This is a genomic window from Paracoccus sp. MBLB3053 (genome assembly GCF_031822435.1).
Taxonomy (GTDB): domain Bacteria; phylum Pseudomonadota; class Alphaproteobacteria; order Rhodobacterales; family Rhodobacteraceae; genus Paracoccus; species Paracoccus aurantius.
In genome coordinates this window covers 811,818-867,025 of sequence record NZ_JAVQLW010000001.1, presented here as the reverse complement: position 1 = coordinate 867,025, position 55,208 = coordinate 811,818, and the positions used below count along the sequence as shown (strand labels likewise).

Annotated in this window: 55 protein-coding genes and 1 tRNA gene (2 of these 56 cut by a window edge); 37 read left to right on the top strand and 19 right to left on the bottom strand. The window is 63.3% G+C overall.

All coding sequences use genetic code 11. The features are described 5' to 3' along the window. From RGQ15_RS04355 to RGQ15_RS04305, 11 genes are all read left to right on the top strand, one after another. Positions 1-1,216 carry the 3' portion of an aromatic ring-hydroxylating oxygenase subunit alpha gene (locus tag RGQ15_RS04355; protein ID WP_311159005.1) on the top strand. Its footprint begins 23 nt before the window's first position, so 1,216 of the gene's 1,239 nt are visible here — the last part of the coding sequence; its start codon lies off the left edge, out of view; its stop codon occupies positions 1,214-1,216. Continuing rightward, on the top strand, positions 1,216-2,292 hold the full coding sequence (locus RGQ15_RS04350; protein WP_311159004.1) for a hybrid-cluster NAD(P)-dependent oxidoreductase: 1,077 nt from the start codon (positions 1,216-1,218) through the stop codon (positions 2,290-2,292). Before RGQ15_RS04355 ends, RGQ15_RS04350 begins: the two co-directional genes overlap by 1 nt. Positions 2,293-2,435: 143 nt before the next feature. Beyond that, positions 2,436-5,519, top strand: coding sequence for a formate dehydrogenase-N subunit alpha (gene fdnG / locus RGQ15_RS04345; protein ID WP_311159003.1), 3,084 nt, complete (start codon positions 2,436-2,438; stop codon positions 5,517-5,519). After that, the gene (fdxH, locus tag RGQ15_RS04340; RefSeq protein ID WP_311159002.1) at positions 5,516-6,505 is read left to right on the top strand and encodes a formate dehydrogenase subunit beta; all 990 of its coding nucleotides are present in this window, start codon (positions 5,516-5,518) and stop codon (positions 6,503-6,505) included. Before fdnG ends, fdxH begins: the two co-directional genes overlap by 4 nt. Then, positions 6,505-7,191, top strand: coding sequence for a formate dehydrogenase subunit gamma (locus tag RGQ15_RS04335; RefSeq protein ID WP_311159001.1), 687 nt, complete (start codon positions 6,505-6,507; stop codon positions 7,189-7,191). The genes fdxH and RGQ15_RS04335 overlap by 1 nt, the downstream gene beginning before the upstream one ends. Before the next feature lie 41 nt (positions 7,192-7,232). Then, positions 7,233-8,141 (top strand): formate dehydrogenase accessory protein FdhE, encoded by a 909-nt coding sequence (gene fdhE, locus RGQ15_RS04330; RefSeq protein WP_311159000.1) that lies wholly within the window; start codon positions 7,233-7,235, stop codon positions 8,139-8,141. After that, positions 8,141-9,478: an L-seryl-tRNA(Sec) selenium transferase gene (gene selA, locus RGQ15_RS04325; protein ID WP_311158999.1), complete on the top strand. Its 1,338-nt coding sequence runs from the start codon at positions 8,141-8,143 to the stop codon at positions 9,476-9,478. Before fdhE ends, selA begins: the two co-directional genes overlap by 1 nt. Then, positions 9,475-11,400, top strand: a complete 1,926-nt coding sequence (gene selB / locus RGQ15_RS04320) for a selenocysteine-specific translation elongation factor (RefSeq protein WP_311158998.1) — start codon at positions 9,475-9,477, stop codon at positions 11,398-11,400. The genes selA and selB overlap by 4 nt, the downstream gene beginning before the upstream one ends. 7 nt (positions 11,401-11,407) lie before the next feature. Continuing rightward, positions 11,408-11,503 (top strand) — tRNA-Sec (locus tag RGQ15_RS04315). 20 nt (positions 11,504-11,523) lie between these two features. Continuing rightward, positions 11,524-12,579 (top strand): aldo/keto reductase, encoded by a 1,056-nt coding sequence (locus tag RGQ15_RS04310; RefSeq protein WP_311158997.1) that lies wholly within the window; start codon positions 11,524-11,526, stop codon positions 12,577-12,579. 78 nt (positions 12,580-12,657) lie between these two features. Continuing rightward, positions 12,658-13,620, top strand: coding sequence for an NAD(P)H-dependent flavin oxidoreductase (locus RGQ15_RS04305; protein WP_311158996.1), 963 nt, complete (start codon positions 12,658-12,660; stop codon positions 13,618-13,620). A gap of 63 nt (positions 13,621-13,683) precedes the next feature. On the opposite strand, the gene RGQ15_RS04300 is transcribed toward RGQ15_RS04305, so the two are convergent. After that, positions 13,684-14,487 carry a response regulator gene (locus tag RGQ15_RS04300; protein ID WP_311158995.1) on the bottom strand — a complete coding sequence of 268 codons (804 nt, stop codon included), beginning with the start codon at positions 14,485-14,487 and terminating at the stop codon, positions 13,684-13,686. 92 nt (positions 14,488-14,579) lie between these two features. Between RGQ15_RS04300 and RGQ15_RS04295 the strand changes: the two genes are divergently transcribed. Genes RGQ15_RS04295 through RGQ15_RS04285 form a run of 3 tightly spaced genes read left to right on the top strand, consistent with a single transcriptional unit; the run spans position 14,580 to position 17,121 of the window. Continuing rightward, entirely contained in the window at positions 14,580-14,726 is a 147-nt protein-coding gene (locus RGQ15_RS04295) for a NepR family anti-sigma factor (RefSeq protein ID WP_311158994.1), read from the top strand. 6 nt (positions 14,727-14,732) lie between these two features. After that, positions 14,733-15,323, top strand: coding sequence for an RNA polymerase sigma factor (locus RGQ15_RS04290; RefSeq protein ID WP_311158993.1), 591 nt, complete (start codon positions 14,733-14,735; stop codon positions 15,321-15,323). A 13-nt stretch (positions 15,324-15,336) separates the two neighbouring features. After that, positions 15,337-17,121 (top strand): sensor histidine kinase, encoded by a 1,785-nt coding sequence (locus RGQ15_RS04285; protein WP_311158992.1) that lies wholly within the window; start codon positions 15,337-15,339, stop codon positions 17,119-17,121. 2 nt (positions 17,122-17,123) lie between these two features. Here the strand turns inward: RGQ15_RS04285 and RGQ15_RS04280 are convergent, their stop codons facing one another. The 5 genes from RGQ15_RS04280 to RGQ15_RS04260 form a co-directional block, all read right to left on the bottom strand. Beyond that, entirely contained in the window at positions 17,124-18,038 is a 915-nt protein-coding gene (locus RGQ15_RS04280; protein WP_311158991.1) for a YihY/virulence factor BrkB family protein, read from the bottom strand. Between the two features lie 74 nt (positions 18,039-18,112). Continuing rightward, a complete protein-coding gene (dnaQ, locus tag RGQ15_RS04275; protein ID WP_311158990.1) occupies positions 18,113-18,835 on the bottom strand; it encodes a DNA polymerase III subunit epsilon in 723 nt (240 codons plus the stop codon). After that, positions 18,828-19,424, bottom strand: a complete 597-nt coding sequence (coaE, locus tag RGQ15_RS04270) for a dephospho-CoA kinase (protein ID WP_311158988.1) — start codon at positions 19,422-19,424, stop codon at positions 18,828-18,830. The genes dnaQ and coaE overlap by 8 nt, the downstream gene beginning before the upstream one ends. After that, positions 19,421-20,272 (bottom strand): shikimate dehydrogenase, encoded by an 852-nt coding sequence (locus RGQ15_RS04265; RefSeq protein ID WP_311161028.1) that lies wholly within the window; start codon positions 20,270-20,272, stop codon positions 19,421-19,423. Before RGQ15_RS04265 ends, coaE begins: the two co-directional genes overlap by 4 nt. Before the next feature lie 161 nt (positions 20,273-20,433). Further along, positions 20,434-20,880 (bottom strand): RrF2 family transcriptional regulator, encoded by a 447-nt coding sequence (locus RGQ15_RS04260; RefSeq protein WP_311158987.1) that lies wholly within the window; start codon positions 20,878-20,880, stop codon positions 20,434-20,436. A 153-nt stretch (positions 20,881-21,033) separates the two neighbouring features. Between RGQ15_RS04260 and RGQ15_RS04255 the strand changes: the two genes are divergently transcribed. From RGQ15_RS04255 to RGQ15_RS04220, 8 genes are all read left to right on the top strand, one after another. Continuing rightward, entirely contained in the window at positions 21,034-22,251 is a 1,218-nt protein-coding gene (locus RGQ15_RS04255; RefSeq protein WP_311158986.1) for an NAD-dependent epimerase/dehydratase family protein, read from the top strand. Next, the gene (locus RGQ15_RS04250; protein WP_311158985.1) at positions 22,248-23,084 is read left to right on the top strand and encodes a glycosyltransferase; all 837 of its coding nucleotides are present in this window, start codon (positions 22,248-22,250) and stop codon (positions 23,082-23,084) included. Before RGQ15_RS04255 ends, RGQ15_RS04250 begins: the two co-directional genes overlap by 4 nt. Then, positions 23,081-23,911, top strand: coding sequence for an NAD-dependent epimerase/dehydratase family protein (locus RGQ15_RS04245; protein WP_311158984.1), 831 nt, complete (start codon positions 23,081-23,083; stop codon positions 23,909-23,911). Before RGQ15_RS04250 ends, RGQ15_RS04245 begins: the two co-directional genes overlap by 4 nt. Continuing rightward, a complete protein-coding gene (locus RGQ15_RS04240) occupies positions 23,908-24,366 on the top strand; it encodes a GAF domain-containing protein (protein ID WP_311158983.1) in 459 nt (152 codons plus the stop codon). Before RGQ15_RS04245 ends, RGQ15_RS04240 begins: the two co-directional genes overlap by 4 nt. Next, positions 24,344-24,742 carry a GFA family protein gene (locus RGQ15_RS04235; RefSeq protein ID WP_311158982.1) on the top strand — a complete coding sequence of 133 codons (399 nt, stop codon included), beginning with the start codon at positions 24,344-24,346 and terminating at the stop codon, positions 24,740-24,742. Before RGQ15_RS04240 ends, RGQ15_RS04235 begins: the two co-directional genes overlap by 23 nt. Before the next feature lie 45 nt (positions 24,743-24,787). Continuing rightward, entirely contained in the window at positions 24,788-25,414 is a 627-nt protein-coding gene (locus RGQ15_RS04230) for a LysE family translocator (RefSeq protein WP_311158981.1), read from the top strand. Continuing rightward, positions 25,411-26,058 carry an RluA family pseudouridine synthase gene (locus RGQ15_RS04225; RefSeq protein WP_311158980.1) on the top strand — a complete coding sequence of 216 codons (648 nt, stop codon included), beginning with the start codon at positions 25,411-25,413 and terminating at the stop codon, positions 26,056-26,058. The genes RGQ15_RS04230 and RGQ15_RS04225 overlap by 4 nt, the downstream gene beginning before the upstream one ends. Before the next feature lie 81 nt (positions 26,059-26,139). After that, positions 26,140-27,069, top strand: coding sequence for an MBL fold metallo-hydrolase (locus tag RGQ15_RS04220; protein WP_311158979.1), 930 nt, complete (start codon positions 26,140-26,142; stop codon positions 27,067-27,069). 5 nt (positions 27,070-27,074) lie between these two features. Here RGQ15_RS04220 and truB read toward each other — a convergent pair whose 3' ends face one another. Genes truB through rbfA form a run of 3 tightly spaced genes read right to left on the bottom strand, consistent with a single transcriptional unit; the run spans position 27,075 to position 29,137 of the window. Then, positions 27,075-27,971 carry a tRNA pseudouridine(55) synthase TruB gene (gene truB, locus RGQ15_RS04215; RefSeq protein WP_311158978.1) on the bottom strand — a complete coding sequence of 299 codons (897 nt, stop codon included), beginning with the start codon at positions 27,969-27,971 and terminating at the stop codon, positions 27,075-27,077. Position 27,972: 1 nt separating this feature from the next. After that, positions 27,973-28,728 carry a phosphodiester glycosidase family protein gene (locus RGQ15_RS04210; protein ID WP_311158977.1) on the bottom strand — a complete coding sequence of 252 codons (756 nt, stop codon included), beginning with the start codon at positions 28,726-28,728 and terminating at the stop codon, positions 27,973-27,975. Next, on the bottom strand, positions 28,718-29,137 hold the full coding sequence (rbfA, locus tag RGQ15_RS04205) for a 30S ribosome-binding factor RbfA (RefSeq protein WP_311158976.1): 420 nt from the start codon (positions 29,135-29,137) through the stop codon (positions 28,718-28,720). Before rbfA ends, RGQ15_RS04210 begins: the two co-directional genes overlap by 11 nt. Positions 29,138-29,206: 69 nt before the next feature. Between rbfA and dapB the strand changes: the two genes are divergently transcribed. The 6 genes from dapB to trxA are packed head-to-tail and all read left to right on the top strand — an operon-like array spanning position 29,207 to position 38,823. Continuing rightward, entirely contained in the window at positions 29,207-30,013 is an 807-nt protein-coding gene (gene dapB / locus RGQ15_RS04200) for a 4-hydroxy-tetrahydrodipicolinate reductase (RefSeq protein WP_311158975.1), read from the top strand. 31 nt (positions 30,014-30,044) lie between these two features. After that, entirely contained in the window at positions 30,045-31,463 is a 1,419-nt protein-coding gene (tsaE, locus tag RGQ15_RS04195; RefSeq protein ID WP_311158974.1) for a tRNA (adenosine(37)-N6)-threonylcarbamoyltransferase complex ATPase subunit type 1 TsaE, read from the top strand. Next, positions 31,460-32,131 (top strand): nucleotidyltransferase family protein, encoded by a 672-nt coding sequence (locus RGQ15_RS04190; RefSeq protein ID WP_311158973.1) that lies wholly within the window; start codon positions 31,460-31,462, stop codon positions 32,129-32,131. The genes tsaE and RGQ15_RS04190 overlap by 4 nt, the downstream gene beginning before the upstream one ends. After that, the gene (addB, locus tag RGQ15_RS04185) at positions 32,124-35,063 is read left to right on the top strand and encodes a double-strand break repair protein AddB (RefSeq protein ID WP_311158972.1); all 2,940 of its coding nucleotides are present in this window, start codon (positions 32,124-32,126) and stop codon (positions 35,061-35,063) included. Before RGQ15_RS04190 ends, addB begins: the two co-directional genes overlap by 8 nt. Beyond that, entirely contained in the window at positions 35,056-38,448 is a 3,393-nt protein-coding gene (gene addA, locus RGQ15_RS04180) for a double-strand break repair helicase AddA (protein ID WP_311158971.1), read from the top strand. The genes addB and addA overlap by 8 nt, the downstream gene beginning before the upstream one ends. A gap of 54 nt (positions 38,449-38,502) precedes the next feature. Then, positions 38,503-38,823: a thioredoxin gene (trxA, locus tag RGQ15_RS04175; protein WP_311158970.1), complete on the top strand. Its 321-nt coding sequence runs from the start codon at positions 38,503-38,505 to the stop codon at positions 38,821-38,823. Positions 38,824-38,844: 21 nt separating this feature from the next. On the opposite strand, the gene RGQ15_RS04170 is transcribed toward trxA, so the two are convergent. Then, complete coding sequence (locus tag RGQ15_RS04170; protein WP_311158969.1) at positions 38,845-39,747, bottom strand: hypothetical protein; 903 nt, start codon at positions 39,745-39,747, stop codon at positions 38,845-38,847. An 83-nt stretch (positions 39,748-39,830) separates the two neighbouring features. Between RGQ15_RS04170 and hslV the strand changes: the two genes are divergently transcribed. The 3 genes from hslV (at position 39,831) to RGQ15_RS04155 (ending at position 42,016) form a co-directional block, all read left to right on the top strand. Beyond that, complete coding sequence (gene hslV, locus RGQ15_RS04165) at positions 39,831-40,385, top strand: ATP-dependent protease subunit HslV (protein ID WP_311158968.1); 555 nt, start codon at positions 39,831-39,833, stop codon at positions 40,383-40,385. 76 nt (positions 40,386-40,461) lie between these two features. After that, entirely contained in the window at positions 40,462-41,769 is a 1,308-nt protein-coding gene (gene hslU / locus RGQ15_RS04160) for an ATP-dependent protease ATPase subunit HslU (protein ID WP_311158967.1), read from the top strand. Between the two features lie 67 nt (positions 41,770-41,836). After that, positions 41,837-42,016, top strand: coding sequence for a PLD nuclease N-terminal domain-containing protein (locus RGQ15_RS04155; protein WP_311158966.1), 180 nt, complete (start codon positions 41,837-41,839; stop codon positions 42,014-42,016). A 32-nt stretch (positions 42,017-42,048) separates the two neighbouring features. Here RGQ15_RS04155 and RGQ15_RS04150 read toward each other — a convergent pair whose 3' ends face one another. Beyond that, a complete protein-coding gene (locus RGQ15_RS04150; RefSeq protein ID WP_311158965.1) occupies positions 42,049-42,654 on the bottom strand; it encodes a Smr/MutS family protein in 606 nt (201 codons plus the stop codon). Beyond that, positions 42,655-43,311, bottom strand: coding sequence for a Tim44/TimA family putative adaptor protein (locus RGQ15_RS04145; protein WP_311158964.1), 657 nt, complete (start codon positions 43,309-43,311; stop codon positions 42,655-42,657). A gap of 111 nt (positions 43,312-43,422) precedes the next feature. Here RGQ15_RS04145 and RGQ15_RS04140 point away from each other — a divergent pair, with 111 nt between their 5' ends. From RGQ15_RS04140 to RGQ15_RS04130, 3 genes are all read left to right on the top strand, one after another. Beyond that, positions 43,423-43,986, top strand: coding sequence for an FxsA family protein (locus RGQ15_RS04140; RefSeq protein ID WP_311158963.1), 564 nt, complete (start codon positions 43,423-43,425; stop codon positions 43,984-43,986). 49 nt (positions 43,987-44,035) lie between these two features. Next, the gene (gene secB, locus RGQ15_RS04135) at positions 44,036-44,542 is read left to right on the top strand and encodes a protein-export chaperone SecB (protein WP_311158962.1); all 507 of its coding nucleotides are present in this window, start codon (positions 44,036-44,038) and stop codon (positions 44,540-44,542) included. Positions 44,543-44,657: 115 nt separating this feature from the next. Next, on the top strand, positions 44,658-45,269 hold the full coding sequence (locus tag RGQ15_RS04130) for an HD family hydrolase (protein WP_311158961.1): 612 nt from the start codon (positions 44,658-44,660) through the stop codon (positions 45,267-45,269). Positions 45,270-45,295: 26 nt separating this feature from the next. On the opposite strand, the gene RGQ15_RS04125 is transcribed toward RGQ15_RS04130, so the two are convergent. Continuing rightward, positions 45,296-45,604 (bottom strand): H-NS histone family protein, encoded by a 309-nt coding sequence (locus tag RGQ15_RS04125; protein ID WP_311158960.1) that lies wholly within the window; start codon positions 45,602-45,604, stop codon positions 45,296-45,298. A 93-nt stretch (positions 45,605-45,697) separates the two neighbouring features. Next, positions 45,698-46,246, bottom strand: a complete 549-nt coding sequence (locus RGQ15_RS04120; RefSeq protein ID WP_311158959.1) for an ActR/PrrA/RegA family redox response regulator transcription factor — start codon at positions 46,244-46,246, stop codon at positions 45,698-45,700. A 167-nt stretch (positions 46,247-46,413) separates the two neighbouring features. On the opposite strand from RGQ15_RS04120, the gene RGQ15_RS04115 reads away from it, so the two are divergent. The 3 genes from RGQ15_RS04115 (at position 46,414) to RGQ15_RS04105 (ending at position 50,160) form a co-directional block, all read left to right on the top strand. Beyond that, positions 46,414-47,739, top strand: coding sequence for an ActS/PrrB/RegB family redox-sensitive histidine kinase (locus RGQ15_RS04115; protein WP_409201330.1), 1,326 nt, complete (start codon positions 46,414-46,416; stop codon positions 47,737-47,739). Positions 47,740-47,813: 74 nt separating this feature from the next. Continuing rightward, the gene (locus tag RGQ15_RS04110) at positions 47,814-49,400 is read left to right on the top strand and encodes a PAS-domain containing protein (protein ID WP_311158957.1); all 1,587 of its coding nucleotides are present in this window, start codon (positions 47,814-47,816) and stop codon (positions 49,398-49,400) included. 97 nt (positions 49,401-49,497) lie between these two features. Then, positions 49,498-50,160, top strand: a complete 663-nt coding sequence (locus RGQ15_RS04105; protein WP_311158956.1) for a 5'-methylthioadenosine/S-adenosylhomocysteine nucleosidase — start codon at positions 49,498-49,500, stop codon at positions 50,158-50,160. 45 nt (positions 50,161-50,205) lie between these two features. Here the strand turns inward: RGQ15_RS04105 and RGQ15_RS04100 are convergent, their stop codons facing one another. From RGQ15_RS04100 to RGQ15_RS04080, 5 genes are all read right to left on the bottom strand, one after another. Continuing rightward, entirely contained in the window at positions 50,206-51,228 is a 1,023-nt protein-coding gene (locus tag RGQ15_RS04100) for an aspartate-semialdehyde dehydrogenase (protein ID WP_311158955.1), read from the bottom strand. A gap of 76 nt (positions 51,229-51,304) precedes the next feature. After that, positions 51,305-51,922 (bottom strand): glycosyltransferase family 29 protein, encoded by a 618-nt coding sequence (locus tag RGQ15_RS04095; RefSeq protein ID WP_311158954.1) that lies wholly within the window; start codon positions 51,920-51,922, stop codon positions 51,305-51,307. Continuing rightward, positions 51,919-52,965, bottom strand: a complete 1,047-nt coding sequence (locus RGQ15_RS04090; RefSeq protein WP_311158953.1) for a glycosyltransferase family 4 protein — start codon at positions 52,963-52,965, stop codon at positions 51,919-51,921. Before RGQ15_RS04090 ends, RGQ15_RS04095 begins: the two co-directional genes overlap by 4 nt. Next, on the bottom strand, positions 52,958-54,151 hold the full coding sequence (locus RGQ15_RS04085) for an MFS transporter (RefSeq protein ID WP_311158951.1): 1,194 nt from the start codon (positions 54,149-54,151) through the stop codon (positions 52,958-52,960). The genes RGQ15_RS04090 and RGQ15_RS04085 overlap by 8 nt, the downstream gene beginning before the upstream one ends. 49 nt (positions 54,152-54,200) lie before the next feature. Continuing rightward, positions 54,201-55,208, bottom strand: the 3' portion of a protein-coding gene (locus RGQ15_RS04080; protein ID WP_311158950.1) for an MFS transporter. Its footprint extends 258 nt past the window's final position; the window shows 1,008 of its 1,266 coding nt (coding positions 259-1,266); the start codon falls outside the window, past its right edge; the stop codon is at positions 54,201-54,203.

The following is a 55,208-nucleotide window of genomic DNA, read 5'->3' as shown; positions in this document are numbered from 1 at the left end:
GTCGCAGATCGTCGATCGGAAGAGAAACCATGCGCTGACGCGCGAACTCTACTGTGACGAAGGTGTGTTTCAGGCCGATCTGGAGCAGATATGGTACAAGGACTGGCTGTTTGCCATTCCGGCATGCGAAATCCCCAAGACGGGCAATTTTTCGACCATGCAGGTTGGCGCCTTCCCCGTGATCATCGTGCGCGGTGCGGATGGACGGGTTCGGGCATTCCACAACGTCTGTCGTCACCGCGGTCAGCGTCTCTGTTCGAAAACGACCGGTTCGACCACCAAGCTCGTCTGCCCCTACCACCAGTGGACCTATGAACTGGACGGCAAACTGCTCTATGCCCGCGATATGGGGGATGATTTCGACGCCTCGCAATTCGGGCTCAAGCCGGTGCACTGCATCGACCTGAACGGGATGATCTTTGTCTGCCTGGCAGAGGTCCCACCCCCGATCGGGGACCTGGCGAAGCACTTGGCGACCTACCTCGCTCCAAGCAAACTTGCCGACAGCAAGGTGGCTTTCAGTTCGACCATCGTTGAAAAGGGCAACTGGAAGCTCGTGATAGAAAACAATCGCGAATGCTACCATTGCGGTGGCAGCCACCCCTCGCTTTGCCGCACTTATTCCGACAATCCACGCATGACCGCGATGGAAGGGCCCGACAGCGCCAGTCCCGACATTCTCGCGCATTGGAAACGATGCGAAGAGGCCGGGCTGCCATCCCGTTTCGTCAACCACCCGAGGATGCAATGGCGCCTCGCGCGCATCCCGCTGCTCAACAATGCGGAAAGCTACACGATGAGCACCAAGGCCGCGGTCTCGAAACGCATGGGCGCCATGCCCTTCAACGATGCTGGCAGCCTGCTTTTCTTCAATTACCCGAACACCTGGAACCACTATCTGGCCGACCATGCCATCGTGTTCCGTGTCCTGCCGATCAGCCCGACCGAAACGCAGGTCACGACGAACTGGCTGGTACACAAGGACGCCGTCGAGGGGCAAGACTACAACATCGAAGACCTGACCCGGGTCTGGATCAACACGAATGACGAAGACCGTCAGGTGGTCGAGGAAAATCAGGCCGGGATACTTTCGCCGGCCTACGAGCCCGGCCCATATTCCATGATCCAGGAAGAGGGTGTGATTCAGTTCGTCGACTGGTATTGCGATACTATGGTCGAGCGCCTTGGTCCGGCTCCTGCGATGGCGGCAGAATAATGGCGGTCCTGGTAAAGGCATTCGGCGACAAGCCGTGGCGGGACGACGAACTGCTGGAATGCGCGATGGTCGTGCCGGAAACGGCGGACACCGCAACATTCACGTTCCGGGCCCCTTCGGGCGCATATTTCGACTACCAGCCTGGCCAGTTCGTCACTTTGGACTTGCCGGTGCCGGGCGGAAACGTGCAGCGGACTTACACGATCAGTTCGAGCCCGTCGCGGCCGCTGTCCATTTCGGTTACGGTCAAGGCGCAATTTGACAGTGTCGGTGGTCGCTGGATGTTGGATCATCTGCGGCCCGGCATGAAGATCAAGGCTTTTGGGCCGGCAGGTATCTTCAGCTTCGTCCGGCATGAAGCGCCGAAATATCTTTTCATCTCGGCCGGCTCGGGCATTACGCCGATGATGTCCATGACGACATGGGCTTGGGATTCGGGTGAAATGCCGGACATCGTGTTTGTGCACGCCGCCAAATCCCCAAGCGACCTCATCTTCCGCCAGCGGCTCGAAGGCATGGCCGACCGGGTGCCCGGTCTGCAGCTTCGATTTTCGGTCGAGGAATCCGATCCGTTCCGGACCTGGCATGGCTATCGCGGGCGTCTTAGCCAGATCATGCTCGGGCTCATGGCGCCCGACTATCTGGAACGTGAAGTCTTCTGCTGTGGCCCCGAGCCCTTCATGCAGGCTGTGCGTGACATGCTCGTCGCGCTTGGCTTCGACATGGACCATTACCATCAGGAAAGCTTCGGCGCTCCGGTCCGCAACGAGGCTGAAGCGCCAGTCCTCGATGACGTGATCCCGGATGAAACCAGCGAGGCTCAGGTCGAGTTTTCTCTTGCTGGGATCACAGCGACCTGCTCCGAGACGGACACCGTTCTTTCGGTCGCAAAAGCAAGCGGGCTGAACATTCCGTCGGGCTGCACATTCGGGCTCTGCGGAACCTGCAAGGTGCGGAAAACGTCCGGCGATGTGCATATGGTCCACAATGGCGGGATCAGCGATGACGATATCGAGGCAGGATATATCCTGGCCTGCTGCTCGCATCCGATCGGGAAGGTTGCGGTCGAAGTCTGACTTTGCCGAATGCCCGCTTTAACCGGCTAAAAATTCACTGGATTCGCTGGGCCGAGCTTCCACTCGGCCCAGCTTGACAATGTGAATAATCCGGAGTCATCCTGCCACTTACCTATCCATTTGACAGGCAAAAAGGAGGCACGATGAACATCGACCTCTCACGCCGCGGCTTCTTCAAGCTCGCGGGTGCAGGTGTCGCGGCAACCTCGCTCGGGGCTATGGGTTTTGGCGAAGCGGAGGCTGCCGAACAGGCGCATGTCCGCGCGTTCAAGCTTGCCTCGACGACTGAGATCCGGAACACCTGCACATATTGTTCGGTCGCCTGCGGTATCCTGATTTACTCGAAGGGTGACCTTGAGGCTGGCGAAACCGCCGAAGTCGTCCATATCGAAGGTGATGCAGACCACCCGACGAACCGCGGCACGCTGTGCCCGAAAGGTGCCGCGCTGAAGGATACGGTTCTTTCGGCTACCCGCCTGACGGTTCCGCGGATCCGTCGCCCAGGTTCCGACCGGCTGGAAGAAATCAGCTGGGAAGAAGCGTTGGACAAGATCGCCCGCGCCCTCAAGGACGATCGCGACGCGAACCTGGTGCAGGTAAACGATGCCGGCGTACCGGTGAACCGCTGGACCTCGACGGGTTTCCTGGCGGCCTCGGCGACAACGAACGAAACCGCATGGCTGACCTACAAGGTGGTCCGGTCCATGGGGATCGTAGGATTCGACAACCAGGCGCGCGTTTGACACGGCCCGACGGTGTCCAGTTTGGGCCCGACATTTGGCCGTGGAGCGATGACAAACTCCTGGACCGACATCAAGAATACCGACCTTGTGGTCGTGATGGGCGGCAACGCTGCTGAAGCCCACCCTTGCGGCTTCAAATGGGTGACCGAGGCAAAGGCGCATCGTGGCGCCAAGCTGATCGTAGTGGACCCGAGGTTCACGCGCACGGCTTCGGTATCCGATTATTATGCCCCGATCCGTCCGGGTTCGGACATTGTCTTCCTGATGGCCCTGATCAACTGGATGATCCAGAACGACAAGGTCCAATGGGAATATGTCACGAACTTCACGAACGCGGCCTTCATCGTGAAGGACGAGTTCGGATGGAATGACGGTCTGTTCACCGGCTATGACCCTGAAAAGCGCGACTATGACAAGTCGAGCTGGGATTATGTGATCGGCGATGATGGCTTCGCCCAGGTGGACATGACGCTGCAAAACCCGCGCTGCGTCTGGAATCTGCTGAAAGAGCACGTCTCGCGCTATACACCTGAACTGGTCGAGCAGGTCTGCGGCACACCCAAGGACAAGTTCCTGAAGGTGGCCGAAATGATCGGCGAATGTTCGGCGGTCGACAAGACCATGACCTCGATGTACGCGCTTGGCTGGACGCAGCATTCCAAGGGTGCGCAGAACATCCGCGGAATGGCCATGCTTCAGCTGATCCTGGGCAATATCGGCGTTCGGGGTGGCGGTATGAACGCGCTGCGGGGCCATTCGAACATCCAGGGCCTGACCGATATCGGGCTGATGTCGAACCTGATCCCGGGCTATCTGAACATCCCGACCGAAAAGGAACCGGACTGGACCACCTATATGTCCAGCCGCTCCTTCAAGCCGCTCAGGCCGGGCCAGACCAGCTATTGGCAGAACTATCCCAAATTCATGGTCAGCTTCATGAAGGCCATGTGGGGCGATGCCGCGACGGCGGACAACGATTGGGCCTTCGAATATCTGCCCAAGCTGGATGTGCCGACCTACGACATCCTGCGAATGTTCGACCTGATGAACGAAGGAAAGATCAATAATTACTTCTGCCAGGGCTTCAATCCGCTTCTGTCCTTCCCGAACCGGGCCAAGCTGACCTCGGCACTGTCCAAGCTGAAACTTCTGGTGGTCATGGACCCGCTGGAAACCGAGACGGCCCATTTCTGGGAAAATCACGGCGAATATAACGACGTGGATACGGCCTCGATCCAGACCGAGGTGATCGAGCTGCCCACGACCAGCTTTGCCGAGGATGACGGCTCGCTGGTGAATTCGGGCCGCTGGATACAATGGCACTGGGCGGCGGCGACGCCTCCGGGTCAGGCACAGCGCGACACCTGGATCATGGCGCAGATCTTCCTGCGGCTCAGGAAGCTCTATCAGGACGAAGGCGGGGTGTTCCCCGATCCGATCCTGAACCTGACCTGGAACTACGCGGACGAAAACGAACCCTCGGCCGAGGAACTGGCGAAGGAACTCAACGGCAAGGCGCTGGGGGATGTCTATGACCTCAAGGACACGACCAAGCTTCTGACCGCAGCGGGCAAGCAACTGGTGAACTTCAGCCAATTGCGCGACGATGGCTCGACCATGTCGGCCTGCTGGATCTATGGCGGCTGCTGGAACGAGGATGGCAACAACATGGCGCGGCGGGACAATTCCGATCCCGACGATACCGGCGCCTTCCTCAACTGGAGCTATGCCTGGCCGCTTAATCGCCGGATCCTGTACAACCGGGCCTCGGCGGACATGCAGGGCAAACCCTGGGACCCTTCGCGCAAGCTGATCGAGTGGAATGGAGAGAAATGGACGGGCTACGACGTGCCCGACATTTCCCCCACCGCGCCACCCGGTGAGGTCGGCCCCTTCATCATGAACCCGGAAGGCGCCTCGCGGCTCTTTACCCGCGGCATGATGCGCGACGGGCCTTTCCCGACGCATATGGAGCCCTTTGAGTCCCCCATCGCCAATGTGTTCAACCCCGAGATGCGCGGCAACCCGGTGGCCAGGGTCTTTGTCAAGGATGCGGAGCAGTTCGCGACCAGCGACGAATTCCCCTTTGTGGCGACCTCTTACCGGCTGACCGAACATTTCCACTACTGGACCAAGCACAACCGTATCAACTCTGCCCTGCAGCCCGAATTCTTCGTCGAGATCAGCGAGGAACTCGCCGCCGAAAAGGGGATCACCAAAGGCGGAACGGTACGCGTCTGGTCCAAGCGAGGGGAGGTCACGGCCAAGGCGCTGGTGACGAAACGGATCAAGCCGCTGCAATGCGGCGACAAGACCGTTCATGTCGTCGGAATCCCGCTCCACTGGGGCTTCATGGGCGCGGCAAGGAAGGGTTTCGGTCCGAACAGCCTGACACCTTTTGTCGGAGACGCGAACGTGGAAACGCCTGAATTCAAGGCATTTCTTGTCAATATCGAACCGGCAACAGGGGAGGCCGTGTCATGACCATGGACCCGAACCTCGACAGTCCCCGGACGGCGGTGTCGAACCCGCCGCTCCAGCCGATGAAGGCAAACCTTGGCGCGGGTGACGTCGTCCGCGCCTCGGCCATGCCGGATCTGCCCAGGCCCGAACGCGAACTGACCCCGGTCGCGAAGCTCATCGACGTGTCCAAGTGCATTGGCTGCAAGGCCTGCCAATCGGCCTGTGCCGAATGGAACGACACCGTGCCCGAGATCGAGCACAATGTCGGCATGTACGAAAACCCGCATGACCTGACGCCGGACATGTTCACGCTGATGCGCTTCAGTGAATACGAGAACCCCGAGACCGGGGATTTCGAATGGCTGATCCGCAAGGATGGCTGCATGCATTGCGAAGACCCGGGTTGTCTCAAGGCCTGCCCGGCCCCCGGCGCGATCGTGCAATATTCCAACGGCATCGTGGATTTCATCCACGAGAACTGTATCGGCTGCGGCTATTGCATCACCGGCTGCCCGTTCAACATCCCCCGCGTCAGCAAGACCGATCACAAGAGCTACAAATGCACGCTGTGCTCGGACCGGGTCGCGGTCGGACAGGGTCCTGCCTGTGCCAAGGCCTGCCCGACGCAGGCCATCGTGTTCGGCACGAAGGAGGACATGGTCGAACATGCGAACATGCGCGTCGCCGACCTCAAGTCCCGCGGCTACGAGAATGCCGGTATCTACGACCCGGATGGTGTGGGAGGGACACATGTATTTTATGTCCTCCATCACGCCGACAAGCCGTCGCTTTATGCGAACCTGCCGGAGGACCCGAAGATTTCCCCGGTGGTGCGCGGCTGGAAGGGCGTGACCAAGACCGTGGGTCTCGCGGCGATCGGCGTAGCCGCCATGGGTTCGATCCTGCATGGCCTCTTCGCTCGCGCGAATCAGGTCAGCGCCGAGGAGGAGCGGGAAGCCGAGCATCTCGTCGAAACCACCGTCCCCGACAGAAGTGAGGAGGCGTGATGACCAAACCTCTCTATTCGGAAAAGGGGGATCACCTCGAATCCACGACCCCGGTCCGGATCAGCCGTTATCGCGGCTTTACCCGGGCCAATCACTGGGTCACGGCGCTCAGCCTGATCGTGTTGCTGCTGTCGGGGCTCGCGCTGTTCCACCCCTCGCTCTACTTCCTGACCGGTTTGTTTGGCGGGGGGCCGAACACGCGCTGGCTCCATCCCTTTGTCGGCATCCTCTTGTTCCTGAGCTTTTTCGTGCTCTTCGCGCAGCTTTGGAAGTTGAACCTGCCCCGACCCGAAGACCGCACCTGGGTCAGCCAGATCGGAGACGTGGTTCAGGGGCATGAAGAACGCCTGCCGGAACTTGGTAAGTACAATGCCGGGCAAAAGGCGGTGTTCTGGGCGATGTCGATCCTGATCGTCGTTCTGATCGGGTCTGGCGTGATGATCTGGGAACAGTATTTCCCCGATCTCGTGTCGATTCCCGCACGCCGCTGGGCGGTGCTGGTCCATTCGCTTGCTGCGGTTGCGATCATCCTGGTCTTCATCGTCCACGTCTATGCGGCGATCTGGACGCGCGGCACGATCAGGGCGATGACCCGTGGAACGGTGACCGGCGGATGGGCCTGGCGACACCACCGCAAATGGCTTCGCGAAGTCGCTGGACGCGAAGGGCGTGACCCGGCAGAGTAAACTGTAGTGAAGTCAGGTGGCCGGTCGGCCCGAAGGATATGATGTCTTCAACATTGATACCCGACCCTTCGATGATTGGCGGCGTGGCCAAGGTTCCCTTGGCGCGCCTGCCCCAGCCCGAAGCTGTCTTCACCACCCGGGCAGAGCGGTTTGATTTCCTTGCCGTGCACAGCCCGAATCTTGCGCCCTATCTGCGTTTTCTGGGAGCATTGGCGCGCGTTCAGGCCCGGCTGTCGCGGGAAGCCCCCGATCCCGTCCCGATCTCCGAAGATAGGATCGAATTGGCGCGCGTCAGCAGAATGCCTCCGCTGGATCGCAATGACATGCGCGACGACGTCACCGCGACGCTGCAAAGGCTCTGCGACCTCATGGCAGAAGTCGATATGCCCGAAACGGCGCGTCTCGCGCTGGCGGCGCTCGCTGAGGCCGAGCCTGCTGAACGGGACTGGGTCATTTTGAACGTGCTTGCCGATGAGATCCCGCCGGACAGCGTCGCGCCCCATCTTCTTGCAGCCGCGGCGCTTCAGGTGGTTGCGGCGAAGCGGGCGGAAAGGCTCCACGTGGAACAATTGGTTCCGATCCGGACCGGCATCTGCCCTGCTTGCGGCGGCCGCCCGGCGGTCAGCATGGTGACCGAGAACATGGGGGCCGAAGGTGCGCGCTACTGTTCCTGCGCGACCTGCCAGACACTGTGGAACGAGGTGCGGGTGAAATGCACCTGCTGTGCATCGACGAAAGGCATCACTTACCGTTCGGTCGAGACCGAAGAAGCGACGGTGAAAGCCGAGATCTGCCGGGAATGCGGCAAATGGGTGAAGATACTTTACCAAAACAAGAACCCGACGCTGGAACCCGTGGCGGATGACGTTGCGAGCCTCGGACTGGATTTGATGATGCGCGACACCGAATGGGCAAGAGGCGGGTTCAATCCCTTCCTCGTGGGATATTGATGTCCGATTTGCGTGCCCTGCCTTCGGTCGACCGGCTGCTTGCCGATTGCGGACCGCTAATCCAGGACTATGGCAGGCTGGCCGTCACCGAGACGCTCAGGGCCGAGCTGGCCGCGATCCGCGCCAACCGTCCGGATCCGGTCCCGGACGCACAGGCGATCCTCATCAATCTGGTCAAAACCATGGCCGCGCAGTCGCGGTCGCGTCTGCGCCCCGTGCTGAACCTGACCGGGACCGTCCTGCATACCAATCTGGGGCGTGCGCTTCTTGCCGAAGCTGCGATCGAGGCGGCCGTGGCGGCGATGCGCGCTCCCGCCGCACTGGAATTTGACCTCGAGACCGGAGGCCGGGGCGAACGCGACAGCCATCTGCGTGGCCTTCTTTGCGAAATGACCGGGGCCGAGGACGCGACGGTGGTCAACAACAACGCCTCTGCCGTGCTCATAGTGCTGAACACGCTCGCCAAGGGGCGTGAGGCGGTGGTGTCGCGGGGGGAGCTGATCGAGATCGGCGGCGCCTTCCGCATGCCCGCGATCATGGAGCAGGCCGGCTGCACCCTGCGCGAGGTGGGCACGACCAACCGCACCCATGCCAAGGATTATCGCGACGCCATCGGACCGCAAACCGGGCTCTTGATGAAGGTCCACACCTCGAATTATCGGATCGAAGGCTTCACCAAGGAAGTCCTTGCCCCCGAGCTTGCCGAAATCGCGCATGGCGCCGGCCTCCCCATGGTGAACGACCTGGGATCGGGCACGCTTGTCGACCTCAGGCGCTGGGGGATGTCGCCCGAACCCACGGTGGCCGAGGCTGTGGCCGAGGGCGCCGATGTCGTGACCTTTTCGGGCGACAAGCTGCTGGGCGGTCCTCAGGCCGGCTTCATCGTCGGCAAGCGCGAGATGATCGCCGCGATCAACAGGAATCCCCTGAAACGTGCGCTGCGCATGGACAAGATCCGCATCGCCGCGACCGAAGCGACGCTGCGCCTTTACCGCGATCCGGACCGGCTGGCGGAACGCCTGCCGACCCTTGCCCTTCTCACGCGTCCCGAGGCCGAAATCCGCACGCAGGCCCAGAGACTTGCCCCGCAGGTTGCCGCAAAGCTCGATTGCCGGGCGCGCGTCACCGACTGCAATAGCCAGATCGGTTCGGGCGCATTGCCCACCGAAACCATCCCGAGTGCGGGGCTGGCGCTTGGTCCCTCTCCGGAAAAATTGGCCGATCGGCTGCGCGCGCTTGCGATCCCCATTCTCGGTCGCATCCACGACGGAGAGCTGATCCTTGATCTGCGCTGCCTGACCGATGATGCGGCCCTGCTGGATGCTCTGAACGGATGATCGTCGGCACGGCGGGTCACATCGACCATGGCAAGACCGCGCTTGTCAAAGCCCTGACCGGCATTGATGCCGACCGGCTGGCTGAAGAGAAGGCGCGCGGCATCACCATTGATCTGGGTTTTGCCTATGCCGATCTGGGCGGTGCTGCGATCACCGGCTTCGTCGATGTGCCGGGGCATGAGAAATTCGTCCATACCATGCTGGCCGGTGCAGGCGGGATCGACCTGGCCCTTCTGGTCGTCGCGGTCGATGACGGGATCATGCCCCAGACCCGCGAGCATCTGGCGATTCTCGATCTTCTGGGCATCCCGCAGGGCATCGTCGCCCTGACGAAATGCGATCTGGCCGGGGCCGAGCGTATCGCCGCCCTGACAGCCGAGATCGACGATCTGCTTTCCTCGACCGGGCTGTCCGGCGCGCCGGTCTTTCCCGTATCGGCAATGACGGGCATCGGGATCGAACCGCTCAGGGCCGCTCTGGCCGGCGCCGAAGCCAGATCGGTGGCTCGGGCCAGCACGTCGCGGCTTCGCATGGCCATAGACCGCAGCTTCACGCTGTCGGGCGCGGGAACCGTCGTGACGGGGACAGTGCTGGCCGGGCAGGTCGCCATCGGCGATCAGATCCTGCTCAGCCCCTCGGGCCTGGCCGCAAGGGTGCGCGGAATACACGCCCAGAACCGCAAGGCCGATCGCGGATTGGCGGGGCAGCGCTGCGCCCTGAACCTTGCGGGCGAAGGCGTCTCGCGCGATGCCATCGCGCGCGGAGACATGGCGCTTGACCCGATCCTGCACGCGCCTACCGAGCGGATCGACGTGACCGTGCGCATCCTTGGCACCGAGCCCAAGGCAATCGGCACATGGTTCCCGGCACGGCTGCATGTCGGCGCGGCGGAACTCGGCGCAAGGATCGTTCCCCTGGTCGGTGACCTCGTGCCGGGTGCCGAGGGCCTCGCGCAGATCGTGCTCGACCGTCCGCTTGCGGCGGCCGTCGGGGATCGGTTCATCTTGCGGGATGTCTCTGCCCGGCGCACGATCGGCGGCGGGCGCATCATCGACCTGCGGGCGCCCTCACGCCGCCGCGCCCGACCCGAGCGACTCTCGCTCCTTCATGCCCATGCCCTGCCCGACCCGGCCAAGGCGCTGGCGGGGCTGGGCGGCCTCGGGCTTGTCGATCTGGATGTCTTTTCAAGGGACCGTGCGCTTTCCTCGGCCGAAATTCACGCGGCGCTGACAGCTTCGGGTCTCGCGGTGATCGACGGCACCCGCCTTGCCCTGGCGCCGGACCGGCTCGATCTGCTGCGCCAACAGCTGCTAGAGAAACTGGCGGACTTCCACCGCGACAATGCCGATCTGCAGGGTCTTGGTCGCGAACGTCTGCGGCTGATGCTGGAACCACGCCTGCCCAAGGGCGAATTCGCGGCCTTCATCCGCGCCGAGGCCGATGCGGGCCGCATCGCGCTGGACGGCGCCTTCCTGCGTCTGCCGGGCCATCTTCCCCGACTTTCCCCCGAGGATGAGGCGATCTACGCCCGCATCGTCCCGAAGCTTGTCGGAGAGAACCGGTTTCGCCCCCCGCGTGTGCGTGATTTCGCGAACGAATTTGCCGAAGACGAAGCCGAGATCCGGCGCATCCTGCGCATGGCAGCGCGGCAGGGGCGCATCGATCAGATCGCGCATGACCATTTCTTTGCCCGGGAGACCACGGTAGAAATGATTGAAATCATTCGAGATCTTTCATCAGATTCCGATGATGGCTGGTTTTCGGCGCCGGCCTTCCGGGACCGTGTGCAGAATGGTCGCAAGGTTGCGATCCAGATCCTCGACTTCTTCGATCGGCTCGGTCTAACCTTGCGGCGGGGCGATTTGCGGCGCATCAATCCGCACCGGATCGACCTGTTCACACCGGACAGGTCGGACGGATAAGCCATAGGGAAGAGAATCGTCCCCGGTGGGGCGGCCGGACTTCAAATCCGGTTGGGGCAGCGAGCCTGTCCCGGGTGGGTTCGACTCCCATTCTCTTCCGCCAATTCTGACGAAAGGTCTTTCATGCAACGAATGACTCTTGGAGCCAGCGGAGTCTCGGTCAGCGCCGTTTCGCTGGGAACCATGACCTACGGCAACCAGACGGACATGGCGGATGCCCATGGACAGATGGACATGGCGCTGGAAGCGGGTATCAGCTTTCTCGACACCGCCGAGATGTATCCCGTCAACCCGGTCGAGCGCGAAACCGTCGGCCGCACGGAAGAATTCATCGGCGCCTGGCTCGCCAGCCGTGGCGGTCGCGACAAGGTCGAGATTGCGACCAAGGTTGCCGGTCCCAGCGACAAGGTCCGTCGGGAAGGCTATGACGGCCGCATCCTGCGCGAGACGATCGACAATTCGCTGCGCCGTCTCAGAACCGATTACATCGACCTCTACCAGCTGCACTGGCCTGTAAGGGGCAGTTACGCCTTCCGCCAGAACTGGCGCTATGATCCCCGCAAGCAGGACCGGCAGAAGACGCTGGATCACATGGCGGACGTGATCGGGGCGGTCGATGAAGCGGTGCGTGCAGGCAAGATCCGTGCCTTTGGCCTCTCGAACGAATCGGCCTGGGGCACCAGCCGCTGGATCGACACCGCCGAGCGGATGGGTGCGCCGCGCGTCGTGTCGGTGCAGAACGAATATTCGCTGATGTGCCGACTTTACGATACCGACATGGCCGAGGTCGCCGTGAACGAAGACGTCACCCTGCTGGCCTATTCGCCGCTGGCTGCGGGTCTGCTCACGGGCAAATACCAGGGGGGGCTCGAACCGGAGGGCAGCCGCGCCGCCGTGGACCGCAAGCATGGTGGTCAGGGCGATCTGGGCGGCCGGCGCACGAAACGCGCGCCCCAGGCGGTGGCTGCCTATCATGCCTTGGCTGACGAGTTCGGGCTCGATCCCGTTCACATGTCCGTGGCCTTCACCCGCCAGCGTCCCTTCGCCTGCATCCCGATCATTGGCGCGACGAGCCGGGATCAGCTTGATCACATGCTGAAGGGCGTCGATCTGGTGCTGTCGGACGAGGTTCTGAAGCGCATCGACAGGCTGCATCGGGACATCCCCCTGCCGTATTAAGTGGACGCCACGGAACCGTTGGCAGCGCCGGGCGGCATGTGCAACCTGCCGTCCGACGCTGACCCAGGAGGAGAAGTCATGCTGCCGCCCATTCTTGCCAAACTGCGCATTCCGGTCGTGGCATCGCCCATGTTCATCGTTTCGGGCCCGGAACTGGTGATCGCGCAATGCAAGGCCGGCATCGTCGGCAGTTTTCCCGCGCTGAATGCCCGCGAGAAGGACGGAGAGCCGCCGCTTCTTGACGCCTGGCTGACCCGGATCAGCGAAGAACTCGACCGTCACAACCAGGCGAACCCGGACCGCCCGGCCGCGCCGTTCGCGGTCAACCAGATCGTGCATCGCAGCAATGCCCGGCTCGAACGGGATATCGAGATCTGCCACCGCCACAAGGTGCCGATCTGGATCACCAGCCTTGGCGCCCGCCCCGAGGTCAATGCCGCCGCGCATGATTGCGGCGGGATCGCACTGCATGATGTCATCAACAACACCTTCGCGCGCAAGGCGATCGAAAAGGGCGCCGACGGCCTGATCGCGGTTGCTGCCGGCGCGGGCGGACATGCCGGGCAACAGTCGCCCTTCGCCCTGATCCAGGAAATCCGCGCCTGGTTCGACGGGCCGCTGCTGCTGTCCGGGGCGATCGCGACGGGCCGCGCCATCATCGCCGCTCAGGCCATGGGGGCGGATCTGGCCTATATCGGCAGCCCCTTCATCGCCACGACCGAGGCAAATGCGCAGGCCGATTACAAGCGCATGATCTGCGAAAGCGGCGCCGAGGACATCGTGAACTCGAGCCTTTTCACGGGGGTCAACGGGAATTATCTGGCCCCGTCGATCCGCAATGCCGGACTCGATCCGGGCGAATTGGCTAGCGCCGATCCTTCGGTGATGGATTTCGGCGGCGCCAAGGCCAAGGCCTGGAGCCAGATCTGGGGTTCGGGCCAGGGCATCGGGGCGATCCGGGAGATCCAGCCGGCCGGCGCGCTCGTGGACCGTCTGGCCGCCGAATATGACGATGCACGGCAGGCCGTCGCCGCGCTTTGAGTCGCGCAGAAAAAAACCGCCGGAGAGGGCTCCGGCGGTTTCAATTCCTGCTGCTGGGCGATCTCAGACCGCGCTCAGCCCCTCGGTCGAGGCGAAGAACATCGCCTGGCTGACCGCCGAACGCACCTGCTCTTCGCTATAGGGTTTCGAGATCAGGAAGGCGGGCTCGGGGCGGTCGCCGGTCAGCAGCCGCTCGGGGAAGGCCGTGATGAAAATCACCGGGATCTCGCCCATTTCGGTCAGCAACTCGTTCACGGCATCTACGCCCGAAGAGCCATCCGCCAATTGGATATCGGCCAGGATCAGGTCGGGGCGAATGTCATGCGCAAGCTTGACGGCCGCCTTGTGGGTGCGGGCGACGCCGGTCACCTCATGCGCCATGGCCTGCACGATGCCCTTGAGATCCATCGCGATGATGGTTTCATCCTCGATGATCATCACCTTGCCGGCGATGGTCTGGCTCATCTCGTCCATGGCGATGCCGACCAGTTCCTCGGCCTCGGATTGCGGGATCTGCATGATCTGACCGATCTGGTCGAAACGCAGCTCCTCGATCGTGCGCAGCAGCAATGCTTCGCGTGAATTCGGCGTCAGGCGGCGCAGATGCGCCTGGGCGCGGGCTTCGCGCGGGTTCTGGCCTTCCGTCTCGACCGGTTGGCCCGAGCTTTGCCAGATGGCGTGGAAGGTGCGGAACAGTCCGATACGTGTATCGTCGACATTCATCAGGCTGCGATCGCTCAGGATCGCCTCCAGGGTTGCCGCGGCGTAATTGTCGCCCGCGGTCTGGCTGCCGGTCAGCGCGCGCGCGTAGCGGCGCAGGTAAGGCAGCTCTTGGCTGATGGACTTGGCCAGATCTGCAGCGGTCATGATATCCTCAAAAAGCGATAGTCGCAGGGAACTTGACTGGATTGGTAACTGTTAGAAACTGTGCGCACAAGAATTTCGGGAATAACTTAAAAATGAACACGAGGCGTGATGATCGCAGAAAGGTTGGCATCGAGAAGCAGATCGATGAGAACCTTAAACGCGTTTACGAACAGGATGCAAACCAAAAAATTCCTGATAAGTTCCTGGAATTGCTCGATAAATTACGCGAGCAGGAGTAATTGCGCATGACCAGAGAAGCCAAGGCGGCGCGTAGCTCCCAAGTCCATGCCGATCCTCGGGAAGAGCTCGTCGATCACCTGCCCGCGCTGCGCGCCTTCGCGCTGTCGCTGACCCGCGAGGGGGCATCGGCCGACGATCTTGTCCAGGACACCATCGTCAAGGCCTGGACCCATATCGACAAGTTCCAGCCCGGAACGAACTTGCGCGCATGGTTGTTCACGATCCTTCGCAACACCTTCTATTCGGCCCGCCGCAAGACCCGGCGCGAGGTGTCGGATACCGATGGCATCATTGCCGCCCGGCAGGCGACGCGGCCCGAACATGATGGTCGGCTGGCGCTCGAAGATTTCCGCAAGGCATTCGAACAACTTCCCGACGAACAGCGCGAGGCCCTGATCCTTGTGGGCGCCTCGGGGTTTTCCTACGAAGAAGCCGCCAACATGACAGGCGTCGCCGTGGGTACCGTGAAGTCCCGCGCCAATCGCGGCCGGCGCAGGCTGGCCGAGCTGCTCAAGCTGGAAAATGGCGAGGAACTTGAAATGACTGACCGCGCGACCCTCGCCGTCATGGCGCAGAACAATCCCGTGCTGCGCTAAGGGACATTGATCCGTGCTGCGCCGGCTGAAGGACGGGCTCGAGTTTACCAAGGGTCTGGGCTTCCGCCTCGGCGGGCTCCTGTCGATAGCGATCCTACCGATCGGCATGATCTCGGTCATCCAGACCCTGCATCTGTCGCAGGAATACGAACGCTCGTCCGAGATCGCGCTTCTCGGCCGCACGGCGACTGCGGCCGCCGGAGAACGGGCGCTTTTGCAAAGCGCTATCGGCACCGCCGACGCCTTGGGCCCGGCGGTGCTTGAAATGATGGGCAATCCGCAGGGCTGCGGCGATGTCATGCGCGGTTTCGTGCAGCGGACGGTCAACTTTTCCTATGCCGGCTTCACCCGGCTCGATGGCTCGATCAGCTGTTCGTCCATTCCGGGCGAACAGGACATGTCCGCCGACCCCGCCTACCAGCTTTTCATGGAAAGCCCCGGCACGCTGGTGACCACAAGTCATATCGGCAGCGACAATGGCGCCCTGTCGGTCATCGTCATCCAGCCGCTCTATCGGGGCGCCGACCTCTTGGGTTTCGTCGGGGTCGCCATGTCGCAGGACATGCTGCGATCGACTCATGTCCAGGGCCTCGGCAATGACCCGGTCCGGGTGCTGACCTTCAACAATCTGGGCCAGGTCCTGTCCGAAGGGCAGAACATGGGCAACAGCATCGAAGAGATCCTGCCGCGCGGCAAGTCACTGCCCTCGCTGCTGTCGCGCAGCGAGACGACCTTCAGCGACTATTCCGCCTCGGGCGAAAAGCGGGTGTTCAGCGTCGTTCCCGTCGTTCCGGGCCTTGTCTATGCGATGGGGTCCTGGAACCGATCGGATTCCGGCATCGCGGGGATCGACCAGACCCGGCGCACCGCGCTGTTGCTGCCGCTGATCCTGTGGGGGGCATCGCTCACCGTCGCCTATTTCGCGGTCTACCGGCTGGTTCTGCGCCATATCCGGGAATTGGGCGGCCAGATGCGCCGCTTTGCCATCGGCGACCGCTCCGCGCCGCCTCCGGTCCTGGCCGATGCGCCGACGGAAATCGAGGACATGAGCCAGACCTTCCACAACATGGCCCGCATCCTGATCCGGGACGAAGACGCCATGGAAGCCGCCGTCAAGGAAAAGACCGTTCTGCTGAAGGAAGTCCATCACCGGGTCAAGAACAACCTTCAGCTGATCGCCTCGATCATCAACATGCAGATCCGCATGATCGACCACGACGATGCGCGGCGCGTGCTGCGTTCCGTGCAGGATCGCGTCGCCTCGCTGGCGACGATCTATCGCAACCTCTATCAGGCCGAGCATCTCGATTCGGTGCAGGCCGATCGGCTGATCGAGGACATTATCAACCAGATGTCCAATGCCTCGGTCGGGCCGGGGGCGGGGCTGGTGATCGAAACCGATCTCGAACGGCTGGTGCTGATGCCGGATCAGGCCGTGCCCCTGTCTCTTCTGGCGACCGAGGCTTTCACCAACGCGCTGAAATACGCCGGCTCCTGGGGCGATGGCAGCGCGCCATGGGTGCGCGTGTCGCTCAATTCCGTCACCGCGACCGAGGCCATTCTGGAAGTCCAGAACTCCATCGGCCCCGTTGGCATGGCCGAGGGCACCGGGCTTGGCAGCCAGCTCATCGACGCCTTCGCAACCCAGCTCGACGGAACGGCCGAGCTTGAACATGACAGCCAGCGCTTTGTGCTGCGGTTGCGCTTCCATGTCGAGCCTCTGTTGAAGCGCCCGACCGTGACGGACAGCAAGGATGTCGTCCTGACCTCGGCCGCGCGACCCGGATCGCGCCACTAGCCCTAGCCGGAATTGCCGATCCCCTCGCGGGCTTGTTGCAGCTTTTCCTCTCGCGCCTGTTCGCGGGCCGCTTCGCGCAGCTTGTGGGCCGCAGCGACGCGACGGTGGCGCGACAGTTCAAGATTGATCAGCGCGCCCAGCATGACCGAAAAGCCCCCCAGGTAGAACCACATTAGCAAGGCGATGACGGCCCCGATCGAGCCATAGATGCGGTTGTAGCTGTTGAAGCTGCCCAGATAGGTCGAAAAGCCGTAGCTCGCCACCGCCCATGCCAGCGCCGCAAAGACCGAGCCCCAGGTGAAGATCGCGGTGCGCGGAGTCTTCACGTTCGGGCCGAAGCGGTAAAGGATGCCGATGACGATCAGCACGATCAGGAAGATGGCAAGCCAGGGGACCGAGCCGATCATCCAGTTCCGCGCCGGCGTGGCCGGCAGGAAGTTGAAGGCCACGGGGACGATGATGATGACCGCGAGCCCCAGGATGACCACGCCCACGATCACCAGTGTCAGCAGGTAGGCCAGGACGAAGCCCCAGATCGTGGAATGCGACCTGACGCCGTAGGCGGCATTCAGGCCGCGCACCAGCGCATCCACCCCGGCCCGCGCCGAAATCGTGGCGATCAGGAAGGAAATCGCGGTCGCCCAGCCCAGTTGGGTGCGCCCTGCGGCGATCAGGGAATTGACCTGACCATAGATGATGTCAGCCGCGCCCGAGGGGATGAACTCATCCGCCGTGTGGATGTAGCCCTCGATCAGCTGCGGGTCGTACCAAAGCCCCCATAATGCGAAAAGCGCCGCGAGTCCGGGAAAGACGGCGAACATGGCATAGAAGGCCACTCCCGCAGCGATAAGGCTCATATGGATGCGGTCCATCCGCTCGAAGAGCGCAAGAATGAACTGCCACCAATCCCTTAGCACTGCGCTGCCCTCATCCGTTGCCGCATCCGTCCCTCGATAACAGCTTCGGCATTCCGAAAAGGTTCCGCAACCGCCTAGGCGGGTTCTTCCGTGCGGTAACGCAGCCAGACCGCCTTGTCGCCCAGCTTCGCGACGAATGCCGCATGGGCCTCGGCTTCCGCGTCGGTCAGGCGCGGGGCTAGGGGCCTTGGCCGCGCTCCGCGCGGTGCGCTCCGCTGTCCCGGGGCTGTCCCGCCCGGGCCTGCCCCCGCCCCCGTTCCGGCTTCCAGGACCAACCCCGGTTGCCGCCCGCCGCGCAGCGCCAGATAGACCTCGGCCAGCAATTCGCTGTCCAGAAGCGCGCCGTGCAATGTCCGGTTCGAGTTGTCGATCCGGAAGCGCCGGCACAGCGCATCGAGCGAGTTCTGCGCGCCCGGAAACTTGCTGCGCGCCAGCTCAAGCGTGTCGACCGCGCGCGAATAGGGCATCACCGGATGCCCGCACAGCTTCAATTCGGCATTCAGGAATTTCATGTCGAACTGGGCATTGTGGATCACGAGCTTGGCATCCGCCCCGATGAACTCGACAAATCCTGCGGCCACTTCCGCGAATTTCGGCTTGTCGCGCAGGAAATCGTCGCCCAGACCGTGGACCTCGAAGGCCTCCTTCGGCATCGGGCGCTCGGGGTTGATATAGACGTGATAGGTCCGCCCGGTGGGCAGGTGGTTCATCAGCTCGACCGCGCCGATCTCGACGATGCGGTCGCCGGTCGCGGGGTCGAAGCCGGTCGTTTCGGTATCCAGAACGATTTCACGCATGCGGCCTACCTGCCATGATCTCGTGGCAGATGTCCATGATCGCGCCCCGCGCGCCGTCCAGCGTGACCGAAGGGATGATCCAGTCGGCCCGCGCCCGCTTTTCGGCGTCGGGCATCTGCCGGCCCAGGATCATCGCGAACGCGTCCGGGGTCATGTCGGGCCGGGCCATCACGCGGGCGCGCTGCACCTCGGCCGGGGCGGAAACCACCGCGACGCCGTCCATCCCCTCTTCGCTGCCGTTTTCGTAAAGCAGCGGGATATCCAGCACCACGATCGGGGCATCGGCATGGCGCGCGATGAAACCCGCGCGATCCGCCGCGACCAGCGGATGCACGATTGCCTCAAGCCTGGGAAACCCCGCCGGGTCTTTGGCCAGCGCCGCCTTCAGCGCCGCGCGGTCGATCCCCCCATGCGCCCAGGACCCGGGAAAGGCCGAGGCCACCTTCGCGACCGCAGCCCCGCCCGGCGCGTAAAGCCGGTGCACGGCCTCGTCGGCATCCCAGACCGGGTGGCCCAGATCGCGGAACATGGCCGCGGCGGTGGACTTGCCCATGCCGATGCTTCCGGTCAGGCCCAGCAGGAAGCTCATCCCAGGACGATCGCGCGCAATTCGTCATCGACCTCGGGGCGATGGCCGAACCAGCGCTCGAAGCCCGGCGCGGCCTGATGCAAGAGCATCCCCAGCCCGTCGACGATCTGGCAGCCACGCGCCTTCGCCTCTTCAAGAAAGGCGGTCATCAGCGGCGTATAGACAAGATCGGTCACCAGCGTGCCGGGCGCCAAGGCCTCCATCGGCACGCGCAGGGGCGGCTTGCCCTCCATCCCCATGGATGTCGCGTTGACGACCGTTGCGGCGCCTTCCAGCATGTTGCCCGCCTGGGCCCAGTCATAGACGATGACCTTGGCGCCGAATTCCGACCGGATCTGTTCGGCGCGGATGCGCGTGCGGTTGCAGATCCGAAGCTCGGTCACACCGCTTTCCAGAAGCGAGGCGACGACGGCGCGCGCCGCACCTCCGGCGCCGATCACGGCCGCCGGGCCCTGATCCGCATGCCAGTCGGGGGCGTTCTGCCGGATATTGGCGATGAAGCCATAGCCATCGGTATTGTCGGCATGGATCTTGCCGTCGGGGCGGAAGATCAGCGTATTGGCCGCCCCGATCAGCGCGGCCCGGTCGGTCACCACATCGGCCAGCGCAAGGACGCTTTCCTTGTGCGGAATGGTCACGTTCGCGCCGACGAAGCCCATGCGCGGCATGACGCGCAGCACATCGGCCAGATGCTCGGGCATCACCGGGACCGGGATGTAATGCCCTGCGATCCCGTATTTGCTCAGCCAGTGCCCATGCAGCCGCGGTGAACGGGAATGGGCGATCGGCCAACCCAGAACGCCGGCAATCGGGGCGTGGCGGGGGCTCTGAGACTGTGAATCCGGCATGGTCGAACAGGCGCTTTCTGGTCTCGGGGTCATGTCTGCCGCCGAGATGGCGGGCGATCGTGACGAAAACAAGTGCCGCGCAGTGGCATCGCGGTCAAGGCCGGCCCGCACGAGACAGGATGAGCCATGGCAGAAAGGCAACCTTTACGGGCGCTTGACCCCTAGGCGGCGCCCATTTCCGGCAGCCCGCCATCCTCGACCAGATCGGCCAGGGTCAGGGATTCGATCAGCAGCAGATATGACCAGAAGACCTGCCCGAACATCCTGCGCAACCGGCAGCTTGCCTCGTCGGTGCAATCCTCGCAGCGCTGATATGACCGGCGCGACAGGCAAGGCAGGGGGGCAATCGGCCCGTCGACCTGGCGCAGCAGCTCTCCGATCGAGATTTCCTTGGGCTGCTTGATCAGGATGTAGCCGCCCGCCCGCCCGCGCCGCGAACCCACATATCCCGCATTTCGCAGCTCCAGCATGATATGCTCGAGAAAGCGCTTGGGTGCGCCGGATCGCTGCGCGATCTCTTCGATCGTCAGCGCATTTCCGCCGGCAGCCACTTCATCAGCAAGCGCCATCAGTGCCTTGATGGCATATTTGGTTTTTTGCGAGATCATGAAAAATCAATAGTGACAGCAGGGCTGGCTTGCAATTCGTTTCACGGCAATTTCCAGTTTGCAGATTGGAGGGAACACAAGACCGTCATCAAGGCGTTATCCATCTGACACGTTAGGCGCGCATTCCTGCCGCGCAACATGAGGGAGAAGACCATGCGCATTGCGGTTCTCGGGGGGGACGGTTTCGTGGGTTGGCCCACCGCCCTGCACCTGTCGAATCTGGGCCATGACGTCCATATCGTCGACAACCTGTCGCGCCGCTGGATCGATACCGAACTTGGCGTGCAGTCGCTGACACCCATGGATTCGATCCAGGAACGCTGCCGGATCTGGCATCAGCAGACCGGGCGCAAGATCCATTTCCACCTGCTGAATCTCGCCACCGAATATGAGCGGCTGAAGCAATGGCTGGCCGATACCCGCCCTGAAGCGGTGATCCACTTCGCCGAACAGCGCGCCGCGCCCTATTCGATGAAGACCGACCGCCACAAGGTCTATACCGTCAACAACAACACCAACGCGACGCACAACCTGCTGGCCGCACTCGTGGAAACCGGCATCGACGCGCATCTGGTGCATCTGGGGACAATGGGTGTCTACGGCTATTCCTCGGTCGGCGCGCCGATCCCGGAAGGCTATCTGGATGTCCAGATCGACACGCCCTCGGGCAAGCGCGACCAGCAGATCCTCTACCCGACCCGACCCGGCTCGGTCTATCACATGACCAAGAGCCTCGATCAGATCCTGTTCCAGTTCTATGCGCAGAATGACGGGCTGCGCATCACCGACCTGCATCAGGGCATCGTCTGGGGCACCCATACCGACCAGACCCGGCGGCACGAACAGCTTATCAACCGTTTCGACTACGATGGCGATTACGGCACCGTGCTGAACCGCTTCCTGATCCAGGCCGCGATCGGATATCCGCTGACCGTGCATGGGACGGGCGGTCAGACGCGGGCCTTCATCCATATCCAGGATTCGGTGCGCTGCATCGAGCTGGCACTTCAGGATGCGCCGGCTGCGGGCGAACGGGTTCGGATCTTCAACCAGATGACCGAAACCCACAGGGTTCGCGATCTGGCCGAGCTGGTCGCGAAACTGACGGGGGCCGAGGTCGCCTATCTGCCGAACCCGCGCAAGGAGGCCGAGGAAAACGACCTCATCGTCAGGAACGACCAGTTCCTCGCGCTGGGGCTCAAGCCCACCACCCTGGCCGACGGCCTGCTTTCCGAGGTGGTCGACGTGGCCCGGAAATACGCCCATCGCATCGACCGCTCGCGCGTGCCGGCGGTGTCGGCATGGACCAAGGATCTCGCGAAGCGCGTCCAGCACGATCCCGAAGGCAAGAGGCTGCGTTCCGTATCGTGACCCCTGGCATCCATCCCGAAAGCAAGGCGCGGTCCGACCGCGCCTTCGTCACATTGGCGACCAATCCCGATTACGCAACGGGGGCCGAGGCGCTTTTCCGCTCGCTCCGTCGGACGGGCACCACGGCCGATCTGGTCCTGCTCTACACCGACCTGCCCGCGGAAACGGTGTACAGGCTGTGTACGCTCGGTGTACGCGCGGTGCACGTGGATCTGCTGCCCACTTCGCATGATTTCAATGAGTTGCATGGCCGCGCCCGGCTGCATGGCGCCGCCCCCTTCACCAAGGGCGAAAAGCCGCCTTTCCACACGCCTCTGGACAATTTCGCCAAGCTGCGGCTGTGGCAACTGGACTATGACCGCGTGGTCTTCATCGACGCCGACGCGATCGTGCTGCAAAACATAGACCGGCTCTTTGAATACCCGGAATTCTCAGCCGCACCAAATGTTTACGAGAGTCTGGGCGATTTCCACCGGCTGAATTCCGGGGTCTTTACCGCCCGTCCTTCACAGGCAACCTTCGATCGGATGCTGGCCCGTCTGGACCAGCCGGGCACGTTCTGGCGCCGCACCGACCAGACCTTTCTGGAAACCTATTTCCCGAACTGGCATGGCCTGCCGGTCTTTGACAACATGCTGCAATATGTCTGGCTGAACCTGCCCGAATTGTGGCGCTGGCAGGATATCCGTGTCTTGCACTATCAGTATGAAAAACCTTGGGAAAATCACGCCAAGGCCGACAGCCTGCGGGTCCTGATCGACCTGTGGAAGGCGCATGCCGCCGACGGCCCGGTGCCCGATCCGCGCGATCTTCCCGCGCCAGAGCCGGCATGAAGATCGCCCTGACCGGAGCCTCGGGATTCGTCGGTCGCTGGATCGCCCGCGCCGCGATCGACGCCGGGCATGAGCTTGATCCCCTGCCCGGCTGGCGGCTTGGCCGAACCGCCGATCTGAGCGGCTGCGATGCCCTGATCCATGCCGCCTTCCAGCACGAACCGGGCCGCTATCGCGGCGGGGAAGGCGACGATCCTGATGGCTTCGTTCGCGCCAACCTTTCGGGATCTTTGGATCTTTTCAGAAACGCGCGGGAAGCTGGTGTCAGCCAAGTGCTGTTTTTATCCTCGCGGGCGGTGTTTGACGGCTACCCCGCCGGGACCGCGCTCGCCGATGACTTGCCCCCCGATCCGACCAGCCTTTACGGCAGGGTGAAGGCCGATGCCGAAATGGCCTTGGTGGATTTGGCCGCGCCCGGTTTTCGCACCGCAAGCCTGCGCCCGACCGGCGTCTTCGGTCCCGGCCGGCCGCAGAAATGGAGCCGCCTGATCCGTGATTTTCTGGCCGGACGCCCGGTCCCTTCGCGCGTCGCGACCGAGGTTCATGGCGCCGATTTAGGCCGGGCCGCGATGCTCGCCCTTTCGGACCCGCAGATGTCCGGGGCCTATAACGTCAGTGACCTGATCCTCGATTATCATGACCTCCTGTCGGGGGTCGCCGTTCTGACCGGAAGCGGCTCACCGCCGCCGCCACGTGCCGATGCAAGCCTGCTCAGCATCCTTGCTTGCAGGCGTCTGGAAGCGCTTGGGTGGCGGCCCGACGGGCTTGCGCGCCTGCATGCCGATCTGTCAGAGATCCTGCGCGATGCCATGGGGGAAGAATCATGACCAAAGTCGATTACGCGGAACTCAGCCAGGCGATCCGCAGCCTGGCGCATGGCGAAACCGACGAGGTGGCGCTGATGGCGACGCTGGCCTGCGAAATCCATCATGCCGATGACCGTTTCGATTGGACGGGCTTTTACCGGGTGACGGAACCCGAGCTTCTCAAGATCGGGCCCTATCAGGGCGGCCATGGCTGTCTTGTCATTCCGTTTTCACGCGGGGTATGCGGTGCTGCCGCCCGCAGCCGCGAAACGCAGCTTGTTCCGGATGTTGACGCGTTTCCCGGCCATATCGCCTGCGCCAGTTCGACACGGTCCGAACTGGTCATCCCGGTAATCGCTGCAGGTGATCGGCTGATCGGCGTGCTTGACATCGACAGCAACCAACCGGACGCTTTCACCCAGGAAGATGCAGACCGCCTGCAGGAGATCCTGGATGAAACCTTCGGACGTCACTGAGTTCACCGGCCATTGCCTGTGCGGAGAGATCCGCTTTCGGGGCACCTATGACGACAGCCACGGGCTGAACGCCTGCCACTGCAGCCAGTGCCGGCGCTGGTCGGGGCATGTCTGGGCCGCGATCCTGCCGCGTTCCATGCAGATCGACGGAGAGCCGACATGGTATCGCGCCTCGGATTTCGCGCGGCGGGGCTTCTGCGGCACCTGTGGCTCGTCTCTGTTCTGGCAGCGCGACGGCTCGGACATCATCGACGTTGCCGCCGGCGCGATCGACACTCCGACCGGGTTGCGCTTGCAGGGCCATATCTTCGTGGCGGACAAAGGCGATTACTATGATATCGCGGACGGCCTGCCCCAGGACCCGAGTGAGAGTTGACGTATCTCCGCCCGCATCGGATATGCGGGAAAAACGAGGTGCGCGATGATCTGGGATACCCTTGCCAACTTTCCGGCCGAACAGCTTCTGGCATTCATGGCGGGGGCTCTGGTCCTGAATTTCGCGCCGGGGCAGGACGTGTTCTTTGCCAGTGCCTGCGGCATCCAGAACGGTCCCCGCGCCGGGGCGCTGGCGGGTTTCGGCGTGGGCCTGGGGGTGGTCTGCCATGTCATCATGGCGACGGTGGGGCTGGGGGCGCTGGTTGCCGCCCATCCCGGCGCGCTGGTCGCGATCAAATTCATGGGGGCCGCTTACCTGCTGTGGCTTGCCTATAAAAGCTGGACCGCCGGAGAGGTCGATCCCCGCGCCCGTGCGGCCAGCAGCACCTGGAACATCATTCGCAGAGGTGCCTTGTCGAATTTGCTGAACCCCAAGCCGGTGCTGTTCCTGCTGGCGTTCCTGCCGCAATTCACCAATCCCGCCTTCGGCCCGATCTGGCAGCAGATCCTTGGGCTGGGCCTGATGTTCATGGCCTCTGGAACGCTGGTCACGATGGGCTACGGCATCGTTGGCGGATATGCGGGACATGTCATCGGCAAGCGGCTCGGCATCGTGAACCGCATCGCGGCCGTGATGTTTGCGGGACTCGCCCTGCGGTTGGTGGCGAAATGAGCTTTGTCTATGAACCTACCAGCGAACAGCCGCAGGTGATCCATGCCGATCACGAGGTTCTGGTCGTGTCCAAGCCCTCGGGCCTTCTCTCGGTTCCGGGCCGGGGCGAGGATCGGACAGACTGCCTGATCGAGCGCTTGCGGGGCGCCTTTCCGACGATCCTGCTGGTACATCGGCTGGACATGGATACTTCTGGGGTCATGGTCTTTGGCCTGACCCCGCACGCGCAACGCAACCTGTCCAAGCAGTTCGAGGATCGCAAGACCAAGAAAGTCTATGTCGCGCGGCTTTGGGGTCGTTTGACGCCGAAAACGGGAACGGTCGATCTGCCCCTGATCGTCGACTGGCCGAACCGTCCGCGCCAGAAGGTGGACCATGAACAGGGCCGCCCGGCCCAGACCGATTGGCGTGTGATCCGTGCCGATGATCGGGAAACCCGCGTGCGACTTTCGCCCGTGACCGGACGCAGCCATCAATTGCGCGTCCATATGGCCGAGCTTGGCCACCCGATCCTGGGTGATCCGCTATACGCGGCAGGCGAGGCTGCCGAGTTTCCGCGCCTGATGCTCCATGCAGAAAGCCTTCGCTTCAAACATCCCGAAACCGGGGTCATGCAAAGCTTTTCCGCGCCGGTTCCATTCTGACCGCCTCACGACGGTTTCACTCGGGAAACTCGGGAAACTGGTTTATCGTTCAGATCATTCACGAAAAGGGAGATCGGGAGAATGACCAAGACTGGATTTAGCCGTCGTGACGCCATGCTGCTCGGGGGTGCGCTGCCTGCCCTTGTGGCGCTGCCCGCAGCCGCCCAGACGGCAGCGCCGGATGATGGCGCCCCGGAAGGCAAGGCCCATACCATCAAGCTGGGAAATCTCGAAGTGTCGACCCTGCTGGGTGGGACCAACATGCGCGACAATCCCATCGAAACCTTTGGCCTGAACGCCGATCCCTCGGAATGGGAACTGCTCAGCTCCGCGAATTTCCTGCCGCCGGAGCGGGCCGGGAACTCCTTCACCATGACGCTGGTCAAGACGCCCGAGGCGCTGGCGATCTTCGACACGGGCATGTTCCCCGACATGACCAAGGCGTCTCTCGCAGCAGCGGGCCATGCCCCCGAGGATGTGACCCATGTCGTGCTGACGCATATGCATGGTGATCACGTCAGCGGGTTGACCCAGGATGGCAAGCCTGTCTTTCCCAATGCCAAGCTGATCGCGCCCAAGGCCGAGAACGACTACTGGGCCGCCAATCCCAGCGAGGCATATACCACCCATGTCGCTCCCCTGATCGGCGATGCCACCTTGATCGCCGATAATGATGAGGTCCTGCCCGGCATTACCGCGGTCGCTGCGCATGGCCATACACCGGGCCACACAACCTATCTTTTGCAAAGCGAAGGCGCGCGGCTTCTGATCACCGCCGACAGCTTCAACCACTATGTCTATTCGATCCAGCGGCCGGATTGGCATGTCCGCTTCGACGTCGACAAGGACGCGGGCGCGGCCACGCGGACGAAGGTGCTGGCACGCCTGGCCGAAGAGCGCATTCCCTTCATCGGCTATCACATGCCTTACCCGGCGCTGGCCTATATCGCGCCTGGGGATGCCGAGGGATCTTTCCGCTATGTACCCGCGACCTACCAGTTCGCGGGCTGAACCGGTCAGGGCAGGTTGAAGACGCGGCTGGGCTGGACCTCGCCGCCCATGAAGCGGCCGATGCAAAGTGCGCGGCCGTTTCGGCTGACCCAGACCTCTTCGCCGAATTCGGCGTGACCCAGCACCTGACCGGGATTGCCGTTCAGGATGCGGACTTCGCCGATTTCGGTCGCGTGCATTTCCGGCAGGTCCGTCAGCGCGGACTGAATCGGCAGCAGGGCGGCCTCGATCTCGGCCTGATTGGCACGGTCGATCCGGTCGAAGGCGATGCCGTCGGCGGCCTCGAACGGCCCGGACCATGTCCGGCGCAGGTGATCGACATGGCCAAGGCAGCCCAGCTTGCGGCCGAGGTCGCGGGCGATCGACCGGACATAGCCACCCTTGCCGCAGACCATGCGCAGATCGGCGCTGTTTTCGGTCGCGGCCAGCAGTTCCAGCGAATCGACCCAGAGGGGGCGCGCGGCCAGTTCGACCGTCTCACCCTCGCGTGCAAGGTCATATGCCCTAGCCCCATCGACGCGCACGGCCGAGACGGCCGGTGGGATCTGCATGATGTCGCCGGTGAATTCTGGCAGCGCCTCCCGGATTGCATCCTCGGTCGGGCGCGCATCGCTGGTCTTGACCACCTCGCCCGAGGCGTCGTCCGTCGAGGTTTCGGCCCCCCAATTGACCCTGAAGTCATATGCCTTGAGCGCGTCGGTCAGGATCGGCACGGTCTTCGTCGCCTCGCCAAGGGCGATGGCCAGGACGCCGGTCGCATCGGGGTCCAGCGTGCCGGCATGGCCTGCCTTCTTCGCGTCGAGCGCCCAGCGGACCTTGCCGACCACGTCGGTCGAGCCCACGCCTGCGGGCTTGTCCACGATCAGCCAACCGTGGATCTCGCGTCCCTTTTTGCGCGCCATGTCAGTTCTTTCCCGTATATCCGATGATCGGCCCCAGCCTGCGGCCGAAATCCGACCGCCTCAGCTCGGGCGAGTATAGCCGCGAGATCGAGCCGTCGAAGTAAAGCGCATCCCGCGCGCCCAGGCCGTCCCTGAACAGGCGGCCGAATTCGTGGAACGTCACCGCCCGGTCCGAGATCGCGAACCATGCCGTCTGCCCATCGGGCGAGACGCCGACGCCATTGCGGACATAGCGGCTGTCGCTGTCGACAAGGAATCGCGGATGCAGGGCGCCGTCTATGACCAGCATCGGCCCCGATTGCGTGGCGATCCGGCATTGCGGCTCGGCCTTGGCGAAGGCACGGCTTTCGATGACCTGGTAGGGGCGATCCCCGCCGGTGCAGAAGACGCCGTTCGGCAGCAGGCCGAAGTTGCCGCCACCGCCACCGGTGACGATGTCGTGTTCCTTGTTCCCGTCGCTGACATAAAGGCCGACGGGGGAATAATCCGCATGATACATGCCCGCGTTCATGGCGAAGGCCAGCACTTCATCCGCGGGCAGGGTCTTGCGCACGCTGAAGAAGTCGCCAAGCACATTGCCTTCGGCATCGTTCAGCCAAAGCTTCAGCCCCGGTTCCTGCTCTGCCGCGAGCGTGCAGATGACATAGCCCTGGCCATCGAAATCGCGCTTCTCGCAGATCCCGGCCATCGCGGGCAAGGTCATTGCCACCAGCGCGCCGATGGCAAGACCAAGCCGACGCTTCAGATCAATCTTCATCATCTTCATCGTCGCCATGTTCGACATCGCGGCGCACGCGGTCCTCGTTCAGCAGGCGACGGGTGTCGTCCATGCGGTCGAAGGTCTCGTCCAGCACGAAGCGCAGCTGCGGCGCATATTTCAGCGACATGGCCTTGGCGACCAGATGGCGCAGTTCGGCCTGGTTGCGGCGCAGCGCGGCCAAGGCCTCGTCGGCGCCCTGACCACCCAGCGGCAGCACGAATGCGGTCGCGACCTTGAGGTCGGGTGATGTGCGAACCTCGCCCACGGTGATCGAGTGGCGGTTCAGGTCGGGGTCATGGACGTCGCCGCGCAGCAGGACGTCGGACAGGGTGCGGCGGATCAGTTCCCCAACGCGCAGCTGTCGCTGCGAGGGGCCTGCGCCGGAATGAAAGCGGTTCTGTGCCATGCGCGCAGATGTAGGGGGTCGCGGCCCGCGCCGCAACGGGATAGACCATGCCAAAACGGGGGTATGGACATGGAAATACCGGGAATCGTCATTACGGGCGCTTCGGGTCGCATGGGTCAGATGCTGGTTCGCGCTGTCCTGGCATCGGATCAGGCCCGTCTGGTCGGCGTGATCGAACGTGAAGGCAGCCCCTGGGTGGGGCGTGACCTGGGCGAGGCGATGGGAGGCTCGGCGCTTGGCCTCACCGTCACCGACGATGCGGTCGAGGCCATCGCCAAGGCGCAGGCGGTGATCGATTTCACCGCGCCGGACGCGACCGTCGCCTTTGCCGAGCTGACTGCGCAGGCCCGTGCCGTCCATGTCATCGGCACCACCGGCTTCGAGCCGCACCACCTTGAAAAGATCAAGGCCGCCGCTCGTCATGCCCCGATCATCCGCGCCGGCAACATGAGCCTTGGCGTCAACTTGCTGGTTGGTCTCACCCGCAAGGTCGCGGCGGCGCTCGGCGAGGATTGGGATGTCGAGGTGGTCGAGACGCACCACAATCGCAAGGTCGACGCGCCATCGGGCACCGCGCTCATGCTGGGCGAGGCGGCTGCCGAGGGGCGCGGCAAGACGCTTGATGAACTGCGCACCCCAGCGCGTGAGGGCATCACCGGTGCGCGCGAACAGGGCACGATCGGCTTTGCCGCCATTCGCGGCGGAGATGTCGTGGGCGAGCATGACGTGATCTTCGCCACGGCGGGCGAACGTGTCGTGCTGCGTCACCTGGCAACTGACCGCGCGATCTTCGCAAGGGGCGCGCTGCGGGCTGCCCTGTGGGGCCAGGACAAGGGGCCAGGCGAATATGACATGGCCGATGTGCTGGGGCTTTGACGCATTGGCTGCGCGATCCTAGGTTTTTGCCATGACCCTGCTTGCAACGCTTGCTCACGCCGATGCCGACCTGACCGCCTGCCTGGCGCGGGTCATGGCGGCTGTCCTGAAACCCGGAGACGTCGTCGCCATGGAAGGCCCCGTGGGCGCGGGCAAGACCCATTTCGCACGGGCCTTCATCCGGGCGCGGCAGGGCGACATGGCCGAAGATGTGCCCAGTCCGACCTTCACTCTGGTCCAGACCTACGAGGACCCGATGGGAACCGAGATCTGGCATGCGGACCTGTACCGCCTGACCCATCCGGACGAGCTGATCGAACTGGGGCTCGACGAGGCCATGCGCGAGGCGGTGGTGCTGATCGAGTGGCCCGATCACGGCGGTCCCCTGCCCGATCCCTTGATCATGGGGTTGGAGCCGATCGCGGATTTCCCCGAATTGAGAGATGTCACCCTGGCCGGTTCCGAAGCGCGCTGGGGCGCGATCGCGCGGCTTCCCGCGATAGCACGGCTGATCCACCGCGCCGGTTGGTCCGAGGCACGTCTGATCCCGTTGGCCGGCGACGCCTCGTCGCGGCGCTATTTCCGGCTGATCGACGACGATCGCAGCGCGGTCCTGATGGATGCGGCGCCGGGGCCTGCGGGCGATTACGTTGCGATGACGCAGTGGTTGCGCGCCCGCGGATTCCACGCCCCCGAGATCTTGGCGGCCGACCAGGCCGAAGGTCTGCTGCTGCTCGAGGATCTGGGGGATGATCTTGTGGCGCGCGTGCTCGAAACCGAGCCGCAGCTTGGCTCGCGCATCTATGACCGCATGACCGACCTGCTGGTCGAACTGCATCGCCACGCGCCGCCGGATTTCGTGCTGCGGCTGGACGGAGCCGAACTTGCCCGTCAGGTGGGATTGTTCGCCGAACATTACGCCCCGGCCGTCGGTGCGCCCGGCAAGGCCGATGAGGTTGCCGATGTGATCGAGCGACTTCACGGGGAAATTGCGGCAGATGCTGCCCCTGTGCTTGGCCTGCGTGATTTCCATGCCGAGAACCTGGTCTGGCAGGGCGATGACAGCATGGGCATCCTGGATTTCCAGGATGCTGTGGCGGTGCATCCGGCCTATGACCTTGTATCGGGGCTGCAGGATGCCCGACGCGACGTTGCCGTCGACATCGAGGAAGCGCAGATCGCCCGATATATCGCGGCGACCGGTGTGAGCCCTGAACGGTTCCGCGCAGCCTATGCGCTTTTGGGCGCGCAACGGGGATTGCGGATCATGGGGATCTTCACCCGGCTTGCGCAGCGAGACGGCAAGCCGCGCTACCTTGCCTTCATGCCGCGCGTCTGGGCCGCGATCCAGCGCGACATTGCGCATCCGGCCCTCGCGCCTCTGGCCGAGGCGCTGGCGGGCATTCCCGCGCCAACGCCACAAATAATCGAAAGGATCGCCCGCGCATGACGCTGCCGCTGATGATCTTTGCCGCCGGCAAGGGCACCCGCATGGCGCCGCTGACCGACGTAACGCCGAAGCCGCTGATCCGGGTCGGGGGCCAGACCCTGCTGGATCGCGCCTTGCACCAAGGCGAGACGGCGGGAGTCGGGCCCATCGTCATCAATACCCACCATCTTGGCCACCAGATCCGCGACCATGTTGCAGGGCGAGGCATCGCCATCTCGGATGAATCCGACCTGCTGCTGGAAACCGGGGGCGGGCTGCGCAAGGCGCTGCCTTTGCTGGGTGCAGGCCCAGTCATCACAATGAATCCCGATGTCGTCTGGACCGGCACGAATCCTATCGCCGCGCTGATTGACGCCTGGGATGATCGCATGGATGCGCTTCTGATGCTTGTTCCCCTGGCGCAGACCCATGGCCGTCGGGGCAGCGGGGATTTCAGCCTTGATCCCCACGCCCGACTTATCCGCAAGGGCGATCTTGTCTATGGCGGTGCGCAGATAATCCGGCCCGACCGGCTGGCCGAGATCGCCGAGGACGCATTTTCGTTGAACCGGCTATGGGATCTTCTGATCGCCGGTGGCAGTGCTTATGGGCTCATCCATGACGGCGAGTGGTGCGATGTCGGTCGTCCCGACTGCATTCCGCTGGCCGAGGCCTTGCTTGATGGCTGAGTGGTGCAACGGCGTCTTCGCGCTGCCCTGCGGAGCGGATTTCGCGGGTGCCTTCGCCGAAGGGCTGATTGCGCGAATGCGGGGCCGACCGGCGCAGGACATGGCGCGGGTGACGGTCTTTGCGAATTCCGGCCAATCGCTGATGGCCTTGCGGGACGCGCTGATCTGGCGCGGGCCGGTGATCCTGCCCCGGCTGCGCCTGCTGGCGGATATCGGGGGCGGCTCGGCCACGGCTCCGCTGGCGCGCAGGCTCGAGCTGGGCAGGTTGATCCACGCGGCGCTAAAAGCGCAGCCCGATCTTGCGCAGGGCCAATCCGTGCCGGAGCTCGCGGCGTCGCTGGCCGGGTTGATGGCCGAAATGCAGCTTGAAGGGCTTGGCCCGGACGCGCTGGACCGGATCGACGCGGGCGATCATGCGCAGCATTGGGGGCGTTCGCTGGCGTTTCTGAAGATCGCAGCCGCCTATTACCTGTCCGACCCGCCGCAGGACCGCGAATCCCGTCAGCGCGTGGCGGCCGAGGAGCTGGCCACCGATTGGGCCAAGGGCATGAACCTGCCCGAAGGGCCGGTGGTGGTCGCGGGCTCGACCGGGTCGCATGGCGCGACGCGGGATTTCATGCGCGCCGTTGCCAGGTTGCCGATGGGCGCGGTGGTTCTGCCCGGCTTCGATCCCGACATGCCCCGCAATGTCTGGGAGGGCCTTGATGCGCGGGGCGAAGATCACCCTCAGGCCCGCTATGCGCCCTTTGTTGCCGAATTCGGGATGCCCGGGGACTGGATCGCGGATGCCGCCCCGGATCCTGCGCGCAACCGGCTGATCTCGCTCGCGCTGCGTCCCGCGCCAGTCACCGACCAGTGGATCGAGGAAGGACCGCGGCTTGGCCCGCTGATGCCCGCGACCGAGCATCTGACGCTGATCGAGGCCGAACAACCCGGCGAAGAGGCGGAGGCCGTCGCACTTATCATTCGCGAGGCCGTAGAACGCAACCAGCCCGTCACCCTGATCGCCGCCGACCGGATGCTGACCCGCCGTGTGCAATCGGCGCTCGATCGTTGGGGCATCATTCCGGACGATTCCGCAGGCCAGCCCCTGCCCCTGACAGCGCCAGGTCTGTTCCTGCGCCATGTCGCGGATCTCTTCGGCGCAGAGATGATGATCGACGGGCTGCTGACGTTGCTCAAGCACCCGGTCATGGCGACCGGGCTGGGCGCGGAATTCCGGCGCGAGCACCTGCGTCACACCCGAGATCTTGAACTTCAACTGCGTGCCAAAGGGCCGGCCTTCCCGGATGGGGTGGCTCTGCGCGACTGGGCCGAAAAGGGAGATGAGCGCCGCAAGCCGTGGGCGCTTTGGCTGGCCGCGATGCTCGACCGGATCGTTCCCCTGGCGGATGACCGTGCGCCGCGCCCGATGGCCGATCGGCTGAGCGATCTGCGCAAGCTGGCAGAGGATCTGGCTGCCGGACCCGAAGGAAATGCCGATGCCTCGGAACTCTGGGGCAAGGCAGCCGGCGGGCTTGCGCGCAACGTGCTCGACCATCTCGCATCGCATGCCGAGCAGGGGCATGATCTTCGCCCCGGCGAATTCCGCGATCTGCTCTATGACGAATTGCAGGGACAGGCGGTGCGTCAGGACGTCGCGTCGCATTCGCTCGTGCGCTTTCGCGGCCCGCGTGAGGCCCGGACCGAGGCCGTGGGCGAAGCTGCCGGTCTCGTGATCCTCTCGGGGCTGAACGAGGGGGGCTGGCCGCAATCCCTGCCGCCCGATCCCTGGCTGTCGCGTCCGATGCGCCTTTCCGCCGGGCTGACCCTGCCCGAAAGGCGCGTGGGCCTTGCGGCACATGACTTCCAGCAGGCCGTCGGTGCAGCCGAGGTCATCATTACCCGTGCCCGCCGCGACGCCGACGCCGAAACCATCCCTTCACGCTGGCTGAACCGGCTGCTGAACCTGTTGAGTGGCCTGCCCGATCAAGGCGGGCCCGAAGCGCTGGCGCAGATGCGCGAGCGCGGCAAAAGATGGCTCGGGCTGGTTGCCCTGCAGGCCGAGCCAAGGCACCGCCTCGCGCCTGTTTCCCGCCCGGCGCCGATTCCACCCGCGCCCGCGCTTCGTCAGATGTCCGTGACCGAGGTGCGGACGCTGATCCGCGACCCCTATGCGATCTATGCCCGTCGCGTTCTGGGGCTCAGGGCACTTGATCCCCTGCGTCCCGAGGCAGATGCGGCGGAACGTGGGACCGTGCTTCACGACATCATGGACCGTTTCCTGCGCAGCCTGCCCGAGTTTCCGGAAGCCCCCGAGCAGATGGCGACGCGGCTTCTGGCGATCACCGACCAGGCGCTTCAGGAAAACGTGCCCTGGCCGTCGGCAAGGCTTTTCTGGCGTGCGCGGATTGCCGGGATCGCCAACCGCCTCATGGCGGACGAGGCAAAGCGGCTTTCCCAGGGGCGCCCGACCGTGGTCGAGGAATATGCCGAACTTGGGATTCCCGGCGTCGATTTTCGTCTGATTGCCAAGCCGGACCGGCTGGACCTGCTGCAAGATGGGCGCGTGCATGTCTACGATTACAAGTCCGGCAAGCCACCGACCGATGCGCAGATCCGGCATTTCGACAAGCAATTGCCGCTCGAGGCCGCGATGGTCGAGCAGGGCGCGTTCAAGGGGCTCGGCCGCGCCGATGTCGAGGGCATCAGCTATATCCAGCTTGGCGGCGAGGGAAAGACCGAAAGGCGCGAGTTCGGCCCCGGTTACGCCCAGGAAACCTGGACGGGTTTTGTCGACCTGATCGGGCTCTACCTGCGCGGTGAGCGGGGCTTTACTGCCCGACTGGCGATGGAGCGCAGTGACCATGCAAGCGATTACGACCACCTCTCGCGGCATGGCGAATGGGACGTGACCCAGACGGCGCAGCCCGAAAGGTTCGGCGATGTCTGAGATGAAGTTCGACGAAGCGACGCTGGCGCAGGTACGGGCCGCCGATCCGTTCCGCTCGACCTGGCTGACTGCCAATGCCGGATCGGGCAAGACACGGGTGCTGACCGATCGCGTGGCACGCCTGCTGCTTGCGGGGACCGCTCCCGAAAAAATCCTCTGCCTGACCTATACGAAGGCTGCCGCGACCGAGATGCAGAACCGTCTTCTGCAGCGCCTGGGCAAATGGGCCATGCTGCCCGAGGACCGGCTGCGCGATGAACTCGCCCGGCTGGGCGAGGATCGCGAACCCGACCTCCCCGCCGCGCGCCGCCTTTTTGCCCGCGCGATCGAGGCACCGGGCGGGCTCAAGGTCCAGACGATCCACAGCTTCTGCGCGGGGGTGCTGCGCCGCTTTCCGATCGAGGCGGGCGTGCCGCATGGCTTTACCGAACTTGATGATCGCAGCGCCGCCCTGATCCGCTCGGAAATTATCGAGGACATGGCCCGCGAGAACGCAGCCGAGCTCGCTGATCTCCTGCTGCTTCATTCCGGCGAAAACCTCGACGCCTTCCTCGCCGGTCTGCGGGGGTTCGATGCCCCCGCAGACCGGGACCTGCTCTGGGAGGCCTGCGGGCTGGGGCCGGGCGACGATCTTGATCTCCTTCTGTCGCGCTGCTTTTCAGATGGCACGAAGGTCATCGCAGGGCTGATCCCCTTGCTGCTGAAGGGTGGCACAAATGACCAGAAGGCCGCCGCCAAGCTGCAGCCCGGAAACTGGTCCCAGCCGGGCCTGGCCGAACTTCTCTTGCTGGAATCGGTGCTCCTGACGGGCTCGGGCGCCAAGGAACCATTTAGCGCCAAGATCGACGGCTTCCCGACCAAGGCATTGCGGCAGGGCCCCTGCGCCGAATTGATCGACGATCTGCATTTCCTGATGGAGCGCGTTCAAGAAGCCCGCCCGCAGCGGCTCGCCTTGGCCATGGCCGAGCGCAGCCTTGCGCTGCACCGCTTCGGCCATGCCTTCCTTCGGCGCTACGAGACGCAGAAGGCGGCGCTGGGTTTTCTTGATTTCGACGATCTGATCGACCGCACAGCTCGGCTGCTTTCGGAAAACAGCATGGCGCAATGGGTGCTGTTCCGACTGGATGGCGGCATCGACCATATCCTTGTCGACGAGGCGCAGGACACCAGTCCTGCCCAATGGCAGGTGATCGAGAGGCTGACAGACGAGTTCACCTCGGGCGAGGGCGCACGAGATCCGGGTTCGCGAAGCCTTTTCGTGGTCGGCGATCCCAAGCAGTCGATCTATTCTTTCCAGGGCGCCGATATCGCCGTCTTCGAGGCAAGGCGGAGCGGCTTTGCCGAAGCCTTCTCGACGGTCGGCAACCCGATGCAGGTGCTTGAGCTGCTGCATTCCTTCCGGTCTTCGACCGCGGTCCTTTCGCTGGTCGATCAGGTCTTCGCCGGCGAGGCGGCGCGGGGGCTGGGCGTCCCGCCCAGGCATCGGGCGTTCCGCACTGACATGCCTGGTCGGGTCGACCTCTGGCCGTCGATACCGAAGCCCGAAAAGCCCGAACCCGGAGACTGGACCGATCCGGTCGACAAGCCTGCCGAGAACTCCGAGACGACCCAGCTTGCCCGCGCCATCGCCCGAGCGATCCGCGACATGCTGGGCACGCCGATCTTCGACGCCAAGGAAGGCAAGGTGCGGCGGGTGCGGGCAGGCGATATCCTGATCCTTGTCCAGCGCCGCTCGGAGCTTTTTGCCGAGATCATCGCGGCGCTCAAGGCCGCGAACCTTCCCGTGGCGGGCGCGGACCGGCTCAAGCTTGCCGGAGAGATGGCCGTGCGCGACATCCGCGCCGTCCTCTCGGTCCTCGCCACGCCCGAGGACGACCTGTCACTGGCCGCGGCCCTGCGTTCGCCCATTTTCGGGCTGAGCGAGGAAGAGCTTTACCGGCTTGCCGCAGGCCGCAAGAAAAATGAATACCTCTGGCGCAGGCTGCGCGAATCCGGGCATCGGGCCGCAGTCGAACTGTTGTCTGACCTTATGGGCCAGACCGGCTTCATGCGCCCCTATGACCTGATTTCGCGCCTGCTGATCCGCCATGGCGCGCGCGAGAGGATGGTTGCCCGCCTTGGACCCGAGGCAGAGGACGGGATAGACGAGCTTCTGTCGCAGGCGCTGAGCTATGAAAGCAGCGAAACGCCATCGCTGACCGGATTTCTTGTCTGGCTGACCGGCGACGATGTCGAGGTCAAGCGCCAGCCGGGTTCGGCAGGCGAGCATGGCGAGGGGCTGATCCGCGTCATGACGGTTCATGGCTCGAAGGGGCTCGAAAGCCCGGTCGTCATCATGCCCGACAGCGCCAAGCGCCGCCCCCCGCGCGAGGGACAGGTTCTGAAGCTGCCCGATGGCACGCAGCTTTGGCGAGGCAGAAAGGGAGAGAGACCCACCGAGATCGAAGAACTCGCCGCCGAACAGACCGAACGTCAGCTGCAGGAACGCAAGCGGCTGCTTTATGTTGGCCTGACACGGGCCGAAAGCTGGCTGATCCTTGCCGCTGCGGGCGAGACTGGCGCGGGTGAGGACAGCTGGCACAGTCTTGTCGAGGCGGCCTTCGGTCGCACCGAGCTGGCCGAGACCCGACTTCCTGCGCCATGGGGAGGAGAGGTCCGCCGCCTGAGCTTTGGCGAATGGCCTGGCACTGCCCCCGAGACATTGAAATTCGCAAAGGCGAAGATCGATGAGCCGACATGGCTGCGCGCGACCCCACCGCCTATGCCCGAAAAGCGGAGGCCCATAGGCGCCACTTCACTTGGCGGCGCCAAGATCCTGGCGGCAACCGGGGACGGGGATGCCGCCTCCGCGATGCTTGCCGGGACAAGGCTGCATCTTCTGCTCGAGCACCTGCCGGGCCGAAATCCTGCCGAGTGGGGCGATATCGCCCGCGACGTGCTGTCGGATGGCGAAGGCGGCCTGCCCGGACCGGATGATCTGGCCTGGCTTCTTGACGAGGCTCGCCAGATCATGGCGGCGCCGGATCTGGCGAGCGTCTTCGCCTTGCCGCAAGGCGCCGAAGTCTTTCAGGAACTGGCGCTTTCGGCCCCCCTGCCCGGTATCGGGATGCTTTTCGGCAAGATCGATCGTCTTGTCGTTACGCCCGATCGCATCCTTGCCGTCGACTACAAGTCCAACCGCGACGTGCCTGCCCAGCCCGAGGCCACGCCATTGGGTATCCTGAGGCAGATGGCAGCCTATCGCGCGGCCTTGCGCCAGCTCTGGCCGTATACTCCTGTCGAGGCAGCCGTGCTCTGGACTGCAACGCGTAGCCTCATGCTGCTTCCCGATGCGCTGCTTGACAGCGTGCTGGCGGCCCTTGACCCGGTCGGGTCCGCTCCCTAGCTCTAGTCGAACACGCCCAGCCGGCCCGGGGCCGGCGCATAGCAGGAGAAATTCATGGCCACCCAAGCCGTATCCGACGCCGAATTCGACAGCGAAGTCCGCCAGTCCGCGACCCCGGTCGTGGTCGATTTCTGGGCGGAATGGTGCGGCCCCTGCCGCCAGATCGGCCCGGCCCTGGAAGAGCTCGCCGCCGAATACGACGGCAAGGTCAAGATCGTGAAGGTTAACGTGGACGAAAACCCGGAAAGCCCGGCTGCCCTGGGTGTGCGCGGAATTCCGGCGCTGTTCCTGTTCAAGGACGGCGAAGTCGTTTCGAACAAGATCGGCGCCGCGCCCAAGGCCGCGCTGAAAGCGTGGATCGACGATTCCATCTGATCCGGCAGAAGGTGGCGGCAGTCAGATCGGCCAGCCGCCCCTTCGCATTGCGGAAAGCATCTGTTCGCCCGCGTCGTTTTGCGTCGCGTTGATGGATTTTTCCGCAAGAAACCAGTAGAGATACCGGTCGTAATCGGGCGCATGGCTATCAGCCATCGCAAGGGCGGTTTCGACGCCCAGCTCGGCAACGTTCAGGCTGATATGATGAAAGTCGATCTGCCCGAACAGGACGGCCGGTTTGCCGAGCATGAACCCGTCAAAGGCGACTGCGCTGTTTTGGGTCGCCACGAAGGCGCAGTCGCGCAAAAGCGCCGCACTGCCCGTCGAAAAGTTGAGATTGCGGTGCCGGTCCACGAGAGACTGCAAAGCGGCCGTGTCCTCCATGTCGTATTGCAGTTTGGGATGCAGCGTTGCCACGACCGGCCGCCCTGTCGCCGCGACCGCGTCCAGCATCTCGATCGGGCTCATGGTTTGAAAGCTGCGGCACAGCCGAATTCGATCCTGCAGGGGAACGAGAATTGCTTCGCCACGGCTTGGAGAGGGCCCGGGCAGGACCCGCGATCTCAGCTTGTCGACGAAATGCCGCGCCTTGTCGGGATCAATGAGCGCGGGGTCGAATGTGCTGCGCGCCACCTCGAAGCGCCAGCGCTGTTGGAACTGCTCGATATTCCAGAACGGGTAATGATAGGCCCGTCGGAACGTGAGCGCCCGATCATGGGTCGGGGCCTCGGCGTGATAAAGCGCGTATCCGTCCAATTCGGGGGCCCGTGCCCGCGCCTGCGTCCCGGTCAGGTGCCATTCGACGCGCCAGCCGGCGGCTTCTACCGCAGATTTCAATACGTTGGCGAAGTTGAAGCTGCCGTCGCGGGCGGTCTTCAACATCGGGCCTTCCAGATAGATCCGAAGTACCTGTGGGTTGCTCATTCGCGCAGGCTACCTTTCGGCGCCGGGTTGCGAAAGCCTTCTGCGCCCCATATCTGAGCCGCAGACCAAAGCGGAGAATACGCATGTCCGATGAAAAATTTCCTGGCTGGCACGGCACCACGATTCTCGCGGTGCGGCGCGCCGGAAAGGTTGTCGTCGCCGGGGACGGTCAGGTCAGTGTTGGCCAGACCGTGATGAAGGGCACGGCCCGCAAGGTTCGCCGCCTGACGCCGGGCGGGCATGATGTGGTCGTTGGCTTCGCGGGCTCGACCGCCGATGCCTTTACCCTGCTCGAACGGCTGGAGAAGAAGCTTGAATCCGCGCCGGGCCAGCTTGCGCGAGCCTGCGTCGACCTGGCGAAGGATTGGCGGATGGACAAGTATTTGCGCAACCTCGAAGCGATGCTGATCGTAACCGACGGCAAGGACATTTTCGTGGTGACGGGCGCGGGTGACGTGCTTGAGCCCGAACATGACGTGGCCGCCATCGGATCGGGCGGCAATTACGCGCTGGCGGCGGCGCGCGGCCTCATGGAAAGCGATCTTGATGCCGAAGGCGTTGCCCGCAAGGCCATGGCCATCGCCGCCGATATCTGCGTCTACACGAACGGCAACCTGACCGTCGAGGTCCTGGGCTGAGACTGGGGTTTACCCCAACATGATGGGCACGCGACCGGGCCTTTGCTCCCGTGCCTCACAAGAAGAAAGGTCTAACATGAGTGATTTGACGCCGCGCGAGATCGTGTCCGAGCTGGATCGCTTCATCATCGGGCAGAAAGAGGCCAAGCGTGCGGTTGCTGTCGCGCTGCGCAATCGCTGGCGCCGTCGTCAGTTGGGTGATGATCTGCGCGATGAGGTCTATCCGAAGAACATCCTGATGATCGGCCCGACGGGCGTTGGCAAGACCGAGATCAGCCGCCGGCTGGCGAAGCTGGCGCGCGCGCCCTTCCTGAAGGTCGAGGCCACGAAATTCACCGAGGTCGGCTATGTCGGCCGTGATGTCGAGCAGATCATTCGCGACCTTACTGATGCCGCGATCATCGAGACGCGCGAACGGATGCGCGATGAGGTGAAGGCGCGGGCCCACAAGTCTGCCGAAGAGCGCGTCGTCTCGGCGCTGGCCGGAGAGAATGCGCGCGAGCAGACCCGCGACATGTTCCGCGACAAGCTGAAGCGTGGCGAATTGGATGACACCGTCATCGAGCTTGAGTTGCAGGATCATTCCAATCCGCTGGGCATGATGGAAATTCCCGGCCAGCCGCCCGGTGCCATGGGCGGCATGATGGACCTGTCGGGACTGATGAAGGCTTTTGGCGGCCGTCGCGTGCGCCGCAAGGTGACTGTCGCGGAAAGCTATGATCTCTTGATTTCGGAAGAGGCCGACAAGCTTCTCGACGACGATACGGTCAAGGCCGCAGCGCTGGAAAGCGTGCAGGAAAACGGCATCGTTTTCATCGACGAGATCGACAAGGTCGCGACACGCACCGATGCTCGTGGCGGGGATGTCTCGCGCGAGGGTGTGCAGCGCGACCTGCTGCCGCTGATCGAGGGCACGACCGTTTCCACCAAGTATGGCCCGGTCAAGACCGACCACATCCTGTTCATCGCAAGCGGCGCCTTCCATATCGCCAAGCCATCGGACCTGCTGCCCGAGCTTCAGGGGCGATTGCCGATCCGGGTCGAACTTCGCGCCCTGACCGAGGATGACTTCATCCGCATCCTGACCGAGACCGACAACGCGTTGACGCGCCAGTACACCGCGCTCATGGCGACCGAAGGCGTCAAGGTCGAGTTTACCGAGACGGGCATCCGCTCGCTTGCACGGATTGCCGCCGAGGTGAACGGATCGGTGGAAAACATCGGCGCCCGCCGCCTCTACACCGTGATCGAGCGTGTGTTCGAGGAACTGTCCTTCAGCGCGCCTGATCGATCGGGTGAGATGGTCACCGTCGATGATGCCTTTGTTGAAAAGCATCTGGGTGACCTGTCGCGTTCGACCGATCTGTCGCGCTACGTGCTCTGAGCCGGGATGAAGGGAACCCCGGCGCGCTGCTGTCGTTGAATTCGCAGCAGCAACCCGGGAGATCTTCATGGGCTACCTCATCAGCGCGATCATCTTTGCCTTGGATGTCTGGGCGATCGCATCGATCATCAACACGAACGAGCAGACATCGACCAAGATCCTCTGGATCGTACTCGTCGCGGTATTGCCGCTTTTGGGACTGATCATCTGGTGGTTTGCGGGACCAAAGGCAAATTACAGCGCCTAGTCCGGAAGGCGGCCGCAGGGCCGCCTTTTTCTTCAGCGTCGAAGATAGACGTAATAGGCACCTTCCCCGCCGTGGCGTCGATGGGCGGGCCTGACCTGAAGGACTAGCTGGTGCAACGGAGCCATGCGAAGCCACAGGGGGACATTGTGACGCAACGCGCCGGGTCGGACTGGAAGCGGGGCGTCAGCCCCTCCCTCGCGCCCCTTTCCGGTGATGACAAGCACGAGCCTGCGCCCGTCGGCATGTGCATTCAGGATGAAGCGCATCAATTGAGGCTGCGCCACGCTCAGGGTCATGCCGTGGAGGTCGATCCGGGCTTCCGGTGCAAGCTTGCCCTGGTTCATGCGGCGATGGGTCTTGTGATCCATCCGCACCGGCTGTTCCCGCAGCGCCTGTCCCGGATGGGGCGAAAGGTCGATGCGGGTCGTGGCCTTCTTCAGCGGCTTTGACCCGATGCGAAAATCCTGAAGCGGCATCGCCTCAGGTTCGACGGAACGTGATTTGGGGGTAACGGCCGGCCGCTGAGGCTCCAGCGGCTCTGGCCTTTGCTTCTTGGCCGGGTGCATCGGCACCGCGGTTTTGGCGACACGCGACCAGAGGGCCTCTTCGTCGGCCGACAGGCCCCTGCGCCGCGCCATTTAAGCGGTGGCGACGAGCTGCCAGTTCGGGTCGTCCGACCCCATCTGACGCGCGAACGTCCAGACGTCCCGCTGCTTGCGCGAAGCTTTCGGGTCGCCGTCAACCACATTCCCGGAAGCATCGCGCGTGGCGATGATCATCTCGCCCACGAAGCGGACCGAAACCTCGGCCTGTCGGGTCGCGGGATTGAATTCGGCCGAAGCCAGGGCGGTCTCACGCGTGCCAAGGAATTGCGCCTCGGTCGTCAGGCCGCGAGTTTCGCGATCTGCGATGACGCTTTCGAAGGCTTCGGCGACTGGCGGAGCAAGAAAGTCACGCACATTGGACAGATCGCCGCGTTCAAAGGCCATGAGGATCATCTCATATGCGGATTTTGCTCCGGAAAGGAACGGACCCACCTCAAAGGAAGGCTCGATCTTCTTCATCGCGATCAGAGCCTTGGCGTTGGGGCTGCCGGGCTCGGCATGGTCGAGAATATCGTTGTCGGATGCATCCGCGGTGCCGTCGATGACATCGAACCGGCGTGGCGTGACGGTTTCCTCAGGGACACGAGGCTGTTCGAAGCCATCGCGCGTGCCCAGGACTCCCCGCAGCCGGAGGATCAGAAAAATCGCGATCGCGGCAAGAACAATTAGTTGCAGCATGGGGTTGGACATCAACGGACCTTGGGGAGCTTTCTTATGAGGCTTCTGATACCTATGTAGGGTGCGGGGCGGTTCAAGTCCAGTTTGCCGCCCGCAGAAGTCAGAAGTGAAAGGGGCGCCCAGATGTGGCTGCTAGTGCCGTTCGTCATCCTGCCGATCGTCGAGATCGCGCTGTTCATCCAGGTCGGTGGGGCCATTGGCATTCTGCCGACGATCACGCTTGTTCTGCTGTCGGCCGTGCTGGGCGCGACGGTAATGCGCAGGCAGGGGGCGATGGCGATGCTCGACGTGCAGCGTGCGATGAACGAGTTTCGTGATCCCACGGCGCCGATGGCTCATGGTGCGCTGATCATGATCGCAGGTGTGCTGATGATGGTCCCGGGCCTTTTCACCAGCGCGATCGGCGTGCTCTTGCTGATACCCGGCGTGCGGACCCTGGTCATGGGCTGGATGGGGCGACGGGTCCGGGTTGTGGGCGGCGCTCGCGGCAACCGCGCCCGGACATCGGATTCCGATTTCGCAGGGGACTTTCCTTCGGGATTCGGGCGTGGGCGTGGACCGTCAGGAGAGGGCGTTATCGACGGGGAATATTCGGTTCAGGACGATCCTCCTGCGCCGGTGCGCGAAGGTCTGACCGATGGCAGGCCGGGGGGGCGGCCCGGAAATTCCGGATGGACCCGGCATTGAGCGCGCTCCGTCAGGGTGCTAGAACGCCCCGAAATACAGGGAGTCCTCAATGAGCGAAGAAACCAACACTGCCGGTCAGGCCGGCGCGACGCCCACGGTCCGCATGCAGATCCTGACCCAGTATATCCGCGACCTATCCTTTGAAAACGCGGTTGCCCAGAAGGGCCTGCCCTCGGGTGAAGTGCAGCCCGAGATCAGCGTTCAAGTCAGTCTTGATGCCCGTAAACGCCCCGCTGACCACCAGTATGAAGTCATCAGCAAGTTCCGCGTCCAGTCGGTGAACTCTGCAGACAAGTCGCCGATCTTCCTGTGCGAACTGGATTACGGCGGCATCTTCCATGTCGAAGGCGTGCCCGAGGATCAGCTCCATCCCTTTCTGATGATCGAATGCCCGCGGATGCTGTTCCCCTATGTCCGCCGGATCATCTCGGACATGACGCGGGACGGCGGCTTCCCTCCCTTCAACATGGACCCGGTCGATTTCGTCGCGCTTTACCGACAAGAGATCGCGCGTCGGATGCAGGCGGAACGCCCTGCCGATCAGCCGCTGTCCTGACCGCTTGAAATCGGTGATTGGCCCGCCTGTTCCCGACGGACAGGCGGGCCTTTCGCATGCTGGCGCAAGTCCATCGCAGTCGCTAGGTTCCAAGGCGGACTGCAGGAGAAGCGTGATGGCGAAAGGTGTGGCGAGAGCCTGGCAAAGGATGCTTTCGGGACGAAGGCTGGACCTGCTTGATCCGACGCCTTTCGACATCGAAATCAGCGATATCGCACATGGGCTTGCCTTTGTCGCACGCTGGAATGGCCAGACCCGTGGGGATTGGGCCTATTCGGTGGCCGAACATTCGCTTCTTGTCGAAGAAATCCACCATCGGACCGACCCCCAGGCCGATCCGCTCTGGCGCCTGGCTGCTCTTTTGCATGATGCGCCGGAATATGTGATCGGCGACATGATATCCCCGGTCAAAGCGGCGCTGGGGCAGGAGTATGGGGATATGGATGCGCGGCTTTCAGCCGCCATTCATCGGCGCTTTGGACTGCCTGCGCAATTGCCGAAGGCGGTGAAGGCGGCGATCAAGCGTGCAGATCGGATCTCTGCCTGGATGGAGGCGATCCAGATCGCCGGGTTTTCTCGTGCCGAGGCAGATCGACTATTCCCGATTCCCGAGCTTGATATTCTTGATGGCCTGGAAATCAGGCTTCGTCCTCCTGCGGAAACCCGCAAAGCCTATATGGATAGATTTCAGGCTCTGATTGAAGAAATTGATCAAGCCGGGAAATAGAAACTCCGCCCGGAGGCGGAGCTTGCTCAGATTTCCAGCTCTTCGAGAGCGGTCCCGGCGTCCAGGGCGTCCACGACCCAACGCGGCTTGCGACCGCGGCCGGTCCACGTCATTTCGGGATCTTCGGGGTTTACATATTTCGGCGCAACCTTGCCACGGCTTGTCTTGGCCTCGGCAAGATCCGCAAGGCTGAAGCCGAACTCACGCGCAACGTTTTCGGCGGCAACGAGAGCTTCGCGCTTGCGCCGCTCTTCAAAGGTGGCGATCGCCTTTTCCACTTTGTTGCGAAGGTCCCGGAGTTCCTTGAGCGGAAGGTTGTCCAGATTCAGTTCCATATTTTTTTCCTGGGAAGATTCAGATTTGCGAATTCGACTTTGCATATAATAATCCGTCCGTCCAATTAAATGCAACGTCAGCAATATCTGCAATCACCGCGGGCTGCGTTTGGCGAGAATTCGCTGGAGAGTCCGCCGATGCATATGCAATCTGCGCGCCGTTTCGCTAACATTACGGTCGCATTGCTCAAAAACCCGTTGAATATGCTCCCATCGAATTCTGTCCGCGGACATCGGGCTTTCCGGCGGAGGAGGAAGCGCACCGTCGCTCGAAAGTAACGCACGCATCACTTCTTCGGCATCGGCCGGTTTGGAGAGATAATCGGTCGCCCCCATTTTGACGGCCGCGACGGCGGTTGCAATGGCGCCATAACCCGTCAGCACGACGATCCGGGCATCCTCGCGCGCGTCGCGAAGCGCATCGACGATATCCAGCCCGTTGCCGTCCTCGAGTCGCAGGTCCACGACTGCATAAGCTGGCGGATTTTCTTCAACAATCCTGCGGGCCTCTGCGACAGAGGATGCGCGGGACACGGTGAATCCCCGCTTTTCCATCGCGCGACCGAGGCGGTTAAGAAAGACCTCGTCGTCATCGACCAGCAAAAGGCTGGGGTCGGGTCCGATATTCCGGCTTTCTGCCATGTTCGTTGATCCCTGAATTTGCGGTCTGCTTCTAGGCTTTTTCTCAAGAAGGGTCAAACTGGCCGACCGCGACCGGCCGAAGTTCGCACCGGATTGATTGAAGCGCGCTGCAGACCTATCAAGCCGCAGGAAAATCCGTCAGGAGAGAACAGTTGTTAAACGGCTTCATATCCCGCCGCTTTGATTTCCTGCCCGGACAGCCCGGACCCGAGCCAATTCGCCTGCGCACTCTCACGCAACTTCGCTGGGTGGCAATCGCGGGCCAATCCATCGCGGTTGCGGTGGCCATGGCGATCGGGGCGCATCTGATGTTGGGGCCGATCTTTCTTGTGATCGGATTGGCCGTTCTGTTGAATGTGCTGCTTACGTTCCGTTCTTCCCGTCGCATCGGCCCGAACGAATCAGCCTGGCAGCTTGGTTTCGATCTTGCGCAGATTGCGGCGCTGCTGTCGCTGACCGGGGGGCTGACAAATCCATTCGCCCTGTTGTTGCTGGCGCCGGTGACTGTAGCTGCAACCGCGCTTCCGGGAAGACAATTGACCGCATTGGGCGTTGCGACCCTGATCATGGTGACCATGGCCGCGTTCTTTGCGCGACCGCTGAGCTTCACCGACACGCCGATGATCAGCCTGAGCCAGCCGTTGCTGGTCGGGACATGGTGCGCGATCGTGATCGGAGCGCTGTTCTTCGCCTATTATGCGCGGACCGTGGCGGATGAAATCGCCGCCACGTCGGACGCATTGTTTGCCGCGCGGATGGCACTAGAACGCGAACAGAAGCTTCAACATCTCGGAGGCGTGGTCGCGGCAGCCGCACATGAGATGGGCACGCCCCTGGCGACCATCAAGCTCGTGAGTTCCGAGCTTCAGGATGAGATAAGATCGGCACTTCCCGACCGCGACGACCTCGCCGAGGATCTGGCGTTGTTGCGGCAATCCTCGGATCGGTGCAGCGAGATCCTCCGATCAATGGGAAGCGCGGGCCGGGATGACCTGTTGATCCGATCTGCACCGCTGCGAGAAGTGCTGGAAGAGGCGGCTGCCCCGCATCGGGACCGTGGCATTCGTATCCGGATCGAGACGACGCAAGGCTCTCCCACCATTCTGCGGGATGCAGCGCTGATCCACGGTTTGCGCAACCTGATCCAGAACGCCGTGGATTTCGCGAAGAACGAGGTGATGATCGAGGCGGTCGCGGGCCGGCGTGAAATCCGGGTACGGGTTGCGGATGACGGGCCCGGCTTTCCCTTGGCTCTGTTGCCCCGGATTGGCAGCCCATTCCTGACCACTCGGCCACGATCCGAGGATGGCCGCGGCTATGAGGGACTCGGGCTTGGCCTGTTCATCGCAAAGACGTTGCTCGAACGCTCGGGCGCCGTGGTCCATTTCGGCAACCGGCAACGCGGGGCGCAGGTGACGGTCAGTTGGCCGCGCGACGTCATCGAAGCAAATGACCGGGAACCATTGGGTCGGAACCCGGAAATTGCCGGATGACGGCAGCACGTTAACAGTTTCTTAGCTTCTTTGGCAGACCTTGGGCCGAATCCAGGGTCGCGATGGGGCAGGCAATGCTGACAGAATTCCTGATTGCATTCTCGGCGGCCGCCATGGCGGCAGGGCTGTCATTCGCCATCGTCCGTTGGGCGCCCAGAGAGGCGGAAGCGCAAAAGCGACTGATTCCCGAGATTGAACCGATCGTCTTGCTGTTCCGCGAAGATCAATTGATCGACGCCACTTCGCCTGCGCGTTCCTTGCTGGCCGCCCTGCCGGGCGGTGACGATTGGCAGCGGATTAATACCTGGCTTGCCATGCGCCTGCCCGATGAGATCGAGGCCATGCAGGCCCCGGACAGGCCGGCGAGGATCGAACTCGGTGCTGCTGCCGGATCGGGGCTGAGCGTGCTGGCCGAGGACTTGGGCAACGAGCTTCGCCGTTTCACGATTGCGGACCCTACAGCCGAAAATGCCGGGATCATGATCGACTCCCTTGCGTTCGCCGCGATGGAACAGGAACTCGAGATGCTGCGCAGCACCATGGACCAGTCGCCGATGCTGGCCTGGCGACAAGATGGCAAAGGCCAGGTCACATGGGCGAACGGTGCCTATCTGCATGCCGTCGATACGACGAGCGGCGGAGAAACCATCTGGCCTCTCCCCCAGATCGTCGATCTTTCAGCGCGGCCCCAGTCTGGGGGACGCAACCCTGTTGCGACACGGCGGATACAGATCCAGAACGACAAGCAGAACCGGTGGTATGACTGCCAGGTCCACGACACGGGCGACCAGACGATCGTGATCGCTCTGCCGGCGGATGCCGCGGTGCGCGCGGAAAGCAGCCTGAGGGAATTCGTCCAGACCCTTACCAAGACCTTTGCGGACCTGCCGATCGGCCTTGCGATATTCGACCGAGAGCGGAACCTGCAGCTGTTCAACCCTGCCCTCATCGACCTGACCGGGCTGGCAACCGGTTTTCTGACGGCCAGACCCACACTCTATGCCTTCCTTGACCGGCTGCGAGAGGCCCGCATGGTCCCCGAGCCGAAGGACTATCGAAGCTGGCGGCAACAGATGAACTCGCTGGAAAATGCGGCGGCGTCGGGGCATCACGTCGAAATGTGGTCCCTGCCAGGCGGCCAGACCTATCGGGTCACGGGTCGCCCCCATCCCGACGGCGCTGTGGCCTTCCTTTTCGAGGACATCACCTCCGAGATCTCACTGACCCGGAAGTTCCGCGCTGATCTGTCCCTGGGAGGGGAGGTCCTTGACGCGCTGCACGAGGCGGTCGCGGTGTTTTCTGCGAATGGTGATCTGCTTCTGTCCAACCGCAGATATTCGGAAATCTGGGCTGGCATCGGTAAGGGCACCGCGGCGGAACATGTACAACACTGGATTTCTTCCTGCGGGGAAAGCCCTGGCTTGGCCTCCCTGCGCCACGCGCTGCATAACCTTGCTCCTGAGGGAGCGCTCGGCGGCGCGATGGCCGGGCCGAACGGCGGGCTTCTGTCATGGGACCTGCGCATGCTGTCCGGCGGTCGCCTGATGCTGAGCTTTTCGGTGTCTGCCTATGAGGCGCAGGAGCGCGGGGGGCTGCCGGTGGAAACCGTCTCATCCCCCAGATCAGATCGAGGTGAGGGGCCGCGAACGATCTCGGCCTGAAGCGAGCGGAAATCCAGTCCCGGAATTCAACGTCGACTTGCCCAATGTCGGGGATTGGTGTTCGCTGCGGGTCTCCTCCGTCAAAAGGGAAACTTCGATGAACGCATTGCCGGCTGTCGACCGGGTTTCGGGCCATGACGTCCTGTTCGTGATGGCGGTAGACGCCGAATATGGGCCACGGCTCAGGCGCCGCATCTCGCCCCTGATGACCGGTGTCGGGCCGGTTGAGGCCGCTGTCGTCCTGACATCGGCTCTTGCTACGTTGGCGAGTGCGGGACGATCCCCGCAACTCGTCGTGTCACTGGGTTCGGCGGGTTCGCGACATCTGGAACAGGCAAGTGTCTATCAGGTCAGCACGGTGGAGTATCGGGATATGGACGCATCGGCCCTTGGGTTTCCCAAGGGCAGGACGCCTTTTCTTGACCTGCCGGAACGTGTGTCCCTTGGTTGGCCGATCCCTGATGTGCCGGCCGCGAGCCTCGCGACTGGCGCAAGCATCGTCAGTGGCGCTGCCTACGATTCAATCGCGGCCGACATGGTGGACATGGAAACCTTTGCCGTGCTGCGCGCTTGCCAGTTCTTTGGAATTCCCCTGATCGGATTGCGAGGGATTTCTGACGGGGACAAGGAACTGTCCCATGTCGACGATTGGACGCAATATCTTCACCTGGTCGACGAACGGCTTGCGGATGCGATCGACCGGATGGAAGCGGCGCTTGACGCGAGGCAGCTGCAACTTACCCGCAGCCCAGGTCCATGAAAAAGGGGCGCCCGAGGCGCCCCTTCTGTACCATGGCGATCTCGTTCAGCCCTTTTTCAGGCAGCGGTTTCCAAGCAGCTCGGCGATCTGGACCGCGTTCAGCGCCGCGCCCTTGCGCAGGTTGTCCGACACGCACCAGAGATTGAGACCGTTTTCGATCGTAACGTCCTGACGGATGCGCGACACGAAGGTTGCGAAATCGCCCACACATTCCACCGGGGTCGAGTAGCCGCCAGGCTCGCGCTTGTCGATGACCAGCACGCCCGGAGCTTCGCGCAGGATGTCGCGGGCCTCGTCTTCGTCAAGGAAGTCCTCGAATTCGATGTTGACGGCCTCGGAATGGCCGACAAAGACCGGGACGCGGACGCAGGTCGCCGTGACCTTGATCGACGGGTCCATGATCTTCTTGGTCTCGGCTGCCATCTTCCATTCTTCCTTGGTGTCGCCACTGTCAAGGAAGACATCGATCTGCGGGATCACGTTGAAGGCGATCTGCTTCTGGAACTTCTTCGGCTCGACCTCCTGGCCGGGCACATACATGCCCTTGGTCTGATTCCAGAGCTCATCCATCCCATCCTTGCCTGCGCCCGAAACCGACTGATAGGTCGATACGACCACACGCTTGATCCGCGCCCGGTCGTGCAGTGGCTTCAATGCGACGACCATCTGTGCGGTCGAGCAGTTCGGGTTCGCGATGATCATCTTGCTGCGGTATTCCTCGACCGCGTCCGGGTTCACCTCCGGCACGACCAGCGGGATTTCCGGATCATAGCGATAGAGCGACGAGTTATCGATCACGACACAACCTTGCGAAGCCGCGATGGGGGCGTATTGCTTGGTCGCCTCCGAGCCGATCGCAAACAGGGCGATGTCATACCCGGTGAAATCGAACCCCTCGATGTCCTTGGTCTTCAGGGTCTTGTCGCCATAGCTGACCTCGGTGCCAAGGCTCCGGCGCGAAGCCAGAGCGACAACCTCATCGGCAGGGAACTCGCGCTCGGCGAGAATGTTCAGCATTTCACGGCCCACGTTCCCCGTGGCGCCGGCGACAACGACCTTGTAGCCCATCTGGGGGTCTCCTCATGTAAAGACGCCGCGATATAGGGCAGGATCGCGGAAAACGAAAGCAGATTTCTGACGTTGTTCAGCGAATGTGCATGATGCGTTTGTCGTTTTTATGTAAATTTGCCACCCATTCCGCCTCATTGCCGAAATCGTGCGGCACTTTGTCTGCGGTGCGACTTCCGGAGAGCGAGAGCGAAGCGAAGAAATCGAAGCCGTAGAGGCGGAGCCTTGTCATTTTCGAGCGCGAGATCAGCTCGATGAGCAGGGCGCCCGTCGTGGGCGGGGCGTGCAGATCGGTTTTCAGGGCGGCATAATCGGCCAGCGGATGAAGATAGAAGCCAGGGCTGTTGGCGGATTGCCAATCCAGCCTCTTGCGCTTGTGCGACATCCACAGGATGCGGCCCGGGCGAATGCGCGCACGCTCCTCCCTGCCAAGCGCCACCGCGAGCCCCAGCCAGTCGGTGCGCGTGCCATGGCTTTCCGGATGAGGCATCGGGGCGCGATTGATCCGAATGACCAGATCAGCGGCGTCGATGGCCTGGCCATGGCGAGAACCGGCAAGCGCGCGGGCATTTCCAACCAAGGCGACATCCTTGCCGGCGAGTTCGGCCATGAGTTCGGATTGGGGAACGGACAGGCGTTGCAGCGCGGCTTCGTCCCTGATCGTGCGCCTGACCAGAAAACCCAGCCGGTTCATGCAAGCAGCTTTCGATACACGTCCACGATTGCTCGTGCCTCTCCCTCGATCGCGTGATTGGCCTCGACATGGTTGCGTGCGGCGGCTCCTGCCGCCTGCCGGGCCTCGTCATTGTCGAACCAATGAGCCAGTGCGTTGGTCAGGGCGTCGATATCTTCGCGCGGGATCAGGCTGCCTGTCTCGCCGTCCCGGATGAGGGTTTCAAAGGCGCCTACGCGGGCGGCGACAACGGGAACACCGCAAGCCATCGCCTCAAGCGGTGTAAGCCCGAAACCTTCCCATCGCGCGGGTGCGGCAAACAGGTCGATTGCCTGGTAATTCTCGACGACCCGTTCCCAGGGCACTTCCCCCAGAAAGCAGATGCGATCGGAAAGCCCGGCAGCCGCGATCCGAGCCTTGAGATCATCGGTGAATTTCTGGTTATCCGCCGTGACCCGGCCAGTGAAAATCAACCGTGCCCGTGGCCGCGCCGGGAAAAGGCGCAGCGCTGCCTCGACTAGCAGGTCGACGCCCTTCTGGGCCCGGACGCGTCCGAAACAGCCAATCACGATGTCGTCCGGGGCAAAACCCAATCGGGCACGAATTTTCTCGCGCTCGGGCGAAGGGTGAAAGATCCCAAGGTCGACCCCGTGCAGGATAACCGTGGCGGGGCGCTCGAGATAGCTTGCCGCCTGCGGCGAGGTGGCGATCACCTCGTCCTGCTGCCGGATCAACCAGCGGGTGAAGCCGGTATGCGCGCGCTGCGCGGCGGATGTGAAAAGCAGCTTGTAGCGGCGGCGCAAGAGGCGGCGCAGGATCAGGCCAAGGGCCATTTCGGTATTGCGGCGCGCGTGCCAGACTCGCCAGCGCTTTCCTGACAGGCCCGCCGCGCGCCTCAGCGTGATATGGGGCAGGGTTTCGGGCAGACCGGGCCCCGTCGTCACGATCCCGATCATGCTGGACTGGATCGGGATCAGGCGCACGACGGTTGCGGTGACACCAGACAGGCGGCGCTTGAGATTGGGGGCAACGACCTCGATCCGGTCGTCGGGCAGTTCAGGCATCGGGCGCCTCTGGGGTCAGGAAGTAAAGAACGAACCCTATCGTAAGCGGAATGAGAAAGAACAGGAACAGGTCGGAATAGGCCTCGGCGGCGCCCTGCCCCTTGATGGCCGCCCGATAGACGGGTCGCGATGCGAACTGAAGAACCCCGGCCCCGCCGATTGAAAACATGTTGAGAAAGGTCACGCCCCGGCCGACCAGATGCGGCGGAAGGAACGCGCGCCCATGCGCCATCAGCAGGGTATAGGATGCGCCCGATAGGCCGACGAGGGCGAGCAGGCCGACTGATAGCCCGATGCTTTGCGCGGGCAGCAGCCACAATCCGGCCATGACGACGACAGCGCCGCCATTGAAGATCAGCGCCGTGCTGCGGAGCGAACGCAACGCCGTCGCAAGTGGACCGACCAGAAAGCTGCCCAGAACCATTGCGATGCCCATGGCCAGCGTTGCGCGACCGATCAGAAACTCGGAGGCGTCATGAACCTGCGCGAGATAGGGTCCGGCCCAAAGCCCGCGGATCGCCGCAGATGCCGCATAGTTGACCGAGAAGAGCGGCAGGATGAACCACAAGGCCCGCAGCTTCAGAATCTCTGCCAGAGAACCGCGTGGGGAACTGCCGCCCAGTTCCTCGGGGTCGCGCACCAGTGCCGTGATGGCCAAGGCCACGGCCAGCGTCGCCGCCGCGAGCCACCAAAGCGTGCTGCGCCAGCCCATCGCCTCGATCACCCAGACAAGAGGTGCCGCGCCCAGAATGTTGCCGAGCGATCCGAAGCCCACGACCGCGCCTGCAAGCGTGCCGAAGATTGCTGCCGGATAGGTTCTCGCAAAGATATAATAGCTTCCCATCAGGGCCGGTGCGCAACCGATCCCCAGAAGGCCAAGCGACAGGTGCAGATGCCAGGGCGCCGAGGCCAGCGCAAACACTGCCGCCCCACCTGCCCCGCCAAGCGCAAGAAGCGAGGCAACGGTCAGCCGAGGTCCGAACCGGTCGAGCGACCAGCCGATCGGGATCTGCATGGCGGCGAAAGTGATGAACCACATGCCCGAACTGATCGCCAGATCATCAGGCCCTGCGCCCAGTTCGGTTTTCAGGACCGGTGAAAGCACGGCGAGGAAAGCACGATAGAACTGGCTCAGCATATAGGCCAGGATCAGGCTGATGATCCCGCCGGACAGAAGTGCTCGCATGATTTCCCCCCTCGCGGCGGGGTGAAGCTGCGTCAGCCCGGCAGGAAGTTCAAGACGCGACGCCCGAAGGATGGGCAGTCGGAATCCGCAGTGGCGCCTCGCGTACCGGCAGATGGATGAGCGCGCTGATTGCGCCGACACCGACGCCGACCCACCACACCATCGTGTAATCTCCGTAGATGTCGTACATCTTGCCACCCAGCCAGACCCCGAGGAACGAGCCGAGCTGGTGGCTGAGGAAGACGAAGCCGTAAAGCGTCCCCATGTAGCGCAGCCCGTAGATATGCGCGACCAGCCCCGAGGTCAGCGGCACCGTGGCCAGCCACAGCGCCCCCATCACCAAAGAGAAGATGATGACGCTGGTCGGCGTTATCGGCATCAGGATGAAAGTGGCCGCCGCGATCGTCCGCAGAGCATAGATTCCGGCCAGCAGGTATTTCTTGGTGTAGCGCTTGCCGAGCCAGCCGGCAAAGATCGCTCCTGCGATGTTGGCCATGCCGATCAGCGAGATGGCCGCGGCACCAAGGGCCGAGGTGGTGGTGATGCCTATGCTCGCCAATGTGCCCATCGGGCTGATCGGGCCGCATATCTCGGTGATCATTGCGGGGAAATGAGCGGTGATGAAGGCAAGCTGGTATCCGCAGGAAAAGAAGCCCACGAAGATCATCAGATAGGACGGATCGGTAAAGGCGCGCCTAAGAACGGTGCCCATGCTTTCGTCGAGCTCGTGCTTCGTGGCCGGGCGACCACCCCCCAGCATGGGCAGGAACAGCAGGCAGGCCAGAACGATGACGCCGAAGATGATGAAGACCGTCTGCCAAGGATAATGCGCAAGCAGAGCCTCGGCGAGAGGGGCGCCAAAGACCTGGCCGGCCGATCCCGCCGCCGTCGCAATGCCAAGGGCTAGGCTGCGATTTTCGTCGCTGGAGGCCCGGCCGATCACGGCCAGGATCACGCCAAAGCCGGTGCCGGCGACGCCGAAGCCGACCATGATCTCCAGCAGCTGCATGGAAGCGGGCGAGGTTGCATAGGCCGTCAGGATCAGGCCCGCCGAATA

What these genes read in the sequence shown, in the direction of transcription:
- RGQ15_RS04350 (WP_311159004.1), top strand. Translation starts at nt 1,216, where the DNA reads ATGGCGGTCCTGGTAAAGGCATTCGGCGACAAGCCGTGGCGGGACGAC.
- fdxH (WP_311159002.1), top strand. Translation starts at nt 5,516, where the DNA reads ATGACCATGGACCCGAACCTCGACAGTCCCCGGACGGCGGTGTCGAAC.
- RGQ15_RS04335 (WP_311159001.1), top strand. Translation starts at nt 6,505, where the DNA reads ATGACCAAACCTCTCTATTCGGAAAAGGGGGATCACCTCGAATCCACG.
- fdhE (WP_311159000.1), top strand. Translation starts at nt 7,233, where the DNA reads ATGTCTTCAACATTGATACCCGACCCTTCGATGATTGGCGGCGTGGCC.
- selA (WP_311158999.1), top strand. Translation starts at nt 8,141, where the DNA reads ATGTCCGATTTGCGTGCCCTGCCTTCGGTCGACCGGCTGCTTGCCGAT.
- selB (WP_311158998.1), top strand. Translation starts at nt 9,475, where the DNA reads ATGATCGTCGGCACGGCGGGTCACATCGACCATGGCAAGACCGCGCTT.
- RGQ15_RS04310 (WP_311158997.1), top strand. Translation starts at nt 11,524, where the DNA reads ATGCAACGAATGACTCTTGGAGCCAGCGGAGTCTCGGTCAGCGCCGTT.
- RGQ15_RS04305 (WP_311158996.1), top strand. Translation starts at nt 12,658, where the DNA reads ATGCTGCCGCCCATTCTTGCCAAACTGCGCATTCCGGTCGTGGCATCG.
- RGQ15_RS04300 (WP_311158995.1), bottom strand. Translation starts at nt 14,487, where the DNA reads ATGACCGCTGCAGATCTGGCCAAGTCCATCAGCCAAGAGCTGCCTTAC.
- RGQ15_RS04295 (WP_311158994.1), top strand. Translation starts at nt 14,580, where the DNA reads ATGAACACGAGGCGTGATGATCGCAGAAAGGTTGGCATCGAGAAGCAG.
- RGQ15_RS04290 (WP_311158993.1), top strand. Translation starts at nt 14,733, where the DNA reads ATGACCAGAGAAGCCAAGGCGGCGCGTAGCTCCCAAGTCCATGCCGAT.
- dnaQ (WP_311158990.1), bottom strand. Translation starts at nt 18,835, where the DNA reads ATGCGTGAAATCGTTCTGGATACCGAAACGACCGGCTTCGACCCCGCG.
- coaE (WP_311158988.1), bottom strand. Translation starts at nt 19,424, where the DNA reads ATGAGCTTCCTGCTGGGCCTGACCGGAAGCATCGGCATGGGCAAGTCC.
- RGQ15_RS04265 (WP_311161028.1), bottom strand. Translation starts at nt 20,272, where the DNA reads ATGCCGGATTCACAGTCTCAGAGCCCCCGCCACGCCCCGATTGCCGGC.
- RGQ15_RS04260 (WP_311158987.1), bottom strand. Translation starts at nt 20,880, where the DNA reads ATGATCTCGCAAAAAACCAAATATGCCATCAAGGCACTGATGGCGCTT.
- RGQ15_RS04255 (WP_311158986.1), top strand. Translation starts at nt 21,034, where the DNA reads ATGCGCATTGCGGTTCTCGGGGGGGACGGTTTCGTGGGTTGGCCCACC.
- RGQ15_RS04245 (WP_311158984.1), top strand. Translation starts at nt 23,081, where the DNA reads ATGAAGATCGCCCTGACCGGAGCCTCGGGATTCGTCGGTCGCTGGATC.
- RGQ15_RS04240 (WP_311158983.1), top strand. Translation starts at nt 23,908, where the DNA reads ATGACCAAAGTCGATTACGCGGAACTCAGCCAGGCGATCCGCAGCCTG.
- RGQ15_RS04235 (WP_311158982.1), top strand. Translation starts at nt 24,344, where the DNA reads ATGAAACCTTCGGACGTCACTGAGTTCACCGGCCATTGCCTGTGCGGA.
- RGQ15_RS04230 (WP_311158981.1), top strand. Translation starts at nt 24,788, where the DNA reads ATGATCTGGGATACCCTTGCCAACTTTCCGGCCGAACAGCTTCTGGCA.
- RGQ15_RS04225 (WP_311158980.1), top strand. Translation starts at nt 25,411, where the DNA reads ATGAGCTTTGTCTATGAACCTACCAGCGAACAGCCGCAGGTGATCCAT.
- RGQ15_RS04220 (WP_311158979.1), top strand. Translation starts at nt 26,140, where the DNA reads ATGACCAAGACTGGATTTAGCCGTCGTGACGCCATGCTGCTCGGGGGT.
- truB (WP_311158978.1), bottom strand. Translation starts at nt 27,971, where the DNA reads ATGGCGCGCAAAAAGGGACGCGAGATCCACGGTTGGCTGATCGTGGAC.
- RGQ15_RS04210 (WP_311158977.1), bottom strand. Translation starts at nt 28,728, where the DNA reads ATGAAGATTGATCTGAAGCGTCGGCTTGGTCTTGCCATCGGCGCGCTG.
- rbfA (WP_311158976.1), bottom strand. Translation starts at nt 29,137, where the DNA reads ATGGCACAGAACCGCTTTCATTCCGGCGCAGGCCCCTCGCAGCGACAG.
- dapB (WP_311158975.1), top strand. Translation starts at nt 29,207, where the DNA reads ATGGAAATACCGGGAATCGTCATTACGGGCGCTTCGGGTCGCATGGGT.
- tsaE (WP_311158974.1), top strand. Translation starts at nt 30,045, where the DNA reads ATGACCCTGCTTGCAACGCTTGCTCACGCCGATGCCGACCTGACCGCC.
- RGQ15_RS04190 (WP_311158973.1), top strand. Translation starts at nt 31,460, where the DNA reads ATGACGCTGCCGCTGATGATCTTTGCCGCCGGCAAGGGCACCCGCATG.
- addB (WP_311158972.1), top strand. Translation starts at nt 32,124, where the DNA reads ATGGCTGAGTGGTGCAACGGCGTCTTCGCGCTGCCCTGCGGAGCGGAT.
- addA (WP_311158971.1), top strand. Translation starts at nt 35,056, where the DNA reads ATGTCTGAGATGAAGTTCGACGAAGCGACGCTGGCGCAGGTACGGGCC.
- trxA (WP_311158970.1), top strand. Translation starts at nt 38,503, where the DNA reads ATGGCCACCCAAGCCGTATCCGACGCCGAATTCGACAGCGAAGTCCGC.
- RGQ15_RS04170 (WP_311158969.1), bottom strand. Translation starts at nt 39,747, where the DNA reads ATGAGCAACCCACAGGTACTTCGGATCTATCTGGAAGGCCCGATGTTG.
- hslV (WP_311158968.1), top strand. Translation starts at nt 39,831, where the DNA reads ATGTCCGATGAAAAATTTCCTGGCTGGCACGGCACCACGATTCTCGCG.
- hslU (WP_311158967.1), top strand. Translation starts at nt 40,462, where the DNA reads ATGAGTGATTTGACGCCGCGCGAGATCGTGTCCGAGCTGGATCGCTTC.
- RGQ15_RS04155 (WP_311158966.1), top strand. Translation starts at nt 41,837, where the DNA reads ATGGGCTACCTCATCAGCGCGATCATCTTTGCCTTGGATGTCTGGGCG.
- RGQ15_RS04150 (WP_311158965.1), bottom strand. Translation starts at nt 42,654, where the DNA reads ATGGCGCGGCGCAGGGGCCTGTCGGCCGACGAAGAGGCCCTCTGGTCG.
- RGQ15_RS04145 (WP_311158964.1), bottom strand. Translation starts at nt 43,311, where the DNA reads ATGTCCAACCCCATGCTGCAACTAATTGTTCTTGCCGCGATCGCGATT.
- RGQ15_RS04140 (WP_311158963.1), top strand. Translation starts at nt 43,423, where the DNA reads ATGTGGCTGCTAGTGCCGTTCGTCATCCTGCCGATCGTCGAGATCGCG.
- secB (WP_311158962.1), top strand. Translation starts at nt 44,036, where the DNA reads ATGAGCGAAGAAACCAACACTGCCGGTCAGGCCGGCGCGACGCCCACG.
- RGQ15_RS04130 (WP_311158961.1), top strand. Translation starts at nt 44,658, where the DNA reads ATGGCGAAAGGTGTGGCGAGAGCCTGGCAAAGGATGCTTTCGGGACGA.
- RGQ15_RS04125 (WP_311158960.1), bottom strand. Translation starts at nt 45,604, where the DNA reads ATGGAACTGAATCTGGACAACCTTCCGCTCAAGGAACTCCGGGACCTT.
- RGQ15_RS04120 (WP_311158959.1), bottom strand. Translation starts at nt 46,246, where the DNA reads ATGGCAGAAAGCCGGAATATCGGACCCGACCCCAGCCTTTTGCTGGTC.
- RGQ15_RS04110 (WP_311158957.1), top strand. Translation starts at nt 47,814, where the DNA reads ATGCTGACAGAATTCCTGATTGCATTCTCGGCGGCCGCCATGGCGGCA.
- RGQ15_RS04105 (WP_311158956.1), top strand. Translation starts at nt 49,498, where the DNA reads ATGAACGCATTGCCGGCTGTCGACCGGGTTTCGGGCCATGACGTCCTG.
- RGQ15_RS04100 (WP_311158955.1), bottom strand. Translation starts at nt 51,228, where the DNA reads ATGGGCTACAAGGTCGTTGTCGCCGGCGCCACGGGGAACGTGGGCCGT.
- RGQ15_RS04095 (WP_311158954.1), bottom strand. Translation starts at nt 51,922, where the DNA reads ATGAACCGGCTGGGTTTTCTGGTCAGGCGCACGATCAGGGACGAAGCC.
- RGQ15_RS04090 (WP_311158953.1), bottom strand. Translation starts at nt 52,965, where the DNA reads ATGCCTGAACTGCCCGACGACCGGATCGAGGTCGTTGCCCCCAATCTC.
- RGQ15_RS04085 (WP_311158951.1), bottom strand. Translation starts at nt 54,151, where the DNA reads ATGCGAGCACTTCTGTCCGGCGGGATCATCAGCCTGATCCTGGCCTAT.